At 60.2% G+C, this 57,671-nt stretch carries 52 protein-coding genes and 2 pseudogenes; 22 read left to right on the forward strand and 32 right to left on the reverse strand.

Features of this window, described 5'->3' with window-relative positions:
* On the reverse strand, positions 1-358 hold a 358-nt coding region (locus PMI09_RS32200; protein ID WP_007793903.1), incomplete at its 3' end, for a reverse transcriptase domain-containing protein.
* 812 nt (positions 359-1,170) lie between these two features.
* Positions 1,171-2,136, reverse strand: a complete 966-nt coding sequence (tal, locus tag PMI09_RS12515) for a transaldolase (protein WP_007793909.1) — start codon at positions 2,134-2,136, stop codon at positions 1,171-1,173.
* Between the two features lie 298 nt (positions 2,137-2,434).
* Between tal and PMI09_RS12520 the strand changes: the two genes are divergently transcribed.
* A complete protein-coding gene (locus PMI09_RS12520; RefSeq protein ID WP_007793912.1) occupies positions 2,435-3,418 on the forward strand; it encodes a sugar-binding transcriptional regulator in 984 nt (327 codons plus the stop codon).
* Between the two features lie 24 nt (positions 3,419-3,442).
* Here the strand turns inward: PMI09_RS12520 and PMI09_RS12525 are convergent, their stop codons facing one another.
* The 3 genes from PMI09_RS12525 to PMI09_RS12535 form a co-directional block, all read right to left on the reverse strand.
* Positions 3,443-3,922 carry a hypothetical protein gene (locus PMI09_RS12525; RefSeq protein WP_007793915.1) on the reverse strand — a complete coding sequence of 160 codons (480 nt, stop codon included), beginning with the start codon at positions 3,920-3,922 and terminating at the stop codon, positions 3,443-3,445.
* A gap of 114 nt (positions 3,923-4,036) precedes the next feature.
* Positions 4,037-4,909, reverse strand: coding sequence for a methylated-DNA--[protein]-cysteine S-methyltransferase (locus PMI09_RS12530; RefSeq protein WP_007793918.1), 873 nt, complete (start codon positions 4,907-4,909; stop codon positions 4,037-4,039).
* A 69-nt stretch (positions 4,910-4,978) separates the two neighbouring features.
* Positions 4,979-5,476 carry a DUF2244 domain-containing protein gene (locus PMI09_RS12535; RefSeq protein ID WP_037082938.1) on the reverse strand — a complete coding sequence of 166 codons (498 nt, stop codon included), beginning with the start codon at positions 5,474-5,476 and terminating at the stop codon, positions 4,979-4,981.
* A gap of 22 nt (positions 5,477-5,498) precedes the next feature.
* Here PMI09_RS12535 and nth point away from each other — a divergent pair, with 22 nt between their 5' ends.
* Entirely contained in the window at positions 5,499-6,281 is a 783-nt protein-coding gene (gene nth, locus PMI09_RS12540; RefSeq protein WP_037082959.1) for an endonuclease III, read from the forward strand.
* A 38-nt stretch (positions 6,282-6,319) separates the two neighbouring features.
* Here the strand turns inward: nth and PMI09_RS12545 are convergent, their stop codons facing one another.
* Complete coding sequence (locus tag PMI09_RS12545; protein ID WP_007793929.1) at positions 6,320-7,033, reverse strand: sulfate transporter family protein; 714 nt, start codon at positions 7,031-7,033, stop codon at positions 6,320-6,322.
* Positions 7,034-7,262: 229 nt separating this feature from the next.
* Here PMI09_RS12545 and PMI09_RS12550 point away from each other — a divergent pair, with 229 nt between their 5' ends.
* Positions 7,263-8,117, forward strand: a complete 855-nt coding sequence (locus PMI09_RS12550; RefSeq protein WP_007793933.1) for a MurR/RpiR family transcriptional regulator — start codon at positions 7,263-7,265, stop codon at positions 8,115-8,117.
* Between the two features lie 44 nt (positions 8,118-8,161).
* Here PMI09_RS12550 and PMI09_RS12555 read toward each other — a convergent pair whose 3' ends face one another.
* From PMI09_RS12555 to PMI09_RS12590, 8 genes are all read right to left on the reverse strand, one after another.
* A complete protein-coding gene (locus PMI09_RS12555; protein ID WP_007793935.1) occupies positions 8,162-9,745 on the reverse strand; it encodes an FGGY-family carbohydrate kinase in 1,584 nt (527 codons plus the stop codon).
* Positions 9,745-10,434: an HAD family hydrolase gene (locus tag PMI09_RS12560; RefSeq protein WP_007793939.1), complete on the reverse strand. Its 690-nt coding sequence runs from the start codon at positions 10,432-10,434 to the stop codon at positions 9,745-9,747. Before PMI09_RS12560 ends, PMI09_RS12555 begins: the two co-directional genes overlap by 1 nt.
* An 83-nt stretch (positions 10,435-10,517) precedes the next feature.
* The gene (locus PMI09_RS12565; RefSeq protein ID WP_007793942.1) at positions 10,518-11,999 is read right to left on the reverse strand and encodes a mannitol dehydrogenase family protein; all 1,482 of its coding nucleotides are present in this window, start codon (positions 11,997-11,999) and stop codon (positions 10,518-10,520) included.
* A gap of 107 nt (positions 12,000-12,106) precedes the next feature.
* Positions 12,107-13,105, reverse strand: coding sequence for an ABC transporter ATP-binding protein (locus tag PMI09_RS12570; protein ID WP_007793946.1), 999 nt, complete (start codon positions 13,103-13,105; stop codon positions 12,107-12,109).
* Positions 13,106-13,123: 18 nt separating this feature from the next.
* Entirely contained in the window at positions 13,124-13,954 is an 831-nt protein-coding gene (locus PMI09_RS12575; protein WP_007793948.1) for a carbohydrate ABC transporter permease, read from the reverse strand.
* Between the two features lies 1 nt (position 13,955).
* Positions 13,956-14,828 (reverse strand): carbohydrate ABC transporter permease, encoded by an 873-nt coding sequence (locus PMI09_RS12580; RefSeq protein ID WP_007793952.1) that lies wholly within the window; start codon positions 14,826-14,828, stop codon positions 13,956-13,958.
* A gap of 137 nt (positions 14,829-14,965) precedes the next feature.
* Positions 14,966-16,276: an ABC transporter substrate-binding protein gene (locus PMI09_RS12585; RefSeq protein WP_037082962.1), complete on the reverse strand. Its 1,311-nt coding sequence runs from the start codon at positions 16,274-16,276 to the stop codon at positions 14,966-14,968.
* 145 nt (positions 16,277-16,421) lie between these two features.
* Entirely contained in the window at positions 16,422-17,375 is a 954-nt protein-coding gene (locus tag PMI09_RS12590; RefSeq protein ID WP_007793956.1) for a sugar-binding transcriptional regulator, read from the reverse strand.
* A gap of 224 nt (positions 17,376-17,599) precedes the next feature.
* On the opposite strand from PMI09_RS12590, the gene PMI09_RS12595 reads away from it, so the two are divergent.
* From PMI09_RS12595 to PMI09_RS12605, 3 genes are all read left to right on the forward strand, one after another.
* Positions 17,600-18,253 (forward strand): response regulator, encoded by a 654-nt coding sequence (locus PMI09_RS12595; RefSeq protein WP_007793961.1) that lies wholly within the window; start codon positions 17,600-17,602, stop codon positions 18,251-18,253.
* 2 nt (positions 18,254-18,255) lie between these two features.
* The gene (locus PMI09_RS12600; protein WP_007793964.1) at positions 18,256-19,590 is read left to right on the forward strand and encodes a sensor histidine kinase; all 1,335 of its coding nucleotides are present in this window, start codon (positions 18,256-18,258) and stop codon (positions 19,588-19,590) included.
* Positions 19,591-19,663: 73 nt separating this feature from the next.
* Complete coding sequence (locus tag PMI09_RS12605) at positions 19,664-20,587, forward strand: ROK family protein (protein WP_007793966.1); 924 nt, start codon at positions 19,664-19,666, stop codon at positions 20,585-20,587.
* Here the strand turns inward: PMI09_RS12605 and PMI09_RS12610 are convergent.
* Positions 20,580-21,455, reverse strand: coding sequence for a LysR family transcriptional regulator (locus PMI09_RS12610; RefSeq protein ID WP_007793968.1), 876 nt, complete (start codon positions 21,453-21,455; stop codon positions 20,580-20,582). The two genes, PMI09_RS12605 and PMI09_RS12610, sit on opposite strands and share 8 nt — an antisense overlap.
* Before the next feature lie 127 nt (positions 21,456-21,582).
* Between PMI09_RS12610 and PMI09_RS12615 the strand changes: the two genes are divergently transcribed.
* Positions 21,583-21,942, forward strand: coding sequence for an antibiotic biosynthesis monooxygenase (locus PMI09_RS12615; RefSeq protein ID WP_007793972.1), 360 nt, complete (start codon positions 21,583-21,585; stop codon positions 21,940-21,942).
* 44 nt (positions 21,943-21,986) lie between these two features.
* Here PMI09_RS12615 and PMI09_RS12620 read toward each other — a convergent pair whose 3' ends face one another.
* The 6 genes from PMI09_RS12620 to PMI09_RS12645 form a co-directional block, all read right to left on the reverse strand.
* Positions 21,987-25,133 carry an efflux RND transporter permease subunit gene (locus PMI09_RS12620; RefSeq protein WP_007793975.1) on the reverse strand — a complete coding sequence of 1,049 codons (3,147 nt, stop codon included), beginning with the start codon at positions 25,131-25,133 and terminating at the stop codon, positions 21,987-21,989.
* 25 nt (positions 25,134-25,158) lie between these two features.
* Positions 25,159-26,295, reverse strand: coding sequence for an efflux RND transporter periplasmic adaptor subunit (locus PMI09_RS12625; RefSeq protein ID WP_007793979.1), 1,137 nt, complete (start codon positions 26,293-26,295; stop codon positions 25,159-25,161).
* 52 nt (positions 26,296-26,347) lie between these two features.
* The gene (locus PMI09_RS12630) at positions 26,348-26,956 is read right to left on the reverse strand and encodes a TetR family transcriptional regulator (RefSeq protein WP_037082965.1); all 609 of its coding nucleotides are present in this window, start codon (positions 26,954-26,956) and stop codon (positions 26,348-26,350) included.
* A 292-nt stretch (positions 26,957-27,248) separates the two neighbouring features.
* Positions 27,249-27,680 (reverse strand): OsmC family protein, encoded by a 432-nt coding sequence (locus PMI09_RS12635; protein WP_007793984.1) that lies wholly within the window; start codon positions 27,678-27,680, stop codon positions 27,249-27,251.
* 125 nt (positions 27,681-27,805) lie between these two features.
* The gene (locus PMI09_RS12640; RefSeq protein WP_007793987.1) at positions 27,806-29,023 is read right to left on the reverse strand and encodes an adenylate/guanylate cyclase domain-containing protein; all 1,218 of its coding nucleotides are present in this window, start codon (positions 29,021-29,023) and stop codon (positions 27,806-27,808) included.
* 61 nt (positions 29,024-29,084) lie between these two features.
* Entirely contained in the window at positions 29,085-30,062 is a 978-nt protein-coding gene (locus PMI09_RS12645) for a LacI family DNA-binding transcriptional regulator (protein ID WP_244423762.1), read from the reverse strand.
* Between PMI09_RS12645 and PMI09_RS32205 the strand changes: the two genes are divergently transcribed.
* The 3 genes from PMI09_RS32205 to PMI09_RS12655 all read left to right on the forward strand — a co-directional run bounded on the left by PMI09_RS32205 (position 29,988) and on the right by PMI09_RS12655 (position 32,703).
* Positions 29,988-30,143, forward strand: coding sequence for a hypothetical protein (locus tag PMI09_RS32205; RefSeq protein ID WP_244423763.1), 156 nt, complete (start codon positions 29,988-29,990; stop codon positions 30,141-30,143). The two genes, PMI09_RS12645 and PMI09_RS32205, sit on opposite strands and share 75 nt — an antisense overlap.
* Positions 30,144-30,201: 58 nt before the next feature.
* Complete coding sequence (locus PMI09_RS12650) at positions 30,202-31,389, forward strand: phytanoyl-CoA dioxygenase family protein (protein ID WP_007793993.1); 1,188 nt, start codon at positions 30,202-30,204, stop codon at positions 31,387-31,389.
* Between the two features lie 153 nt (positions 31,390-31,542).
* Positions 31,543-32,703 carry an IS110 family transposase gene (locus tag PMI09_RS12655; RefSeq protein ID WP_007793995.1) on the forward strand — a complete coding sequence of 387 codons (1,161 nt, stop codon included), beginning with the start codon at positions 31,543-31,545 and terminating at the stop codon, positions 32,701-32,703.
* 43 nt (positions 32,704-32,746) lie between these two features.
* Here the strand turns inward: PMI09_RS12655 and PMI09_RS31350 are convergent, their stop codons facing one another.
* Positions 32,747-32,920 carry a hypothetical protein gene (locus PMI09_RS31350; protein WP_157213370.1) on the reverse strand — a complete coding sequence of 58 codons (174 nt, stop codon included), beginning with the start codon at positions 32,918-32,920 and terminating at the stop codon, positions 32,747-32,749.
* A 218-nt stretch (positions 32,921-33,138) separates the two neighbouring features.
* On the opposite strand from PMI09_RS31350, the pseudogene PMI09_RS12660 reads away from it, so the two are divergent.
* The 4 genes and pseudogenes from PMI09_RS12660 (at position 33,139) to PMI09_RS12675 (ending at position 38,360) form a co-directional block, all read left to right on the forward strand.
* Positions 33,139-33,893 (forward strand): annotated as a pseudogene (locus PMI09_RS12660) (IS110 family transposase).
* Positions 33,894-34,160: 267 nt separating this feature from the next.
* Positions 34,161-34,982, forward strand: coding sequence for an SDR family oxidoreductase (locus tag PMI09_RS12665; protein WP_007794003.1), 822 nt, complete (start codon positions 34,161-34,163; stop codon positions 34,980-34,982).
* Between the two features lie 100 nt (positions 34,983-35,082).
* Positions 35,083-35,994, forward strand: coding sequence for an SMP-30/gluconolactonase/LRE family protein (locus tag PMI09_RS12670; protein WP_007794006.1), 912 nt, complete (start codon positions 35,083-35,085; stop codon positions 35,992-35,994).
* Between the two features lie 29 nt (positions 35,995-36,023).
* Positions 36,024-38,360 (forward strand): glycoside hydrolase family 2 protein, encoded by a 2,337-nt coding sequence (locus PMI09_RS12675; RefSeq protein ID WP_274533078.1) that lies wholly within the window; start codon positions 36,024-36,026, stop codon positions 38,358-38,360.
* Between the two features lie 52 nt (positions 38,361-38,412).
* Here PMI09_RS12675 and PMI09_RS12680 read toward each other — a convergent pair whose 3' ends face one another.
* From PMI09_RS12680 to PMI09_RS30370, 5 genes are all read right to left on the reverse strand, one after another.
* Entirely contained in the window at positions 38,413-38,724 is a 312-nt protein-coding gene (locus PMI09_RS12680; RefSeq protein WP_224567625.1) for a hypothetical protein, read from the reverse strand.
* A gap of 74 nt (positions 38,725-38,798) precedes the next feature.
* A complete protein-coding gene (locus PMI09_RS12685) occupies positions 38,799-39,497 on the reverse strand; it encodes a L,D-transpeptidase (RefSeq protein WP_007794013.1) in 699 nt (232 codons plus the stop codon).
* The gene (locus PMI09_RS12690) at positions 39,494-40,396 is read right to left on the reverse strand and encodes an ABC transporter substrate-binding protein (protein WP_443216180.1); all 903 of its coding nucleotides are present in this window, start codon (positions 40,394-40,396) and stop codon (positions 39,494-39,496) included. Before PMI09_RS12690 ends, PMI09_RS12685 begins: the two co-directional genes overlap by 4 nt.
* Before the next feature lie 173 nt (positions 40,397-40,569).
* The gene (locus PMI09_RS12695) at positions 40,570-41,214 is read right to left on the reverse strand and encodes an alpha/beta hydrolase family protein (protein WP_037082969.1); all 645 of its coding nucleotides are present in this window, start codon (positions 41,212-41,214) and stop codon (positions 40,570-40,572) included.
* A 60-nt stretch (positions 41,215-41,274) separates the two neighbouring features.
* Positions 41,275-41,472 carry a hypothetical protein gene (locus tag PMI09_RS30370; protein WP_007794020.1) on the reverse strand — a complete coding sequence of 66 codons (198 nt, stop codon included), beginning with the start codon at positions 41,470-41,472 and terminating at the stop codon, positions 41,275-41,277.
* 415 nt (positions 41,473-41,887) lie between these two features.
* On the opposite strand from PMI09_RS30370, the gene PMI09_RS12705 reads away from it, so the two are divergent.
* Together PMI09_RS12705 and PMI09_RS12710 are read left to right on the forward strand one after the other, a co-directional pair.
* Positions 41,888-43,696: a hypothetical protein gene (locus tag PMI09_RS12705; protein ID WP_007794023.1), complete on the forward strand. Its 1,809-nt coding sequence runs from the start codon at positions 41,888-41,890 to the stop codon at positions 43,694-43,696.
* A gap of 102 nt (positions 43,697-43,798) precedes the next feature.
* Positions 43,799-44,260, forward strand: a complete 462-nt coding sequence (locus tag PMI09_RS12710; RefSeq protein ID WP_007794026.1) for a hypothetical protein — start codon at positions 43,799-43,801, stop codon at positions 44,258-44,260.
* A gap of 194 nt (positions 44,261-44,454) precedes the next feature.
* Here the strand turns inward: PMI09_RS12710 and PMI09_RS12715 are convergent, their stop codons facing one another.
* From PMI09_RS12715 to PMI09_RS12725, 3 genes are read right to left on the reverse strand one after another with little or no spacing between them, the layout of a single operon-like run.
* On the reverse strand, positions 44,455-45,390 hold the full coding sequence (locus tag PMI09_RS12715; RefSeq protein WP_007794030.1) for a DUF2950 family protein: 936 nt from the start codon (positions 45,388-45,390) through the stop codon (positions 44,455-44,457).
* 34 nt (positions 45,391-45,424) lie between these two features.
* Positions 45,425-46,882, reverse strand: coding sequence for a DUF3300 domain-containing protein (locus PMI09_RS12720; RefSeq protein ID WP_007794034.1), 1,458 nt, complete (start codon positions 46,880-46,882; stop codon positions 45,425-45,427).
* Positions 46,883-46,923: 41 nt separating this feature from the next.
* Positions 46,924-47,238 (reverse strand): hypothetical protein, encoded by a 315-nt coding sequence (locus tag PMI09_RS12725; protein WP_007794039.1) that lies wholly within the window; start codon positions 47,236-47,238, stop codon positions 46,924-46,926.
* A gap of 436 nt (positions 47,239-47,674) precedes the next feature.
* Between PMI09_RS12725 and PMI09_RS12730 the strand changes: the two genes are divergently transcribed.
* The 6 genes from PMI09_RS12730 (at position 47,675) to PMI09_RS12755 (ending at position 55,055) form a co-directional block, all read left to right on the forward strand.
* Entirely contained in the window at positions 47,675-48,016 is a 342-nt protein-coding gene (locus tag PMI09_RS12730; RefSeq protein WP_007794042.1) for a DUF3302 domain-containing protein, read from the forward strand.
* Positions 48,016-49,173, forward strand: a complete 1,158-nt coding sequence (locus PMI09_RS12735) for an HlyD family secretion protein (protein WP_007794045.1) — start codon at positions 48,016-48,018, stop codon at positions 49,171-49,173. The genes PMI09_RS12730 and PMI09_RS12735 overlap by 1 nt, the downstream gene beginning before the upstream one ends.
* 84 nt (positions 49,174-49,257) lie before the next feature.
* Positions 49,258-50,946, forward strand: coding sequence for a SulP family inorganic anion transporter (locus PMI09_RS12740; protein ID WP_007794048.1), 1,689 nt, complete (start codon positions 49,258-49,260; stop codon positions 50,944-50,946).
* Between the two features lie 41 nt (positions 50,947-50,987).
* Complete coding sequence (ppk2, locus tag PMI09_RS12745; RefSeq protein WP_007794051.1) at positions 50,988-51,824, forward strand: polyphosphate kinase 2; 837 nt, start codon at positions 50,988-50,990, stop codon at positions 51,822-51,824.
* A 55-nt stretch (positions 51,825-51,879) separates the two neighbouring features.
* Complete coding sequence (locus PMI09_RS12750; protein WP_037082950.1) at positions 51,880-53,028, forward strand: AI-2E family transporter; 1,149 nt, start codon at positions 51,880-51,882, stop codon at positions 53,026-53,028.
* A gap of 77 nt (positions 53,029-53,105) precedes the next feature.
* The gene (locus PMI09_RS12755; RefSeq protein WP_007794057.1) at positions 53,106-55,055 is read left to right on the forward strand and encodes an adenylate/guanylate cyclase domain-containing protein; all 1,950 of its coding nucleotides are present in this window, start codon (positions 53,106-53,108) and stop codon (positions 55,053-55,055) included.
* A gap of 38 nt (positions 55,056-55,093) precedes the next feature.
* Here the strand turns inward: PMI09_RS12755 and PMI09_RS32805 are convergent.
* Positions 55,094-55,799, reverse strand: a pseudogene (locus tag PMI09_RS32805) (rhodanese-like domain-containing protein); the annotation flags it as partial.
* 33 nt (positions 55,800-55,832) lie between these two features.
* The gene (locus PMI09_RS12760; protein WP_007794062.1) at positions 55,833-57,431 is read right to left on the reverse strand and encodes an ABC transporter substrate-binding protein; all 1,599 of its coding nucleotides are present in this window, start codon (positions 57,429-57,431) and stop codon (positions 55,833-55,835) included.
* Between the last annotated feature and the right edge of the window lie 240 nt (positions 57,432-57,671).

Raw genomic sequence — 57,671 nt, forward strand, 5'->3', positions numbered from 1 at the left:
GGTAGCGACGGATCAGTCGCAGCACCCGCTTGTCGGTGACCTTGCGTGCCACGCGTGCCATCAGGACATCGTGGTTCACTCGGTCAAAGAACTTCTCCAGATCAAGATCGACCACGAAACGGCGACCGTCGGCCACATGTGACCGAGCGGCGAGAACCGCGTCGTGAGCGCTCCGCCCCGGCCGGAAGCCGTAGGAGGAGGGGGAGAAATCCGGGGCGAAGATCGGCATCAGCACCTGATGCATCGCCTGCTGGATCAGCCGATCTAGACAGGTCGGGATGCCCAATTGCCGCATCCCTTTACCGCCGGGCTTGGGGATTTCCACCCCGCCCACCGGCGCCGGTCTGTAGCCGTCCACCAGCAGGTCTTCCCTGATGCGCGGCCAATGCTCCGCATTGGTATGGCTTCAATTGCTCGACAGACATCTTATCGATGCCCGGCGCACCCTTGTTCGCCATCACTTGGCGGTAAGCCGCCATCATGTTCTCGCGGCTGAGGATCATCTCCATCAGTCGCTCATTCGCCTCCGGTCGAGAGGATAACGGTCCTGCCGTGGTGTCTGATGCACCCAAGACCTGCCCTCGCGACTTCCGGCCGCTACTCCCAGCTTGGGCACGGAGCATCTCAACTCCGTCTTCTGCGTCTGTTCTCACCATCGAAAGACCGGCCTCCGTCCGGCACTCCATGTTCAGCCCTTCGCCGCTTGGTCCGGCTACTACGGCATCTGCTGACTCCTGCCGCCCCATCCCGGCGCCTTGCGACGCCGGTAGCACATCTGTCGCCAGAGGCAGGTCGGCAGACCTCCCAGGGTAAGACGCGTGACCTTCGTGCCACATACCTGGCGCATCTACGGCCGCACCCTCCGGGTGGTATCGGGCTTCGGGCTTCATTGCTCCCTCGCCCGGATGCGGACGCCTCATATGCGCTTCCTGTTCGTCAGGCCGGCACTTTGCTTACAACTTCCTTCAGACCCCGCCTCGCGACGACGCCCTTGCTGTTCGGCTAGCGGTTCCCATCACCAGGGCCCGCAGAGGACTTGCACCTCCAAGTCATCGACCGGATACCATCCAGGTCAAACGGTGCCCTCACACCACGCGCCATGCCTGGCGCACAACGAAAAAGGGCGGTGCCGATGGCGCCGCCCTTTTCTCAATCCAATACTCGAAAGCCTCAAGCGGCCGCGAGCTGCAGTTCCTTCTGGACCATACCGCGCAGCGTGCCGAGGTCCTTGGCGAAAGCGCGAATGCCTTCGGCGAGCTTTTCGGTCGCCATCGCGTCTTCGTTCATCATCCAGCGGAAGGTCTTTTCATCGATCGTGATCTTCGGCGCAGGCTTCGTCCCATCGAGCGAGAGCTTGCGCTCGAGTTTGCCTTGGTCGTTGGAGAGTTCGTCGAGCAGGTTCGGCGCGATCGTCAGGCGATCGCAACCGGCCAGCGCCTCGATTTCACCAGCGCTGCGGAACGACGCGCCCATGACGATCGTCTTGATGTCGTTGGCCTTGTAATAGTTGTAGATGTCGCGGACGGAGAGGACACCCGGATCTTCCTCAGGCGTGAATTCCTTGCCTGTCGACTTCTTGTACCAGTCGAGAATGCGGCCGACGAAGGGTGAGATCAGAAACACGTTGGCGTCGGCGCAAGCAACCGCCTGGGCCTTCGAGAAGAGCAGCGTCAGGTTGCAGTCGATGCCTTCCTTCTGCAGGATTTCCGCTGCACGAATGCCTTCCCAGGTCGAAGCCAGTTTGATGAGAATGCGGTCGCGCTCGATGCCGCGTTCCTTGTAGGCAGCGATGATGGAACGTGCTTTGGCAAGCGACGCTTCGGTATCGAAAGAGAGGTCCGCATCGACTTCGGTCGACACACGGCCCGGAACGAGCTTCACAAGGGCGGCGCCGACGGAAATCGCCAGACGATCGGCAACGGCCGCGGAAACGGCCTCTGGATTGCCGCCCTGCTTCTTACCCCAGGCTACGGCTTCCTTTACCGTGTCTGCGAACATCGGCGTGCCGAGTGCCTTCAGCACGATGCTTGGGTTCGTGGTGCAATCGACCGGCTTCAGACGGGCAACAGCCTCGATGTCACCGGTATCGGCAACGACCGTGGTAATCTCGCGGAGTTGGTCAAGCTTGGATGTCATGGTCACTGGTCCTTTTGACTTGAGCTATGAGCCGGCGCGTATTGGACCGGCGAAATCATCTACGAACAGGCGATCGTCTTACTCAAACGACCTACAAACCTGAGGGACGGTCGATCGCACCTCTTCGCACGCCCGGGGCGCCTTCTTCGCGGCGACTATCGCTATTCCTGACTAGATATGTCAAGGACATTTGTGCATTTCAATTGACATAAGTGTCACACCCGTCATTATCGGGCGGAACAACGAACCTGTCCTGGCTTGATGGTAGATCTAGGGCGCAATTCGCTCCGGAGGAGATGTGGTCAAGCTCAAACGCGGTACGCACACGGCTTATTCTGAGGCATCCTCTCTCAGGCTGCGTGCCGCCTGGCTCTATTACAATCAGGGCTTGACGCAGAAGGATGTCGCAGAACAGCTCGGCATCAGCCGCACGACTGTTATTCGCCTGCTCGACGAGGCCATGAAGCGGAGCGAAGTGCAGATCTGGATCAACGACTCGATCGGTGACTGTGTCGAACTGTCGGTCAAGCTCGAGCGCGCCTATGGCCTTGACGAGGCGATCGTCGTCCCCGCACCCGCACACCCCGACGCCAACTCGCTTGCCAAAAGCGTCGGGCTTGCGCTTGGACAGTTTCTCTCCGAAGCCATTCCCGACGATTACACGATCGGCGTCGGCTGGGGCCGCACCATGACCGCCTCGCTCTCCAGTTTCCGGCCGCCTCGGCGCGACAATTGCAAGGTCGTCTCTCTGCTCGGCGGCGTCGTCGCCGTCCACCAGACGAACCCGATCGACTACACCTGGCGGCTCGCAAGCCAGCTCGGCGCGGAGTGCTACATGTTCCTCGCTCCGCTTCTGGTGGATTCGACCGAGACGAAACGAAACCTTGTCGAGAAATGCGGGCTGGACACGATCTATCGGCTGGCGGAAGCACTGGATCTTGCGATCGTCAGCTGCGGCGATATCGGCCCGCACTCAACCTCTCTGTCGGAGGGATGGATCTCGAAAGCCGAACTGGAACAGTTGATCGACGCCGGCTGCGTCTGCGACACCATGTTCAACTTCCTCGACAAGGACGGCAACACGGTCGATCACTCGATCAACAGTCGCGTCATGTCAGTGGACCTTGATACCTTGAAGAAGGCCAAACATATCGTGCTGTCATCGGGCGGCGCGCATCGGGCCGTGGCCATCCGGGCCACCATCAAGCGGATCGGCTGCAACACACTGATCACCGACGAAAGCGCCGCCAAGGCTCTGCTCGAACTGGCGGAGACTGCCTAACGGCTTGCCGACACGCGGTTATCGTCACCGCAGCTGGCACAGGCGCGTCAATTGCGATTGTGCCCAGTTACGCCCGAAATCCTGGGTATCCGGCAATCTCGATAACAGGCTTCCGATCTCACCATCGATTTCGATGTGGGTGTCCGTGATCCTGCATGCCCCCACATCGAGGGAGACAGTGGCCACAACCTTGCCCTCCACCGGCTCCATCTGAAAGAGCGCGTCATCGCCGGTCTCGCAGGTCAAAAGCGCTGTTGCCTTGATGGATGCGAGACTGTCTCCCGTCGAACAGACATCTGCGGACACAACCTTGAAACTGCTGGTTCGATTGGGTCCTACGGGAAGTTGCTCACACAACTGCGCGGTCGATATCGCTCGCGCGACATCCGGCCATTGCGGGCTACTCATCGCCGATTTGCAGCTGGCCCAGGCTGGGACCAACGACATCGCGAGCAGGGCAACGGCAATGCCGATGACCTTGCATGGCTTTTCTCCAGGGTTCATTTCCGCCTCCGCGAGTCCCAGCCACGGAATCAAACCGGCGATTCCTGAGTTTTTGATGGCAGGGCTCTCGAGGGAGGAAGCGTATCCACAGATTGGATAGATGCGTCGCCGTGATCACGCGTGCGCCGCTTCCCAGCCCAGGATCGCACGCTTGCGGGTAAGACCCCAGTGATAGCCGGTCAGGGCGCCACCCTTGCCGACCGCCCGATGGCAGGGGACAACGAACGAAATCGGATTCGCACCGACCGCAGCGCCGACGGCGCGCATCGCTTTTGGCCGCCCGATATCGTTGGCGATATCACTGTAGGTCACGGCCTTGCCGAAGGGGATCTTCAACAAGCTTTCCCATACCTGCACCTGGAAATCAGTGCCGATCAGCACGACGCGCAGCGGTTGGTCCGACGTCCAGCGGCCTGGCTCGAATATCCGCTCGGCATAGGGCGCTGTCGCTTCGGTATCCTGGACATAGGTCGCATTCGGCCAGCGGCATGTCATATCGTCAAGACAAGCCGCCTCGTCGCCGTGATTGCTGAAGGCAAGCCCCGCGAGGCCGCGGTCGGTAGCCATCACAAGTGCAACGCCGAATGGCGAAGGATGGAAGCCGTAGCGGATTGTCAGCCCGCCGCCCTTGGCCTTCCATTCGCCCGGCGACATCGCCTCATGCGTCACGAAAAGATCGTGCAAGCGGCTGGGGCCGGAGAGCCCGACCTCGATCGAGGTCTCCAGCAATGGCATCGCTTCCTCGCGGAGAAGCCGCTTTGCGTGATCGAGCGTGACGGCCTGCAGGAATGCCTTCGGAGACAGACCCGCCCACCGCGTGAATGTCTTCTGCAGCTGCGTCGGCGATTGGCCGAGCCGTGCCGCGATCGTTTCGAGAGACGGCTGATCGCGATAGTCCTCGGTGATGAGTTCGATCACCTGGCGCACGGTTTCGTAATCAGAGCCATCGGGCGTGATGTCGTTGTTCAGCTTGGCTACCATGTTCATGATCTTTCTCCTTGTACCAAGGAGATAGTCAAGGGAGCGATCACAAGCCACCCGATTCTTGCGGGCCGGTCAGATCCGCTGTTTGACGGTGGCAAGCGCCCGTTTGAAGGCCAGGGCGAAGCTCTCGCGGTCATCCGGATTGAGGAAGGAACCGATATCCGTGCCCCTTCCCTCGCCTGAGATATACATGGAAAGGATGCCGATTTCCTGATGCCGGCGGACGAAGAAGCGGGTCCAGAATGGATTGAAGTGGTGCTCGACCATCCGACCGGAGGGCGCGAACTTGCGCACCGAAATATCGCTACGCGACACCGTCACCTCCTCCCGCACCCGGCCGGAACGGTAGTTCAGCCAGAAGGCGCCGTAGAGCAGCAGAAAATCCAGCCCGAAGAAGAAGCCGATCGGCCAGGCACCTGTTGCCACGAAGAACATGCCGTACATCGAGCACACCGCGCCGGTCAGAAGCAGCAACACCTTGAAACCCTTGCGGCCGAGCGACCGGTACGGAAAAAGCTCGGCGGCAAAAACAGGTTCTTCGTTGGCTTGATCGGCGTTGCCTTCCATCATGGCTGCCAAGTATAGATTTTCCATGTCAACTCCGAAACTCAAATCCGCTGCCACATCGCCGCACAACTCAAAAGTGATCGTTCGCGGGAAGAAGCCGGCAACAGCCCGCTCCGTCTATTCCGAAGCCGAGCGCGAGGAGATATTCCGCCGCTTCTCCATCCAACGCCCGGAGCCAAAGGGCGAACTGGAGCACACGAACCCGTTCACGCTTGTCGTCGCCGTCGCCCTTTCCGCCCAGGCGACGGACGCAGGCGTCAACAAGGCTACGCGGGCACTCTTCAAGATCGCCGACACGCCCGAGAAAATGTTGGCGCTTGGTGAGGAGCGGGTACGCGACTACATCAAGACGATCGGCCTCTATCGAAACAAGGCAAAGAACGTCATCGCTCTCTCGCGGATGCTGGTCGATAAGTTCGGTAGCGTCGTGCCGCAGACACGCGACGAGCTGGTGACGCTGCCCGGTGTCGGCCGCAAGACCGCCAACGTCGTGCTATCCATGGCTTTCGGCCAGGCGACGATGGCGGTGGATACGCATATTTTCCGTATCGCCAACCGCATCAAGCTGGCACCGGGCAAAACGCCCGACGAGGTCGAGGAACGGCTGATGAAGGTGGTGCCGAGGCACTACCTCTATCATGCCCACCACTGGCTGATCCTGCATGGTCGCTACACCTGCAAGGCGCGCAAGCCGGAATGCGAGCGCTGCGTCATTGCCGACATCTGCAAGTCGCCCGAGAAGACCTGCGACGTGCCGGCGCCGTTGGTCGAACTACCGCGCCAAGTGATTGGAGAGGCCATCTGGTAAGCCTGGAGGCGCAGACTTCGGCATGCTCCACCTGCCCCTTAGCTGCGAAGTCCCGGATCCTCACGGGAAATCAGCTTGTGTAGATGCACCATCAATCCTGCGGCGAAGAGCGGCGTCAGCAAATTGACGATCGGGATGGCAAGGAAGGCGGCAATGACAAGCCCCGCGAGGAAGACTGTCGCCGCATGCTTGGCGCGGAACGCTCTTGCCTGCTGCGGCGAACGGAACCGCATCGCGGCAAACTCGAAGAATTCGCGGCCGAGCAGGTAGCCGTTGACCAGGAAGAAGGCGATCAGATTGATGCCCGGCACGAAGAGCAGGAAGAGCGCGACGACATTGCCAAGGATGACGACACCGAGAAACTTGACAGAGCTTGCGAGCGCCGGGCCGAGCGGCATCGCTGTGCCGGGCGGATCCGAGGGATAGTCCCGCTTTTCTACCACCTCCGCCACATCGTCGAGAAACAGACCGGCAATCAGCGCCGTCACCGGTGACAGCAACAGCGCCAACCCAAGCGCAAGTCCGATGCCGGCAGCGATCGCAAACACGAAGCCGAGCCACCCCGCCCAATCCGGCATGGCAGGAAAAAAGTTGGCAATCCACGGGAAGACAAACGATATAAAAGCACTACGCAGCGCCAGCCAGAGCCCGGCAAGCACCAGAAGAGTGAGCCCTAGCACCTTCCAGAAGACTGAGCGTGTTTCCGCCGCAAAAAGATTGATGACGGATAGGCGAGCGGCCTGAAAGATCATTCTGAGGTCTCCGGTTGCAACAACCATGTAGGAATCGGAACTTTGAACGGCAAGGCTGAAATAAACCCCACCAATTGACCCAAAACTTGTCGGGAAACCTATGTTAATATATAGTAATTTATCAACTAAGATTGTTTGATCCTGAGACGCAGCTTCCGGAATAGTTGCAAACGACAAGGGTTGCCCTGCATATCCGAGAAATGCTTCCGGGAAGATCAGGACGGCTGACGTGGAAGATTTTGTCCAGAAACTCCGCCAATATGCCAAGTCCGGCACCCCGGCCGAACGACGAATCGCGAAATATTTTTCTGAACATCTGAACGACCTCCCCTTTGAAACCGCGGCTTCCGTTGCCGACCGGCTGGACTTGAGTCCCATGACGGTGGGCCGTTTTCTTCGCGCGCTCGGCTATCAGGGACTCGATAGCGTCAAAATCCATATCCGCGAGACCAACACCATTTCGCCCACGCAGTTGCAGGCATCGTTCACACAACTGCAGACCGACGCCTCCGCCGGCAAGCCGCTGGCCGTTCTCGTTTCCGAGCAAATTCAGGCGCTGCACCATATCTACCACTTGACGGGCCAGCCGCAGTGGAGCGAAGCCGTGTCGATGATCGCTGCCGCGCGGGAGATCTTCGTCGCCACGCATGCGCGATTATCCGGCTTTGCATCCCACTTTGCCCAGCGATTGACGCACGCCCGAGATGGCGTTCGTGCGCTTGACGGAACGGGCAGCCGTTTTGCCGAGCTTTTCGCACGGCTGGACGGCAAGGACGCCTTGCTGATCGTGATCGACAGCCGCCGCTTCGGTAAAGCCCGGTTGCTGGCCCGGACGGCACGGCGCTACGGATACAAGGTCATCTTGATTACCGCACAAGGCGCCAACTGGATTCCGGATCAGGCCAATCTCGTGCTCGCTCTCCCCCCTGCCCGGTCTGAGGACGACGACAACCTGCCGCCGCTGATGGGCCTGCTCGACTGTCTGTCGGAGGCCGTCATCGCCGCTGCCGGCGAAGAAGCGAGCGCCCGCACCCGCCGCATGGCCGAATTCGGCAGCGTGCTCGGAGAGAGCGGAAACCGCTAGATGGTGTAACGGGCGGAGCTCGGCCCGTTACACCATCTAGGCGCCTACTCCATCGCCTCCAGTTCGGCGCGGTGGCGGTACATGGCGAGCAATCTGCGATAGTCGCGGTCGTAAAGGGCCTGTTTGGCCGCATCCGGCAGCTGTTCTTCGCCGCCCGGATACATGGCCGACCCTGCTTCCGCAAGATCACCATAGAGACCGCACGCGACGGAAGCGGCCATCGCCGTGCCCAGCAGCACCGCCTCATTCATCTTCGGCACCACGACCTTGCAGCCGGTTGCATCCGAATAGAGCTCCATCAGCACGGGGTTCTTCACATGGCCGCCCGCGACATGCAAGGTGTCTGGCACATAGCCATACTCCTTCATCCGCTCGAGGATGTGGCGGATCCCCAGCGCGATCGCCACGGCGGTGCGCCAATAGAGCGCGCAGAGCCCGTCGAACGAGGTGTCGAGCGTCAGGCCGCTGATACCGCCGACGGCATGCGGGTCGGCAAGCGGCGAGCGGTTGCCGTGAAAATCGGGCAGGACGAAGATGCGGGCGCCGAATTCGTCCCCCTCCTCGGCGCGAAGCTGCGCAATGCGGAGGACGATCTTCTGGTGCAGCGCCGCAGTCGGTTCGCCGCCAGCCGCGTGCATCCGCACGATATGATCGAGCAACGCGCCCGTTGCCGATTGCCCCGCCTCGACCAGCCAGGATTCCGGAAAGACAACTTCGTAATACGGGCCCCACATGCCGTGGCTCGGCTTGCGCTCGCGCGAGAAGGACACGATACAGCTCGACGTGCCGGCAATGAGCGCCAGTTGGCGTTCCAGCCGGTGGACATCCTGCGCTTCGCCGCCAAGCGTGCCCAGCGCCCCGGCATAGGCATCGATCATGCCTGCGGAGACATGGCAAGCCGTCGTCAATCCAAGCGCCGAGGCGGCTTCCTGCGTCAACGTTCCGACGCTCTTGCCGACCGGCACTGTTTCCTCCGGCAGCCGCCCGCGTTCCAATAGGTCACCAAGCCCGACCTGCTCGAGGAAGTCCTTCTGCCATCCCTTGTCCAGATGTGCGAGATAGTTCCACTTGGCCGTCAGCGTGCAGCGTGACCGCGCAAGCGCGCCGGTCGCCTTCCAGGTCATGAAATCGGCGAGGTCGAACAGATAGCCGGTGTTCATCCAGGTGCCAGGCAGCTTCTTCTTCAACCACATCAGCTTCGGCATTTCCATTTCCGGCGACATGAAATGCCCGCAATGCTCCAGCACCGGATGCTCCGTCGCCGTGCAGAAATCGGCTTCCTTCAGCGCCCGGTGGTCGAGCCAGACGATCGTGTCGAAGCGTCGTTCGCCACCTGTCGAAACGCTGATCTGACCACCGTCGACATCGCGCACGACGAGCGAACAGGTGGCGTCGAAGCCGATCGCGCCCACCGATGCAGGTGCCGCACCCGATTGCTCCATCGCCTTGCGCACCGCAATGCAGACCGCCGACCAGATGTCTTCGGAATCGTGTTCGGCGTGGTTCTCACGCGGCCTGTTCATGATGATCGGGTGTTCGGCCTTGCCCAGCAACGCACCGCGAGCGTCGAAGACGCCGGCGCGCGCACTGCCCGTGCCGATATCGACCGCAACCACATGCTGAGGCATTAAAGGTGCATCCCGTCCTGCTTATGTTTGCGGACAAGGTGGATCAAATCCGGCATCGCGTCAAACACGGCTTCGGGAGAAAGCCGGTCAAGTTCAGCGCGATAGCCGGAAAAATTGGCGTGCGAACCGCCCGTGAAGGCAAACACCCTCATGCCTGCAGCCTTCGCCGCTTCGATGCCAGCGGGGCTGTCTTCGACGACGACGCAATTCGCAGGATCGACGTTCATTTCCCGCGCCGCATGCAGGAAGAGGTCGGGCGCCGGCTTGCCGTGCTTGACCATCGTGGCGCTGAAGATATCAGGCAGCCGGTCGATCAAACCGGTGACCGTCAGCGACAAGCGGATGCGCTCGACCTGGCTGGAAGAGGCGACACAACAGGGAACGCCGAGCCGATCGATCGTTTCGGCAACCCCATCCATCGGCTTCAACTCCTTGCGAAACCGCGCGTAGAGATCGGTGCGAATCTGCTCGAGAAACTCCTGGCCCGGATGGACGTTGTATTCAGTCTTCATCGTCTCGATCACAGTTGCGAGACTTCGCCCGAGAAAACGACCGTAGACCTCTTCCTCGGTGATCGGGACGTTAAGATCGTTCATCGCCTTGACGAGGACACTCACCGAGATCGGCTCGCTGTCGACAAGAACGCCATCGCAATCGAAAATGACCAGCCGTGTTTCAGCCTCAGCCATGGCAGACCCAATCGCAGTTGGTGCAGGAAGTTTCCATCCACCGGACGGGGCGGAGGCGGCGGCAGGAATGCCGCCACAGATCCTTACACAGCAAGTTTGTTGTCGAGATAAAGCTGCAGGGTTTCACGCGTGCCCTTTTCCCACAGGGTTTTCAATGCGTGGGCAAAGCGCTTGCAGAACAGCTCGGATTTCGACACCTCGCCGAAGATGTCGTCGAAGGCGAGGAACGCCATCGGATCATTCTTGGCCTTCAAAGCTGCAGCACGCAGCCGGTCGGCGCTCGCGTCGTTGAAGGCGATGTCCTTGCCGCTGTCCGTCTTTCCCGCGAAGTAGCGGCACCACAGCGCCGAAACCAGCGCCAGGCCGACGACATCCCTGCCCTGGTTCAGATTGTCGAGCGTCGACGGCAGAATGAACTTCGGCTGCCGGTTCGACCCGTCCTGCGCCAGACGCGGGATCGTATCGGCAATTTTCGGATTGAGCAGTCGGTGCTCGATCAGCGCGAAGTAGTCCGTCAGCGAAATATTGGGGACCGGCGGAACGATCGGAATGATCTCTTCTTTTTCCAGCTTGGCGAGGAAGGCCCGGATCAGTGGATCTTCCATCGAATCGTGCACGAAATGGATGTCCATCAGCGCTGCCGGATAGGCAATCGCGGCATGTCCGCCGTTCAGAATCCGGATTTTCATGTGCTCGTAAGGCGTCACATCCGGCACGAACGTCACACCCACCTTCTCCAGCGCTGGACGCCCTGCGGTGAACTTGTCTTCCAGCACCCACTGCTTGAACTCTTCGCAATAGACGGGCCAGTTGTCCTCGATGCCGAAGGCATCCTTCAAAAGATCGATTTCCCGCTGCCCCGTTGCCGGCGTGATGCGGTCCACCATGGCGTTCGGGAAGGCGACGTTCGACTTGATCCAGTCGGCGAAGGCGGGATCTGAAAGCCGTGCTGTGCCGACAACGGCGTTCGAGGTCACGACGCCGTTATGCGGAATGTTGTCGCAGGACATGACGGTGAAAGGCACGATGCCCTTCTCCTTGCGCGCCTTGAGCCCGGCGACAATAAGGCCGAAGACGGTTTTCGGGTCGGCGGGGTTCTGGCCATCGGCGGCGATCGCCCGGTGACCCGGATTGAACTTGCCGGATGCATCGATGAAATAGCCGCCTTCGGTGATCGTCATCGAAACGATGCGGATTGCGGGATCGGCAAGCTTGGCAATGATCGCCTTGGCGTCGCCGACAGGCAGAATATCGATCATCGGCGCGGTGATGCGTGCGGCCGTCTTGTTGTTGTCCTGCTCGACGACCGTGGTCAGGAAGTCCTGCGCAGCAAGCTTTTCGCGCATGGCCGCATCGGAGGGGAGAATACCGGCCCCGATGATCGCCCAATCATGATCCTGACCCTGATTGAAAAGGTCGTCGAGATAGATCGCCTGGTGGGCACGGTGGAAATTGCCCACCCCGAAGTGCACGATGCCCGCCTTCAGCGACGCCCGCTCGTAGGTTGGTACGGCGGCTGTCTTTGCCGCCTCGGAAAGCGTTGCCAGCGATAATTTGCACGTCATGTTTCAGTCCTCTTGAAGGTCTTCGGGATCGGCTATGACCCCGGCATCGGCACGCCGGGCACCTTGTCCGGCGTTGCTCTTTCGTCCCCAACCCGGCAACAATGCGCTCAGATGGCGAGGCCGCCTTCGTTGAATTTGTGGATCCGTGTTTTGTCGGGCGTCAGATAAACAGCATCGCCGGCCTTTGCCGGGAAGTCGCCACCGCCACGCGCCGTGACATGGCCGATGCCTTCGACATCGACATGCAGGAAGGTATCCGCGCCGAGATGTTCGGCGACCATCACCTTGCCCTTCCAGTCGCCGCTTTCGGTCGACAACAACACATGCTCCGGTCGTACGCCGATCGTGGGCGCGCCGAACTGGGCGGAATACTGGCCCTTGACGAAGTTCATCTTCGGCGAGCCGATGAAGCCCGCGACGAAGAGGTTGCGCGGTTTGTGATAGAGCTCCAGCGGCGAACCGACCTGCTCGATATTGCCGCGGTTCAGCACGACGATCTTGTCGGCCATGGTCATGGCTTCGACCTGGTCGTGGGTGACGTAAATCATCGTCGTCTTCAGCTGCTGATGCAGCTCGCTGATCTCGAGGCGCATGTTGACGCGAAGCGCGGCATCAAGGTTCGAGAGTGGCTCGTCGAACAGGAAGGCCGACGGCTGGCGCACGATGGCGCGGCCGATCGCGACGCGCTGGCGCTGACCACCCGAAAGCTGGCGCGGCTTGCGCTCGAGATAGTCCGTCAGGTTTAGAACGCGTGCGGCGTCGGCGACTTTCCTGTCGATCTCCGCCTTGTCGACGCCGGCCATCTTGAGGGGGAAGGCGATGTTGTTGCGCACGCTCATGTGCGGATAGAGCGCATAGGACTGGAAGACCATCGCGAGCCCGCGTTCCGACGGAGCCTTTTCCGTTGCATCCCTGCCGTCAATGACGATGTTGCCGCCGCTGACATCCTCAAGACCGGCAATCAATCGGAGCAGGGTGGACTTGCCGCAGCCGGACGGGCCGACGAAGACGACGAACTCGCCGTCCTTGATCTCGAGGTCGATCGAAGGGATGACCTTGGCTTCACCGAAGACCTTCGAAACTTTCTGAAGGGTAATGCTTCCCATGTTTCTCTCCCTGATGTCTTATTTCACCGCGCCGAAGGTCAGGCCGCGGACGAGTTGTTTCTGCGAGAACCAGCCGAGGATCAGGATCGGGGCGATCGCCATGGTGGAGGCCGCCGAAAGCTTGGCGTAGAACAGGCCTTCGGGGCTGGAATAGGATGCGATGAAGGCCGTCAGCGGCGCTGCTTTCGAGGCGCTCAGGTTCAGCGTCCAGAAGGCTTCGTTCCAAGCCAGGATGATGTTGAGGAGCAGTGTCGAAGCAATGCCCGGCACCGCCATCGGCGTCAGCACATAGATGATCTCCTTGAGAAGCGAGGCGCCGTCCATCCGGGCGGCTTCTAGGATTTCGCCGGGGATCTCCTTGAAGTAGGTGTAGAGCATCCACACGATGATCGGCAGGTTGATCAGCGTCAGCACGATCACCAGTCCGAAACGGCTGTCGAGCAGGCCCGAGTTGCGAAACAGCAGGTAGATCGGGATGAGTGCGCCGACTGGAGGCATCATCTTCGTGGACAGCATCCACATCAGAAGATCCTTCGTCCGCTTGGTCGGCGAAAACGCCATGGCCCAGGCGGCGGGGATAGCGATGATCAGACCGATCAGCGTCGAGCCAAAGGAAATGATCACCGAGTTCATGAAGTGACCAAGATAGTTCGAGCGGCTCTGGACTTCCGCGTAACTCTCGGTCGTCCAATGGAAGAACAGGAACTGCGGCGGTGAGGCGATGGCATCCGCTTCCGTCTTGAAGCTCGTCAAGAACGTCCAGAGGATCGGGAAGAAGATCAGAATGCCGAGCGCCCAGGCGACTGCGGTCATGACCACTTTGCGTCGAGTTGAGACCTTTCTAGCCATCTCAAGCCTCCAGATTCTTGCCGACGAGGCGGACGAGGAAGATCGCAACGATGTTGGCGAGGATAACCGCGACGATACCACCTGCCGAGGCGCCGCCGATATCGAATTGCAGCAGTGCCTGCGCGTAAACGAGGAAGGTAAGGTTCGTGCTCTGCGTGCCAGGGCCACCGTTGGTGGTCACCAGAATTTCGGCAAAGACCGAGAGCAGGAAGATCGTCTGGATCAGGATAACCACCGTGATGGCGCGCGCCATGTGCGGCAGGATGATGTAGAAGAACTTCGAGAGCGCACCGGCGCCGTCCATCTCGGCGGCTTCCTTCTGCTCTTCATCGAGCGACTGCAGTGCTGTCAGCATGATAAGGGTCGCGAAGGGTAACCATTGCCAGGCAACAATCAGGATGATCGAAAACAACGGCGCATTCGCCAGCCAGTCGTAAGGCTGTAGGCCGAGTGCCTTGGCAAGATGCGCAAAGAGCCCATTGACCGGGTTCATGAACATGTTTTTCCACACCAGCGCCGCAACCGTCGGCATGACGAAGAAGGGCGCGATCACCAGAATGCGCACGATCCCCTGCCCGTAAATATCCTGGTCGAGCAGCAGCGCAAACAAGATGCCACCGATGACAGTGATCAACAGCACGCCAAGCACCAGGAGCAACGTATTGATCAATGCGGAGAAAAAGGCGGGATCGGTTAGGAAATATTTGTAGTTCAGGAAGCCGACGAAGGTTTCCATTCCCGGGCTGAGCAAATTGTAGCTCAGCGTCGAGAAATAGATCGTCATCACGAGCGGGACGATCATCCACAGGAAGAGAAGCACAACGGATGGTGCGATCATCATTCGCGCTGCGGAGCGGGTGTGTAACGTTGCCATGGCGATGACCGATCCTGTTCAAAGAGGCAGACGGCTGCGGGACAGCTGAGCAAAAAAGGGCCGCCGATGCAGTTTGGGCAATTCGGCGACCCAGACGGGCGGGGAGGTCAAAGGCCCCGCCTTCTCAGGAGGTTATTTTATTTGATGTAACCAGCCTTGGTCATTTCGCGGGTCGTCAACTGCTGTGCGCTCTGCAGGGCCTGGTCGACCGAAACCTGGCCGGCGAGAGCCGCGGAGAACTGCTGGCCGACCGCCGTGCCGATGCCCTGGAACTCAGGGATAGCGACGAACTGGACACCGACATAAGGGACCGGCTTGACGGTCGGCTTGGTCGGATCGGCCGCGTTGATGCTGTCGAGCGTCATCTTCGCGAAAGGCGCTGCCTTCTGGTAGTCGGCATTTGCATAGAGCGACGTGCGGGTACCGGGAGGTGCATTCAGCCAGCCTTCCTTCTCGGCGACGAGGTTGGTGTAGTCCTTGCTCGTTGCCCAGGCGACGAACTTCTCGGCTGCCTCGACCTTCTGCGAGCCTGCCGGGATGGCGAGGTTCCAGGCCCACAGCCAGTTGCCGCGCTTGCCGAGACCCTTGTCCGGAGCCAGAGCGAAGCCGACCTTGTCGGCGACGGTCGATTCCTTCGGGTTGCTGACGAAGGATGCAGCAACGGTCGCGTCGATCCACATGCCGCACTTGCCGGTCTGGAAGAGCGCCAGGTTTTCGTTGAAGCCGTTCGACGAAGCGCCCGGAGGGCCGGCTTCCTTCATCAGGTTGACGTAGAAGTTCAGCGTGTCCTTCCACTCCGGTTGATCGAACTGCGGCTTCCATTGCTCATCGAACCAGCGTGCCCCGAAGGAATTCGACATCGCCGTCAGAAAGGCCATGTTTTCACCCCAGCCGGCCTTGCCGCGCAGGCAGATGCCGTAGATTTCCTTGTCCTTGTTGGTGATCTTCTTCGCGGCTTCCGCGATGAAGTCCCAGGTCGGCGCGTCCGGCATCTTCAGGCCGGCGGCTTCGAACAGGTCCTTGCGGTACATGACCATCGAGCTTTCGCCGTAGAACGGCGCTGCATAGAGCTTGCCGTCTGCGGTCAGGCCGCTGCGGATTGCCGGAAGCAGGTCGTCAGCGTCGTAGTCGGCGCCCAGATTGTCGAGCGGCAACAGCCAGCCCTGCTTTGCCCAGATCGGAACTTCATAGGTACCGATCGTCAGAACGTCGTATTGGCCGCCCTTGGTCGCGATGTCGGTCGTGACCTTCTGGCGCAGGACGTTTTCTTCGAGGGTGACCCACTCGAGATCGATGTCGGGGTTCTTTTTCTTGAAGTCATCCGTCAGCTTCTGCATCCGGATCATGTCGCCGTTGTTGACGGTCGCGATTGTCAGCGTTTCGGCCGAAGCCATGCCGGCAAACGCCAGTGCTGAGCAGGCGCCCAGCAGGAGAGTTCTCAATGTCATATCTTCCTCCCAGAAGATGGGTGCGAGCATTCGCTTTGCTCATGGGCAATTACTCGCTCATGGGAGAAAAATGTCAATCACCATTCGTTGCTGCAGCAGCGAAGGCGGGGGTTATCTACCTGAATTTAAATGAATAAATATTTGCTCACGACTTGAGCAGATACTCGGCAGTATCCTCATCGGTGATAAGCGCATTGATCTGATGGCCTGTTACAGCCGCCTTGATCGCCTTGAATTTGCGCTTACCCTTGCCGATTCCAATGACGGTCGAAGACTCGCGCGAGGGGATCGACGCAGAGGCCACCCGCTCGTTGATCGGGTTGTCGAGGAGCTTGCCTTCGCCATCGAACACCCAGCCGCAGATCTCGCCTACGGCGCCGTTGCGCATCAGCTCCATCATCTCGTCCTTCTCGAGAAAGCCGTCGACGCAAAGCGGCCCGTCGATGCCAAGCTCACCGATGCCGACGAATGTCACGTCCGCCTGCGCGCTGATCTCCAGCGTCGAGCGGACGAGCTGCTGACCGTGCAAGGTTTCCCTCTCCTGCGCCGACGTCACCAGGACCGGCAGCGGCATCGGGAAGTGCCGCGCTTTCACCGCGTCGGCCATGCTGAAGATGACGTTGTAATAAGCGGCCGAACCATCAGGCGCGATGTTGCCGGTCAGCGACACGATGCGATGGCTGGGACATTCGATGGCAGGCAGCTGATCGACCGCGGCCTTCAAGGTTCGCCCTGTACCGACCGCCAGCACGATCGGATCCGTCCGCTTCAGCCAGCGTTCGATTTCAGCCGCCGCGGCTTCCGCGATGCCGACGGTCGTCGAGCTGGAGCCCGGGTCGCTCGGCACGACCTCGACATGCTTCAGGTTGAACTTCTTGCGCACGGCATTGGCGAGTTCGAGGCAAGCGGCGATCGGATGGTCGAGCCGCACCTTGATGAGCCGTTCGGCAACGGCGAGTGACACCAGACGCTGTGCCGATTGCCGCGAAATCCCCATGGAAGAGGCAATCTCATCCTGCGTCCGTCCCGCCACGTAGTAGAGCCATCCTGCACGCGCCGCGTCATCCAGCCGTCCCGAAGTCTCGGATTTTCTTACCATCAAGTCTCTACCATGCTGAAAGGACCGGCCGTAGCCGACGCGAAGATACACATTGCGGCAGATCAAACCAGAATTCGGGCAAATGTCGAGTGCATTGAGAAATCGCACAGCCTATTTTGACTTGCCGCGCGGGGGCCGGATGCCATCTGCTTGTCATCTTTGTCGATCAAGCCTTGCTTGACCGAGGGTTGAACTGCGAGCTAACTGGCAGCGAGGAAAAAACTGTGCGAATTCTGCTGGTTGAAGATGACAGAATAATTGGTGGAGCAGTGCGGGATCACGTCGTCGCGGCCAATCATGCTGTCGACTGGGTACAAAGTCTCGCCGACGCTGACGCCGCGTCTCGACCTGTCGACTACGGGCTGATCCTTCTCGATCTTCAGCTCCCGGATGGCAGTGGCGTTGAGTTTCTTCGCCGCTTTCGCGAAAGAGGCCTGAAGACGCCCGTTATCATCTTGACCGCGCGCGACCAGATTTCGGATCGCATCGATGGACTGAATGCCGGCGCCGACGACTATCTCGTGAAGCCGTTCAATCTGGACGAGTTGGAAGCGCGTATCATGGCGGTCGCGCGCCGCTATGACGCCAATCCGCATCCCGTGCTCCGCATTTCCGATATCGAGATCAACCGGCCCCTGCATCAACTCTCCGTGGCCGGCGAAACGATCATCCTGACGAGCCGCGAATGGGCGGTGCTCGACCTTTTGACCGCCCGCCCAGGCGCGATCGTTCCGAAGGACCGAATCGAGGAAGCGCTCTATGCGTTCGGCTCGGAGATCGAAAGCAACACCGTCGAGGTCTATGTGAGCCGCTTACGCAAGAAGATCGGCAAGGACAGGATCCGCACGGCACGCGGCATCGGCTACACACTCGGATGAAGATGAAACGCGAACGCAGCATCACCGGCCCACTCATTCTTGCCCTGACGACCGTCATGGTCGTCTTCTGGCTCGCTGCGATCGGCCTCAGCTTTCGCGTGATGCAGCATGAATTCGACGAGATTTTCGACGGCGCCCAGCAGGAGACGACCGAGCGCCTGCTGGCTCTGATCCTCGACGATCTGAACCAGAGTACGAAGGTCGATCCGCACAGCATGGCGATGTTCGACGCTGCGGCCAGACGCGAGTATCTGACCTATCAGGTGCGCAACACCAGCGGCAAGGTAGCGTTGCGCTCGAATGACGCCCCGGTCGAGCCCTTCGATGCACCGCTTCGCACCGGCTTTTACGACACACCGACAGCTCGAATCTATACCGAGATGACAGCCGACGGCTCTCTGTTCCTGCAAGTGGCTGACCGGTTCAAGAACAGGCGCGAGGCAGTGCGCGAAAGCACCGTGACACTGCTGATCCCGTTGGTGGCGCTCATTCCGGCCAGCATTTTCGCAATCTGGTTCATCGTCGGGCGCGCGCTGCGACCGATCGAGACGCTTCGGCGAGATATCGGGACGAAGGACAGTGGCAACATGGCCGAGGTCGACGATCGGAACCTGCCGGTCGAACTGCGGCCGATTGCGCGATCGGTCAACCTGCTCCTCGGGCGCCTGCGTGCGGCTCTCGAGGCGGAGCGCGAATTCACCGCCAACAGCGCGCACGAACTGAGAACGCCGATCGCCGGCGCGCTTGCACAGACTCAGCGCCTTGCCGAGGAATTGCCGCCTAGTGCAACGCGAGATCGCGTCCAACAGGTCGAGGCTTCGCTGGTCAATCTCGGCCGTTTGGCAGAAAAGCTCTTGCAGTTGTCACGCGCGGAAGCCGGCATCGGTGGGAGTTCAAATGCGGTCGACCTGCGTCCGGTCCTGGACATGGTCGTCACCGACTTTCAACGCGACAGCCGCACGAATGGTAGGCTTCGATATTCCGCCGCGCCGGACACAAAGCTCATCCGCAACGCCGACATGGACGCCTTCGGCATTGTCACCCGGAACCTGATCGAGAATGCGTTGCTGCACGGCGATCCGGACCTGCCGGTCAATGTCAGCCTCGAAAGCGGCGGCGTCATCCGCGTCGTCAACGGCGGACCGCCGGTTCGCGAGACCGAGATGGCGGGCCTGAAAAAGCGTTTCAGCCGCGGCAAAACGACAGCGTCCGGTTCCGGGCTCGGACTAGCGATTGCCGACCGCATCGTGTCCCAAATGGGCGGGACGCTGGAATTGTTGTCGCCGGCGACCGGCGCGAAAACCGGCTTCGAGGCGAAAATGACGCTTCCGGCCTAGCCCGGATTTGGCTTGCAAAACCCGCGGAAGGGTGCGAGCAGACGCAGAGGCCATCCAAAGCAGCAGAACCCGAATGATCATCTCTTTCGACATCGGCGGCTCCGCCATCAAGGGTGGTGTGGCGCACTCCGAAACCAACATCACGCCGCTTGGCCGTCGCCCAACCCCCAAGGACGACTTTTCTGCCTTCGTCGGTACGCTGCGCGCCATCATCGCGCAAACCGGCGAGCAGCCGACGCACCTTGCCTTCTCGATCGCCGGCGTGGTCGATCCGGATACGCATCGGCTCACCTGCGCCAATATTCCCTGTATCCACGGCCGCAATCTCGCCGCCGACCTCGAAGCCGAACTTGGCCTGCCAGTACTGATTGCAAATGATGCCGACTGCTTCGCCATGGCGGAAGCCGATCTCGGCGCCGGACGCGGTCACCGCATCGTCCTCGGTGCCATTCTCGGAACAGGCGTCGGCGGCGGCGTCGTCGCGGACGGTCGTCTGATCAATGCCGCCGGCGGCTTTGCCGGCGAATGGGGTCATGGACCGGCGCTTGCGTCTCACGCCGGCAATCCGCCGGTCGCGATCCCGGCCTATCCCTGCGGCTGCGGCCAGACGAGGTGTGTCGATACGGTCGGCGGCGCGCGTGGTCTCGAGCGATTGTACAAGACGCTGCATGACGTCGATCTCTCCAGCCAGGAAATTATCGATGACTGGTTGAAAGGCGAGGCCAAGGCAGCGCGCACCATCGACGTCTTCGTCGATCTCGTCGCCTCACCGCTTGCGCTGACCATCAACATCACGGGCGCGACCATCGTTCCCGTCGGCGGCGGGCTTTCCAACGTCGAACCGCTGCTTGCAGAGCTGGACAAGGCCGTCCGGCAGCGCATCCTGCGCAAATTCGATCGCCCGCTGGTGGTCCGCAGCGAATGCCGCGTCGAACCCGGCCTGATCGGCGCTGCGCTGCTCGGCTTGAAAGCGGAAGCCGCTCTCGCGGCTAGCTGAAAAGATGCCGCGCCATGTAGTCGACGAAGACCTGTATCTTCGGGGTCGGGTAGCGATTGGCAGGCCATAGGATGCGAAAAGCGCCGACGTCTGCCAGCTCTTCTTCCATCACGGAGATAAGCCGGCCCGAACGGAGTTGGTCGCGCACAGCAAAGAGTGGCAGGCAGGCAAGCCCGATCCCGCTCTCGGCCATATAGATCAAGGGCTCCAGGGTGCTCGCGATTGAGGATACGGGCAGATCCACCGCATCATCGCTCCGGAATGGCCACCGCTCCAGCTTGCCGCTCGAGGGGTATTTGTGATGGAGGCAAAAGTGACGCCGCAAGTCCTGCAATGTCGTCGGCACACTCATGCGGCCGAGGTATTCGCTCGAGCCCACAATGCGGTGAGAGAACTTGCCGAGCGTGCGCGTCATCAGACGCGAATCGCTGATCTCGCCCGTTCTAACTACGGCATCGAACCCCTCATCGATCACATCGACAAGGCGATCGGTAAAATCCAGATCCAGCTCGATCTCGGGATAGGACCGCATGAACGTCGTAATCGTCGGCATGAACAACATGCCTGCCAGCGGTAGACTGACACGAAGCTTTCCACGCGGCACCGCCTTAGTCCTCGCCAGCTCAAGCTCTGCCGCTTCGATCTCGCAGGCGATCCGCCGGCAGCGCTCGAGGAACATCGCCCCTTCGGGCGTCAGGGTGATGCTGCGCGTGCTGCGATGAAAGAGCCGCACTCCCAGCCGATCCTCAAGCCGCGCAATCGCCTTGCCGACCGCTGAGGACGAGATACCGAATTGCTGTCCTGTTCTGGCGAAACTGCGGAGTTCGGCGGCCTGTATGAATATTCCGAGCGCACCAAAGTTATCCAAGCATTCCTCCCATTGCGGACAAAACAGTCCGATCTTATCGGAATGTCGTCCCATTTTTCCGCAATCGCTACAAGGCTATCACGCTCCCGTCGGCCGAAAACTCGGCTTTGCAACCACGGAGACTAACATGTCCAAAGAATACGCCGCCGGCTTCAATATCGCGCCGGCGCCCACGACCTTCATCGTCAACGTCATTCACGCCCATCCGGGAAAACAGGAAGAGGCTTTCCGGATCATCCAGGACGTCGTTCACTATGTCGCGGAACGCAAGGAAGGCTTCCTTTGGAGCAACCTTTCGAAAAGCACGGACGGCGAGACCGTCGTCAACATCGAAGCGATCCAGGATGAAGGCAATGTCGGCGAGTTTTTCGCCGATCCGGTTTTTCTTCAGAAATTCCGCATGCTCGACAGCGTCTCGACGAGTGAATTCCACGCCTACACGGTGGATGATCTCGTGCTGCCAAAGCGCGCGAACGCAGAAGGCTGATCTCTAAAGGGAGAAGGGCGCGGCTTTCACCGCGCCTTTTGACTTCACTCGGCAGCGACAGCCGGGGGATGGCGATCATCCACCGCGTCGTCATTGGCGTTCGACCGATCGCTTTCGGCGCTGGCCGCCTTCGGCTCCTTGCCGAAGAACAGCGCGTACGCAGCCGGCAGCACCAGGATCGTCAGTACCGTCGCGACCAGAATGCCGCCCATCATGGCGTAAGCCAACGGACCCCAGAAGACGCCACGCGAGATCGGGATCAGCGCCAGGACAGCCGTCAGCGCCGTCAGCATGATCGGGCGGAAACGTCGGACCGCGGCACCGACGATCGCTTCCTGCCGATGCATCCCCGCCTTGATGTCCTGATCGATCTGGTCGACGAGGATGATCGAGTTGCGGATGATAATGCCGAGCAGTGCGATGACGCCGAGGATAGCGACGAAGCCGAACGGTGCACCCGATATCAGCAGGGCAGCGGCCGCGCCGATGATCCCGAGCGGACCGGTTGCCAGCACGAGCATGGCCTTGCCGAAATGCTGCAGCTGCGCCATCAGCAGGATGACGATAACGACGAGCATGATCGGCGCCTTGGCTGCAATCGAGGCCTGGCTTTCCGCGGAATCTTCCGCGCCACCTTGGATCTCGACTTTGTAGCCGGCCGGCAGGCTGTCGCGCAGCGACTGCATGTCGGCATACATCGTCATGACCACGTCATTGGACTGCACGCCATCCGGTAGCGTTGCGCGGACCGTAATCGTCGGCAGACGGTCGCGCCGCCATTCGATCCCCTGCTCCAGAACCGGCACCACCTTGGCAACCTGCGAAACCGGAACAAAGCCGCCGAAATCCGTCGGCACGTAGACCGAATTGACCGCCGACAGCAGCGAGCGGTTGTCCTCCGGCTCGCGGGCAACGATCGATACCGTCTCCTCGCCATCGCGGAAGTCGTCAAGCGGCGCGCCGGATACGGCTGTCTGCAGCATCTGACGAACGCGTTGCGAGGTGACGCCGAGCGCACGGGCACGGTCCTGATCGATCACCAGCTTCATCGCCGGCACCGGCTCCAGCCAGTCGTCATGGATCGCGCCGAGCAGCGGATTGGACTGGAACTTTGCCTTCACCTCGTCGGCGATCTTGCGGACTTCCTGGCGATCCGGCCCCATGATGCGCATCTGCACCGGCCAGCCCGTCGGGGGGCCGAGGAACAGACGATCCACCTTGCCGCGGATATCAGGGAAGTCTTCCGCAAGGATCGTCCGCAGCTTCACGATCAGCCGTTCACGCGCCGGCTCGTCGTTTGCCATGACAAGAAGCTGCGCGAAGTTCGGATTGCGAAGCTGCTGGTCGAGCGGCAGGAAGAAGCGCGGGGCGCCTTCGCCGATATAGGTGGCGACGAATTTCTTGTCCGTATCGTCCATGATCTTGGCTTCGAGCGCCTTCGTCTGCGCCTCGACGTCCCTGATGCTGGTGCCTTCGGGCAGCCAGAGGTCGACGAGGATTTCCGGGCGCGACGACTGCGGGAAGAAGTTCTGTGGAATGAACTGGAACGCCCAGAGGCTGGTCGCGAAGGTGACCAATGTCATTGCCACCACGATGATGCGATGACGCACGGCCCAGCCGACGGTTGCCCGAAGGCGTCGGTAGAAGTTCGTATCGAAGGCATCGTGATGCTGGCCCGCATGGTGGCGCTGCTTCAGGATCATGTAGCCGAGCCATGGCGTGAAATAGACCGCCACGAACCACGAGACGACAAGCGCGATGCCAACGACATAGAACAGCGTGCGCACATATTCACCGGCGGTCGAGGCCGCAAAGCCAACCGGGATGAACCCGGCGGTGGTGATCAGCGTACCGGTCAGCATCGGGAAGGCGGTCGAGGAATAGGCGAAGCTCGCCGCCTCGATCTTGACAAGCCCCTCCTCGAGTTTTCGCTCCATCAATTCCACGACGATCATCGCGTCATCCACGAGCAGGCCGAGCGCGATGATCAGAGCGCCGAGCGAGATGCGCTGCAGGTCGATCCCGAGCTCGTACATGATGGCGAAGGTCGCAGCCAGCACGAGTGGGATAGCGATCGCGATCACGAGACCCGAGCGCCAGCCGATGGATAGGAAGGAGACGATGAGCACGATTATCAGTGCTTCACCGAGCGCATGCATGAACTCGCTGATCGCGTCGGTGACAACGTCGGGCTGGTTGGAAATCTGGTCAACGGCCACGCCGTAGGGCAGCGATTCCTCGAAGCGCTGATAGGTGGCTTCGACATCCTTGCCGACATCGGTCACCTTGAAGCCCTTGGCCATGACAACACCGACCTGGACGCTCTCGTGACCATTGAAGCGATATTTGCGCTGATAGGGATCTTCGAGGCCGGAATAGACCGTGGCGATATCCCCGAGACGCGTCACCTGATTGCCGGCCTTTATGCGCAGTTCGCGGATATCCTCGGCCTTTGTCACGTCACCTTCGACGGAGATGCGCACCGAACGCGTGCCGGTATCGACCGACCCGGCCGGATCGACGCTGTTCTGCCCCTTGATTGCGTTCTGCAGGTCGAGCACGGTCAGGCCGCGTTCAGCCAGTGCCTTCGAAGAAACGTCAATGTAGATCTTCTCAGGCTGGTCGCCGATGATGACCGCCTTTTCGACGCCAGGCGTCGTCAGCAACATGTCGCGTGCCTGGATGGCGAATTTCTTCAACTCGGGATAGCTGTAACCATCGCCGCTGATCGAGTGCAGCGTGATGTAGGTATCGCCGAACTCGTCGTTGAAATAGGGACCGAGCAGCCCGTCCGGCAGCTCATTGGAGATGTCGCCGACCTTTTTGCGGACCTGATAGAACGCGTCGGCCACCTGTTCACTGTTGGTATCGCCTTTGACCTGCAGAGTAATGATGGCGCTGCCCGCCCGCGTATAGGATTTGACCCAATCAATGTGGGGGGTTTCCTGCAGCTTACGCTCGATTTTGTTGACGACCTGGTCTTCCATTTCCTGGATGGAGGCGCCCGGCCAGATGGCCTGTACGACCATAACGCGGAAGGTGAAATCCGGATCTTCCTTCTGGCCCATGCGCATCAAGCCGAGCACACCGGTGATCAGGATCAAGCCGAATAGGAAGCGCGCGATGCTTGGGTGGCCAATCGCCCAGCGCGACAGGTTGAAGGGACGCTTCTCGGCGGTCGAGTTGTCCATGATCGTATCCTCTCCTGGCCGGACTCTAGCGAATGATGTCGCCGGTTTCGGCTTGCGCCGACTGCTGTTCCGGCAGCTTGATCTTGAGGTTCTCGGTCATGAACTGCGTGCCGGCCGCGACGACGAGATCGCCAGTTTTCAGGCCGTCAGCGACATGGACGCCGCCGCCGGTGAACTCCGCAACCTTGACCTCGCGGGCATGGACGGTCGACGCATTGCGGTCGACGACCCATACGATCTTCTTGCCGTCCCTCTCGGCAAGTGCACTGAGCGGAATGGCAACGTTGGTCTCGGCATTGCCAATGGCGGCCTCGATCGTCGCCGTCATGCCGAGCAGCACGCGATCGTCGGTCGGAAGGCTGACGCGAACCGAGAAAGTCCGCGACTGTGCATCGGCGCTGCCGGAAACCTCACGCACCTTGCCGTCGAGCACCAGCTTACTGTCGGACCAGAAGCTGGCCTTGACCGTCTTGCCCGGCTTGAACTGCGCAACATCGTTTTCCGGAACGGCGATCTGCACTTCCTTCTCGCCATCGAGCGCGACGGTAACGACAGGCGTCCCCGCAGCAACAACGGCGCCGGTGTCGGCGCTGATCGACGTCACGATGCCGTTCCGGTCCGCCTTCAGTTCGGTGTAGGCGACCTGGTTCTTTGCCTGATCGAGGGACGAAGCTGCGGCATCCCGTGTCGAAACGGCTTGATCGTAGCTGAGGGCAGCCTGCTCCATCTGCGATTTTGCCGTGACGCTCTTGTCGAAGAGCTGCTGGGCGCGCTTGTTGGCAAGGTCGGCGGTTCCCACACCCTTTTCGGCAGCGGCAAGGTTTGCCTCGGCGGTCTTGACCGCCAACTCATAGTCGGTCGGATCGATTTCCGCGAGCAAGTCACCCGGCTTGACGCGATCGCCGATGTTGACGCGACGGTCGGTGATCTTCCCGGCAACGCGGAAGCCAAGGTTCATCTCGACGCGGGCCTTCACCGCACCGGAGTAATCAAGCGAGCGCGTATCGCCAGCCTCAGCGATCTCGACCACCTTGACGGGCCGGATGATCTCCTTCGTCTCTGCTTTCTTCTCCTCGCTGCAGCCGGATACGGCGAGCGCAACGGCGCCAAGAAGCGCGAGGCTGGCAAAGGACGGCAACTGTACTGTCTTCAGCGAAATCATCTTTCGCACTCCTGAAATAGCTTGTCGGTTGATCTGCGGCTTTGGCCGCCTGTTATTTTTTCAGCGCCCTGATCGAGAATTCGACCAGTTCATCGACGGTGGCGCGGTTGGTCTTGGCAAGGCACTGCGCCACCATCTGCGGATGACAGAGACTGATGGTTGCAGCCCCGAAACAGCGGGACGCGACATCCGCATCCTGCTTGGCAAACTCGCCGGCTGCGATCCCTTCGCGGATCACATCGGCGATCAATTCATGAATGCTGTCGACGTGTTTTTCGATGACGTGCCAATCGCGCTCAATGGCAACGATAACCATCTCATGCACTTTTTCCTGGTCGAGCATGGTCTCGACCGTCATCTGGTACTGGCCCTCGACGAAGCGGCGCAGCCGATCGGAAGCGCTGATTGGCAAATGGCAGGCGTCGTAGGCCATCTGGTAGCTAACATTCATCATCCGGCCGCAGATCGCCTGATGGATCTCCACCTTCGATGCAAAAAAGCGATAGACGTTGGCCGGCGACATACCGAGATCGCGGGCGATGTCGGCAACCGTTGTCTTTGAATATCCGTAGTGACGGAAAAGCCGCTCGGCAGCGTCGAGAATGCGCGTCACATTCTCCTGACGGGCTAGTTCGATCGTGTTTTCCGCAGCATCGCTGATCAATTCGGACACCTCGCTTACGACTGACGATTTTCGAATTTCATCAGTCGTAAAATATCAATCGTAATCTGTCAACATTTTCTCGCTTGTGCCACGCGGTCCCGACGCTGCCTTAACTGCTGCGGTCAGTAAGTTGGGTCGGAATTCGGGATGATGGGAAGCGGCAAGGCGCAAGACATCGCCCCGCCAGCCTAAGCTGCAGGGCGTAGCGCCGCGATAAAATGGAACTTAAAAGACCAGGCAGACGACAGGTGCCGGCATCAATACCCGGCACTCGGTCTTACCTGATCGCTCAGGCGAGCTTGACGTCCAACGAGATCGGAACAGCCGAGAGCGCCTTCGACACCGGGCATCCAGCCTTGGCCTTGTTGGCGAGTTCGATGAATGTCCTTTCATCGGTGTTCGGAACCGTGCCGGTCAGCGTAAGATGGATCGCCGTGATGGCGAAACCACTCTCCACGCTCTCAAGCGTCACCTTTGCCGTCGTTTCCATATCGGTTGCCCTGAGGCCCGCCTCTTCCAGGATAAGCGAGAGGGCCATTGTGAAGCAGCCGGCATGTGCCGCCCCGATCAGCTCCTCCGGATTCGTACCTGGGATACCTTCGAAGCGGCTCGAAAAACCGTAGGGATAGTGTTTGAGCGCGCCACTCTGCGTGGAGATCTGCCCCTTGCCGTCCTTCAGTCCGCCGGACCACTGCGCTGAACCTGTACGATTGATCTGCATGCCGTTCTCCTATCTGGATTAGAGGAAGCTGAAAGAGGCATCGCCTCTTAAACGCGATATAATCCTCTATCGGCAGAAGGCGACAACGCCGTGAAATTTCTTCGAGGCGGGCACCCTGAAGACGATCAGGTCCCCATTCGCGCCGTTTCCAGCGTATAGAGTTCCTGCGCGCGCTTGACGCCGCGAAGTGCATAGCGACCGATACAGGCCAGCGCGCCGCGCTCCTCTTCTGGAATCGTTGCCGCAAATTCCGATGACATCAGCACGTTGAGATCAACCGAGCGGCACATCGATGCAATCCGACTGACCTCATTCACGGCAGGCCCGATGACGGTGAAGTCCAGCCGCTCACGGCTGCCGATATTGCCATAGAAGACATCGCCGATGTGCAAGCCGATGTACACCTCGGTTGTCGGGCGGTCCTCAAGCGCACGCTCGTCGTTCAGTGTCTTGAGCTTCTGCCGCAGCAATCTCTCGGCCCGAAGCGCCGCGCAACAGGCATCGGCGGGCTCGCCTGCCTTGAAGATCGCCAGCACCCCGTCGCCGATCAGCTTCAACACGTCGCCGCCGGCTTCGTGGATCGCCGAAATGACAACATCGCTATAGGCATTCAGCATCGGCAGGATTTCTTCCGGCGGCGCACTGTCGGATATCTTGGTGTAATTCAGAAGATCCGAAAACCAAAGAGCCGCCGAGATCCGCTCCGACTTACCACGCGTGATCTTGCCCTTGAGCACCTGCCGGGCGGCATCGCCGCCAAGGTAGACTTCAGCAATCGTCCTGGCGATACGCGCCAGTGCAATGCACTTGATCGCAAGTGCCAGTACCGGCACCAACTTTCGCAGGATGATGAGGTCGTGATCGGAAAAGCCCTCTGGATGGCGCGTCGCAAAGTGAGAGAAGAAGCAATCCATCTCGCCGATCGTGCCCGCCTTGGCGAAGCGGTGGACCATCGCCACGAAATCGGTATGGCCCTGCTCGAGCATCGTGTCGAGCATGACGAAGTCAATCGGATCGCCGAAGCCGATACGCCGTCTAACCTCGTTCTCTTCTCCGGCCCAAAGATAGTAGAAGGCGGAGCGCTGCCAACTTTCCAGCGCAGTACCTTCACTGGAGGGACCATACTCGAATTCGGTTTCGACCTCTTCCCGGCTATCCCAGCGGAATGCCCGTCCCTCGTGGACGGGATGGAGCGTGTCCATCAGCGCCATGCCGCGATCGAGCGGCAGGCCGCGCTCGCGGCAGGTGTTGCAGAACCCGGTCAGCAATTCGGCCTCGGAGGCGCCCTTCAGCCCCTGCTCCGTCAGCCATGCCGCAACTGTCCCTATATCGCTGTATTCCATGCCGTTTCCCTCGCTGTGCGAAAGCTGTATCGCGATTTTGCCGACAAGGGAAAGGCGAACCTCAACCCGCAGAAGGCATGTTGTAAGGTGTGACAATTTCCACCGACGACAATGCCGAAGGCGCAATTCCGCCTCTGACCGGGTGAGCCATAATGGTGCGAAAGGCAGATCGGGCGTCCGTGCGCAGATCATGATGAAGCACGAAGCTGATCTTGCGGGCAATGAGCAGCGCGCGATTGTCCGCATCGAGATCATGCGCGACGAACACGCGGACCAGCCGTTGCGCCGCCTCGAAGGCGGCGAGCACCGCCCGGTTTCCGCCGCCGATGGAGTAGACCGCGTTGATTGCCGGATCCGCTTCAATCGCCTGCATCGCCAGCGTTCCCGTCGCCGCGTCCGTGCCGTGCCCTTCGCTGATCTCGGTCACGCCGATCAGCGGATAGCGTTCGCGCAGCACGCGGCGAAAGCCGATCTCGCGCTCTTCCTCTCCGCGAAAACGACCGCTGGAAAGTGTCACAAGGACGCGCCCTGGCGCGTCGCTGAAATGCTCGCCGATGAGGTAGGCGGCCGTCTCGCCGGCCGCGCGATTGTCCGCACCTGCGTAAGCGCTGCGTGACGAATTGGGCAGGTCCGTCACCAGCGTCACAACAGGAATCCCCGCTTCGATTGTACGGGCCACGGCGACAACCACCTCTGGAACATCGGGCGCCTTCAGCACGATGCCGTTGGTGCCGCGCAGCCGGATTCGGTCGAGCAATTGCACCAGGTCAGCCTGCTTCATCACCTCGGCGAAATGGAAGCGGCAGCGAAAAATCGTTGGCAGGAACGTAGCGACCTCCGCTTCGAACGCATCGCGAACCGCGGTACTGAAGCGCTCCGGCGTTTCCATGACGACATCGATCGCGAGTTTTCGTCCGCTCACCTCCGCGCCGGTCTGCTGTTTCTCGAGCTCGGCGATCGCCGCTTGAACCCGCTGGACCGTCTGGTGTCGAACCCCGCTTCGACCGTTAAGGACGCGATCGACGGTTGCGGTGCTCAACCCGGCCTGGAAGGCGATGTCCTTGACGAGAAACCGATGCGCCATCCAATCCAATCTGATGGTTTTTTGATGGATTTCTGATCTATAACACACCTGCCGGCGGCGTATAGTGCCCTCATCGGAAAGGGAGGAGCACCTGATGAAAACCGACAATCGACAAAAACTGCGCGCCGATCGCGTCTGGCTGACCGAGGATGCCTGCGATCTCGGCGATTTCCGTAAGCTTGCCGAGAAGACAACGGCTCTGACAGACTATCCGACGGCAGAGGCGGTGGAAAAGAACATTCTGATCTACGACAGTGCCAAGGTCTTAGCAGCGATCGCCAGTCCTGAAGGACGCCGCGCCGTCCTCGCCGAGATATGCGAAGCGTTCGGCGAAGGTCCGGGCGTCGTCGTCTTCAAGCGCGCCTACAGGAATACAAGTGTCATCGACCGCGCCAGCGCAATATTCGACGGGATCATCGAGGAGCAACACCGGACCGCAACCGGAGGCGGCGACCACTTTGCCAAGCCGGGCGCCAACGACCGCATCTGGAATTCGCTGGAAAAGCACTGCCTCGCCGATCCCGAAAACTTCGCCGAATACTACGCAAACCCCATCATCGCGATTGCGAGCGAAGCCTGGCTCGGCCCAAGCTATCAAATGACAGCGCAGGTCAACCGGGTCAATCCGGGCGGCGCGGCGCAGTCCGCGCACCGCGATTACCATCTCGGTTTTCAGTCTTCCAAGGTGATCGAGCAGTTCCCGGCGCATGTGCACAGGCTCTCGCCGGTACTCACGCTGCAGGGCGCGGTCGCTCATTGCGACATGCCGCTTGAGAGCGGGCCTACCCTCTTCCTGCCGCACAGCCAGACCTATGAGCCTGGTTACCTCGCCCTCAAGCGCCAGGAGTTCAAGGACTATTTCGAGACCAATCATGTCCAGCTGCCGCTCGAGAAGGGCGACGTCGTGTTCTTCAATCCGGCCCTCTTCCACGCAGCCGGTACAAACCGCTCGACCGACATCAAGCGCGTCGCCAATCTGCTGCAGGTCTCCTCCGCTTTCGGCCGCGCCATGGAGACGGTCAATCGCGAGCGCATGAGCGCCAAGCTGTTCCCGGCATTGAAGTCGCTGAAGGAGAAACTGTCCGAAGCCGAGATCGGCAACGCGGTTGCTGCCTGCGCCGAGGGCTACTCGTTCCCGACCAACCTCGACCGCGACCCGCCGATCGGTGGCCTTGCCCCGAAGACGCAGGCGCAACTGATGCACGAGGCGCTGCAGGAGAATTGGGACGATGCGAGGTTCTCGTCGGCCCTGGCGCAACAGAGCGAGCGGCGACTGAGTTGACGCATCCGTATTGACGAATTTTGCTCCCGGCGCCTTGGCGCCGGGAGCTTTTGGCATATACCCATCATTCAAAGGAGATCCCATGGGTGCATGACGGCCGACGTTTTTGCAGAATGAGTGGCCGTAACTTAACGCACTTATTGTGAGGCCCCGATGTTTAAGACCGAAAAAGGCGCGATCGCCATTCACACGAACCTTGGTGCAATCTTCGTTTCACTGGAGCTGAGTCGTTCGACCTGGCTGATCACGTCGCTGTCGCCGGGGAACGGTGAGAGGATGTCGAAACACTCTTTGAGGGCAGGAGACGTCGCCGGATTGTTTGGTCTGCTTTCGAAGTTGCGGGAGAGATGCCGGGCAAAAACCAGGAATGACTATCCTATCGTCACCATTCAGGAAGCCGGGCTCGACGGCTTCTGGATCCATCGCGTGCTTGAGAAGGCGGGGATCGAAAGTCATGTTGTGGATGCAGCGTCGATCGCGACATCACGCCGCCACCGGCGGGTGAAGACGGATCGTATCGATGGCGAGGCGCTGCTTCGGGTCCTGATGGCGTATAAGAGAGGAGAGCCCCGCGTGTGCTCGATGGCACGGGCACCATCGCCTGACGAGGAAGACCGGCGACGGATTGGCCGGGAGCGCAAGGCGCTAACAGCCGAGCGGGTCGCCCATGTCAATCGCATAAAGGGGCTGCTGTTCTCGCAAGGCATCACCAACTATGAGCCAATGAATACGGATCGGCGGCAACAGTTGGAAGACTTGCAGACTGGCGACGGGCGTGCCTTGCCGACGCATATGAGAGCGCAGATTGGTCGGGAACTGGATCGGCTGGAACTTCTGCTCGAACAGATCAGGACAGTCGAGGACGAGCGCGACGCGCTCATCGCTGCGCAGACCGCGGAGACGATGCCCTCGCCGGTCACGATGCTACTTGAGATCAAGGGGATCGGCACTGAGTTTGCAAACATCCTGTGGGTGGAAGGGCTGTTCCGGCATTTTGACAACCGCCGTCAGGTCGCCGCCTATGCTGGACTGGCTCCGACACCTTGGCAAAGCGGAGCCATTGATCGGGAACAGGGCGTTTCAAAAGCGGGCAATCCGAGGCTGAGGGTGACATTGATACAGCTGTCATGGCTGTGGTTACGACATCAGCCGAACTCTGTGCTGAGCCAATGGTTCAATGCACGCGTCCACCGCAACGGTGGACGTATGAAGAAGTCGACCATTGTCGCGTTAGCCCGCAAGCTGCTGGTGGCAATCTGGAAATACGTCGCCTCGGGTGTCGTCATCGAAGGGGCAATCATGAAGAGGGCTTGATTGTCACCACACATCACCCGTTCCGAAATCTACCAGGATCTCATCAATCCTGGCGGATCCGGGTCGACGAACCGAATGTCACCGTGGCGAAATGCCGGTAATGGAGAATGGTCTCGTCGTCCTGAGCCCTACCCGCCGCAAGCGGGATCTTGGTACGGCCGCGACAGCGCCGACCGAATGTGAGGTTGATCAGGCTCGGCAAAACGAGCTGTGTCATGCAGTCGGGCTTTGGAACCTGGAGCCGATACCGTGAAAAGGAGTGATTTCTTATGACCGACTTGACGCAGACTTTCCCATGTGAGGTGACATGAAAGAGGTCGCCTCTGGAGAGAACGGATCACTGATATGCAGGTGATGATCGAGGGACAGTCACGCTTCCAGCCTTTCGGCTTATCCTGTTGGGGTTTTCGAGATCTCAACAAGGGAGTTGGAAGCATGACTGCCTGTTATGATTACCATATCGGCGTCGACTACCACAAATCCTATAGCCATCTGGTCGTCCAGGATTCGGGCGGCAAGACGCTCAGATCCGGCCGGGTGAAGAACGACCGCCAGTCGCTTGGCGGGTTTCTCGAACGCTACCGGGAGAACTCGCATGCCGTTGTCGAGGCCACCCGCAACTGGATGGTGATGTATGACTGGCTCGACGACATTTGTGATGATGTCGTTCTCGCCCATCCGTTGAAGGTCAAGGCGACGCCAAGATCAAGACCGACAAGATCGATGCGACGGTGCTGGCGCATCTGCTCAGAGCCGACCTGGTGCCGCAGGCTTGGGCACCGAGCGACAAGGCCCGCGAGCTGCGTGTCGCGCTACGCGAGCGGATGTTTTACGTGCGGCTGCGCACGATGACGAAGAACCGCATCGTGACGGTGTTTGATCGCTATCCGGAACAGACGACCGCGACCTATTCGTCCGGCGGCAAGACCTATCACGGCAAAATCATCAAGCAGGGCAACAAGTGGCTGCGCTCGGCCTTCGTCGAAGCGGTGACACCTGCCATCGCCAGCGATGCGCAACTGCGCGCCCAATACGAACACCTGAAGATCAGAGGAGTAAACAAGGCGCGCGTAGCCATTGCGCGTAAGCTTTTGACGATCGCCTTCCAGATCCTGCGCGACCAGCGCGCCTATGAGCCGCGCGGCGAAAGCCCAATGGAAGGCGCGTCGACGATGTCCCGGTTGTCCTGATGCACTTCTAGCGAGCCCGGCAGGTCTGGGCTGCGCTCCTCAAGGAGAATGGGAAACCGGGAGCCGAACGTCACTCTGTGACCGAAGCCAACGCATCAGGTCACGCATTGGAGATGGCTCGAGAACCGCAGGACGGCAACACTCTGTCCAGCGGAAGCAAAAGATTGAGCCGATCGGCGTCAATGCCGATCAAAACGAAACCGAACCCAAGGAAAAGCCGCCAGTTCAAGGCGTTTTGCCCCTTGTGTTCTTTCATTGGAGGAGTGCATGACCACAGACCACAGCCGCCTCGACGGCAAAATCGCTATCGTAACCGGCGGTACGCAGGGCCTTGGGGCAACGATTGCCCGCCTCTTTGCCGAGCGCGGCGCCAAGGGCCTCGTCATTTGCGGCCGCAACGAGCAGAAAGGGAAGGCGAAGGCCGAAGAGATCGCTGCCGCCACGGGGGCCAATGTCGTTTATGTCAAGGCCGATCTCGGGCAGGTCGACGATGCGAAAAACGTCGTTCATGTCTGCGACCAGACGTTCGGCCGCGTCGATGCTCTCGTGAATGCGGCCGCCATCACCGACCGCGGAACCATCCTGGATACCAGTCCGGAACTCTTTGACGCCATGTTCGCCGTCAACGTCCGCGCGCCGTTCTTCCTGATGCAGGAAACGGTGAAGGTGATGCGTCGTGAGAAGATCGAGGGCACGATCGTCAATATCGGCTCCATGTCGGCCAAGGCAGGGCAGCCCTTCATTACCGCCTATTGCGCCTCGAAGGGTGCCCTGGAAACGTTGACGAAGAACACGGCCTACGCACTGCTGCGCAACCGCATCCGCGTCAACGGCCTCAACATCGGCTGGATGGCATCCGAGGGCGAGGATCGCATTCAGCGGGAATTTCACGGCGCACCTGCTGACTGGCTGGAAAAGGCGGCCGCCGGCCAGCCGTTCGGCCGCCTCGTGGATCCCGAGGAAGTGGCACGCGCCTGCGCCTATCTCTCCTCGGCGGAATCCGGCCTCATGACCGGGTCCATGATCTGCTTCGACCAGTCGATCTGGGGCGCCTATGACGGCTCTCCGCATCCGGACACAGCCCTCTGAAAAAATGCAGAGCCCGACGCTTTTGCCGGCGCCGGGCTCTGGAACACATCACCGTTTACGTTTACGAAGAGCGTCATATCGCTTTGGGAGGAGCTGACCTGTGTCGGAAGATGCGCTCTATGACATCCGTGACGACCGTTTCCGCGGCCTGATCGCCGGCAGCGCCCGGCTGGAGGAACTCTACAGCGGCTGCCGCTGGGCCGAAGGTCCCGTCTGGTTCTCCGACCTGAATTGCCTGCTCTGGAGCGACATTCCCAACGAGCGGATGATGCGCTGGGTGCCCGACGGCAGTGTTTCGGTTTTCCGCTCTCCCTCGCACTACGTCAACGGCAACACCCGCGACCGCCAGGGCCGGTTGATTTCCTGCGAGCACGGCGGCCGGCGCGTCACCCGCACCGAATTTGACGGCCGCATCACGGTGCTGGCCGACAGCTACAAGGGCAAGCGCCTGAACTCTCCGAACGACGTCGTCGTCAAATCGGACGGCTCGATCTGGTTCACCGATCCGAGCTACGGAATCATGTCCGACTACGAAGGCCACAAGGCGGAACCGGAGCAGGAAACCCGTAACGTCTACCGCATCGACGCTCCGACCGGCGAGATCGAAGCAGTCGCTACCGATTTCATCCAACCGAACGGCCTTGCCTTCTCGCCCGACGAAAAACAGCTCTACATCGCCGATTCCGCCTCTTCCAATCATGAGGTGCCGCGCCATATCCGCGTTTTCGACGTCGTCGACGGCAGGAAGCTGACGAACAGCCGGTATTTCTGCTCGATTGACCGCGGCGTGCCCGATGGTTTCCGTTTCGATGCCAGCGGCAATCTCTGGACCAGCGCAGCCGACGGCGTTCACTGCTTTGCGCCCGACGGCACGCTGCTCGGCAAGATCAAGGTGCCGCAGACGGTCTCCAACATCGCCTTTGGCGGCGTGAAAAAGAACCGGCTCTTCATCACGGCCACGCAATCCCTGTATTCGATCTACACCACGACCAACGGCGCCCAGTACCCATAGGCCCGCCTCAGCGCTGCCTGGGGCTGGGCATTGCATCCAGAAAGAACCACCGATGTTCGAGTTTTCACGCGCCCGCAACCGGCGCCAATCCATCCGCAACGCCTTTTTCATGGGAGCTTGAGATGCGTTCCGTCGTCTCTTTCAACGAAAGCTGGAGTTTTCACGAGGGTTTCGGCCGGCGTTTGCTCGAGGACTTCGATGGCACGGCGACCGTCAGCCTGCCTCATACGGCCGTTGAACTGCCGTTCAACTACTTCGATGAGAAAAGCTATCAGCGGGCATTCACCTATCAGAAGATCCTGCGCTGGATGCCGGAGTTTGAGGGCCGCGAGGTCTCGCTCGTCTTCGACGCAGCCATGGCCGATGCCGTCGTCTACCTGAACGGCGAAGAGGTCATCGCTCACAAGGATGGCTACACGCCGTTCGAAGCACGCCTCACCGACCGGTTGGCCGTGGGCGACAATCTGATCACCGTAAAAATCGACGGTAGCGAAAATCCAGCGATTCCACCCTTCGGCGGCCGCATCGACTACCTGACCTATGCCGGCATCTACCGTGACGTCTGGCTGAAGGTCACAGATCCGCTCTCGGTTGGCAACCTGAAGATCGAAACCCACAACGTGCTGGCAGAGGAAAAGTCGGCAAGTGTGCGCGTCGATCTTGCCAATCCGCAGCAGCTTGCGTTCCTGGGCTCGGTATCCGCGTCGCTGAAGGATGCCGACGGACGCCTGCTTGCCACGGCTTCCGCGGAGACGACCGGTGAAGACCTGACGCTCTCCTTCGGTAGCCTCACCGGAATTTCCCTCTGGGATATCGCCAATCCCGCGCTTTACGAATTGACCGTCGAATTGAAGACAAGCCATGGCTCCGACCGCGTCTCGTCGCATTTCGGCTTCCGCACCGCGGAATTCACGCCCGAAGGCTTTATGCTCAACGGCCGATCGTTGAAGCTGCGCGGCCTCAATCGTCACCAGGCATTCCCCTATGTCGGCTATGCAGCAGGGAGATCGGCCCAGGAGCGCGATGCCGACATCATGAAGTCGGTGCTGAAGTGCAATATCGTCCGCACGTCGCATTATCCGCAATCGAAGTGGTTCCTCGACCGGTGCGATCGCATCGGTCTCTTGGTTTTCGAGGAAATTCCAGGTTGGCAGCATATCGGCGACGAGGAGTGGCAGCAGGAATCGATCCGCAATGTCCGGCGGATGATCGAACGCGACTGGAACCACCCCTCGATCATCATCTGGGGCGTTCGCATCAACGAGTCGCAGGACAGCCATGACTTCTATGTCGAGACCAACCGGCTTGCCCGTGAACTCGATCCGACGCGCCAGACCGGCGGCGTCCGCTACATAACCGACAGCGAGCTGCTCGAAGACGTCTACACGATGAACGACTTCATCCTCGGCAACGAGGAACTGCCCGGCAACAACCGCCCGCGCACGGCGCTTCGCCCACAGCAGGAATCCACCGGCCTGTCGTACAAGGTGCCGTACATGATCACCGAGTTTGGTGGCCACATGTATCCCACCAAGATCTACGACCAGGAAGCCCGGCAGGCCGAGCATGTCCGCCGGCATCTCGAGGTGCTGAACGCCGCCTACGGCGATCCTGACATCGCGGGTGCGATCGGTTGGTGCATGTTCGACTACAACACCCACAAGGACTTCGGCTCCGGCGACCGGATCTGCTACCACGGCGTCATGGACATGTTCCGCGAGCCGAAGTTTGCGGCCTATGTCTATGCAAGCCAATGCGATCCCTCCGAAGAGATCGTCATGAAGCCGGTCACGTTCTGGGCTCGCGGCGAGCGCAACATCGGCGGTGTGCTGCCACTGATCGTCCTGACCAACTGCGACGAGGTCGAGCTGCGCTACGGCTCAGTGACCAAGCGGATCGGTCCCGACCGCGAGAACTACCCGCACCTGCCGCACCCGCCCGTCGTTCTCGACCACCGTCATTTCACGCCGGATGAGCTTGGCACTTGGGGCCTTGAATGGATCGACGGCGAATTCACCGGCTACATTGACGGCGAACCTGTCGCCAGGTTGACGCTTGTCGCAGACCCGCTGCCGACGACGCTGCAGGTCGTTGCCGACAGCACGACGCTGAAGGCGCGCGAGCGCGACGCGACCCGCGTCGTCATTCGCGCGCTTGATCAACAGGGCCAGCGCTTGCCCTTCATAAATGACAGTGTGACCCTGCACGTCGACGGGCCCGCAAAGATTGTTGGTCCAGTATCGGTTCCGCTGCAGGGCGGCACGGCCGGTTTCTGGTTGGAAGCGATCGGACTGACGGGCGCAATCAGCGTGCAGGTAAGCAGCAGCCGCTTCCCTGATGTCAAGGTCGAACTGACGGCGGTTTGAGCATATTGCAGCCACGCCCAATCCTTCTGGCAGGGCGTGCCGTGTATCCGGACTATGCCGGTTGCACCGATCGCACCGTGCCGTTGTTGTCGACGATGCACGAGAACTTCTTGCCGCCGGCATCGAGGTCGACGCCAAAGGTGCCGTCAGGCAACTGGCGGGAAGCGGTCGGCAATACCTTGGCGTTCGGACCGGCAACTCCAGCCGCGGAATTGGCGCAAAGCAGCTGCAGATCCGCCGGGGCAGTCTGCAGCGTGGTGCGTGCCATGCTTTCAGGCGCTGGCGGCGTCGGCGGCGTGCAGGCGCCAAGGAGCGCCGCGCTTGTTATTGCCGTTATTGCGCGGCCGATTGAAATTCCCCTCACGATGTTCTGCCCCAAAATCCTGTCCCCCGACTAGCGTTATTTACTCCATCTCCGGCGCTGTGCCGGGCCCATTGTCAGACGCCCTTGTAGAGCGCTGCACCCTGCATCAGCACGATCACCTTGGCGCCGATCTTGATCCGCGACTCGAGATCCACGATGTCGTCATTGTTCATGCGGATGCAGCCGGAAGAGACGTCGAGACCGATGGTCCAAGGTTCTGCGGTCCCGTGGATACGATAGATCGTGTCCTGGTCGCCTTCGTAGAGATAGAGCGCCCTGGCACCCAGCGGATTTTCCGGTCCGCCCGGCATTCCGTCCTTCCACTTTGCCGCGTTCGGGTCGCGCGCCACCATCTCGGCCGGCGGCGTCCAGGTCGGCCACTCCGCGGTCCGGCCGACGCGCACGATCCCGGCCCATCCGAAGCCTTCGCGTCCGACGCCGATGCCGTAGCGGATAGCCTGGCCGCCAGGCTGGACGAGATAGAGGAAATGCTGGTTGCCATCGATGATGATTGTTCCCGGCGGCTCGGCCGTTCGGAAGGGAACGGGCTGTCTCCGGAATGCTTCCGGCGGCTGATTGTTGCGCGCGTAGTATTGGCGCGCCTTCTTCTTGTCGTAGTCGACCCAGGTGTGCGTCTTCGAATCGTAGATCTGGGTCTGCGCCCAGGCAGCAAGCGGGCCAACACACACGGCGACCGCGATCAAGGCCAAGGTCAGCTTACGTGCACGTCCGACCTCTCTCACCTTCGCCGGAAGTCTATTGCTTTCCGTCATTTGCTAGCCCACCCATCTACGCGCTTTGCGTTGTCGGCGACCCATTTTGTCGCGTATTCGAGTGGCGGTATACGCTCGACTTCGAGCGCATAGCTCATCGCCGTCGCTTCCTCTGGCGACAGATCGACATTTTCCAGGAACGCGGCGATATCCGGGTGCTTCTTCTCGAAAGCCGCTGCATATCCGATGCGGAAATTGGCCGCGTCCCAGGCCGTCGATGCCGAGGACTTGGTGATCCAAAGCGGATCGTTGGGACCGACGAGCTTCCACTTGCTGGCATCATGCGCAGGCTCGGCAAGGCGGACGATCTTGTGCAGGTCGAAGATGAAATGTGGTGCGTAGCAGGCAAAGACCAGCGGCTGGTTCGTCGCAATGGCAATGTCCAGCCCGGCCATCGCGACTTCCTCTTCCGACTCGACCAGCGTCAGGTTTTTCGCATAGCCGTAGGTATTCGCCCGGACCCGCTCGATCCCTGTCGAAGACCATGTGGGCGCGCCGAGCCACATCTCGCCTTTACCGTCACCATCGGTATCGAGAATCTTCGTCTTTTCCGGATCGCTAAGATCCGCGATCGTCTTCAGGCCCTTCTCCGCGGCAGCCGGCGTCGTGCAGATGCCCTGCCAAGCCGGCACTCCATGCTTGGCGAGAACGACGACGCCCTTTTCCGTAACGAACCGCTTGATGACATCTTCGAGGTTGGGCTGCCAGACCTCCGGATGGATGTCGACTGTGCCTTTCTCCAGGCCGTTGAAAGCAAGCAGCGTTCCAAGCTCCTGCACATCGGCATTGAGCCCGAACTCCTTGGCGATGCCGACCTTGAGGATATTTGCCGTCGCCTGTCCGGAAGGCCAGTTCGGCATCGCGATTACGAGGTCGGCGGAAAAGGCAGCGCTGCTCATTGCAAGCGTTGCGGCGAAGACGGATGAAAAGAGCCCTGAATATGCTACGCGCTTCGCCATGCCTGTCCCCCAAACATGCGATATAGGATCGTAGATATGCACGTCACACTTTGCACGCGAAGATGCATAAAGCTTTCACATCCGTCAAGTCGAGTTGACGTTCCCGGCTGCGCCTACGGGAGGCAGTTTTCGTCTGCCCAAGCCTTGGCGCGCGCAGCCATTGTGGCGAGATGATCAGCAACAGCGAAACCGGAAATCTTCTTCCGCGGAGCAAGATCGTGGTCGCCATCCTCGAGCCAAAAGACTGATATTGCGGAAGAAAGCGGATAGGTCGTCACCTCTTCACGCGTGCCGAATTCGTCGCGCGTCCCCTGGCAGATAAGCGTCGGCGTGCGCAGGTTCGCCAGATGCGCCGTGCGCAACTGTTGCGGCTTGCCGGGTGGATGGAAGGGGTAGCCAAGGCACAATAATCCACGGATCGTCCCCTGCTCGTGGAGCTCGTCCGCCACCATGCTTGCCACTCGTCCACCCATGGATTTGCCACCGATAATGAACGGACCCGAACTCGCGAGTGCCTTTACCGCCTCCCTATATTCGGGGATTAGAGTCTCGGCCTTCGGTGGTGGCTTTCGCGCATCGGACGTCCGGCGTGCAGCCATGTAAGCGAACTCAAAACGCGCAACACGGAACCCGGCCGCCGCAAGCGCGTCTGCGGCAGCTGTCATGGATTTCGAGTCCATCGGCGCGCCGGCACCGTGGGCAAGCATGATGGTGGCTGATGGATTGTCCGGGCCGGTGATCAGGAACTTCTCGCTCATTACGATGTCATAGCGCAATGAGCGAATTCCGACCATATCGTACGGGCGGGGCAGATGCGATCAGTGGAATCTCGGCATGTCTGGAAGGGCCGAGAATTCTTCGCTGATCATTTCGCTCAGGGCGACCAATATTTCTTTGCGGGAGAATCCCGAACGCTCGAGCTCATCGATCATTTGCCCGAGATCCAATTCGAGCTGACCGCGACAGCACGCCACCCGATCGGCAGAAACGAGGAGAATTTCTTCAAGAATCAGCATCGCTTCGCTCCTATTTAGGGAAGCAACCTGCGACCGTGCTAAATGTTCCAACCACGCCCAACAACATTTCCCGCCTCGCCAACCGCGGGGATTCATTACCAATACATCGGATATCGACTGAAACTCTGCACAAAAACCCCATAACGGCCAGTGGTTATCCTTGGGCAGTTGAATCTTTACGCCGTCAGCGGATGCCACTCCCCGTGACGCACCGGCGGCTAATGCTGCGCTTGCTCGGTGACCCGTGGCCCCACCTCGCAGATTTACTCATGGAAACCTTTGCGCCGCAAATCAAAAAGCCGGCCTCTTAGAGTAGATCAACGATTTATATTGCAACCACCTGAGTTAGGAGATTTAATATATAATTGAATACGCATACAAGACTGAGCAACGGAACAGTCTGAGGGGGCCTGCAATGCAAAGTTCCCGAGCAAGCAGGGATGGGGCTGCCAATCCCACGATCAATGAAATACGTGATCAAATCGAGCGCATCCTTTCTAGTGGCGAGTTTCACGCCCCCGACCGGGGCCGGCGATTTCTCGAATTCATTGTCGAGGAGACCCTTTCGGGTCGTGCAGACTACCTGAAGGCATACACAATTGCACAAGAGGTCTTCGCGCGAGACACATCCTTCGACGCTCAGAATGATCCGGTCGTCAGGATCGAGGCAGGCCGGATCCGTAGGGCGCTCGAACGCTACTATCTGGTCGCCGGTCACGCCGACAGCATCGTCGTTACGATACCCAAAGGCGGATATGTACCATCCTTCGACTACGCCGAAGGCGCCTGCGGGGCTGCTGTTCAAGCGGTATCGACCCCGAGCCCGCCTCCTGAACGGGATCCGACAAAACCAGCGCCGGCCCCTACGCGATCCTCTCCTGCACGCTACCGACGCTGGATCTGGTATGGCATAGCCGTGTCTGCGGCAATTATTGGGATCATAGGTTTCCTCGATGCGCCGCGGCTTTCCGTTACCTCCCCGCGGCCCCTGTCCTCATCTGCTGTTTCAAGCGACGGCACTCAGCCCAGGATCATGGTCGAGCCGTTCCAGAACGTTCCTGGCAAGGCTGCCTCGGTAGACATCGCACAAGGCCTGACAGACGAAATTGTTGGGCAACTCACGAAGTTCAAGGAGATCGTCGTGATCGCCCCCCGAACACAGCAGGAACTTCAGGCGGCGGAAGGACCATGGTTTGCACTGCAGGGAAGCGTCCGGCTCGAAGCGGATAAAATGCGGCTGATCGCGCGGCTGATCCGCCACGCGGACGGTGCCGTCATCTGGGCGGACGACTATGATGCGGACCTCGGCGAGCGTAACCTGCTTGAGGTGGAGACCGACGTTGCGCAGCGCATTGCCACGACCATTGCCCAACCATACGGTATCGCCTTTCAGCCTTATGTCAGCAAAATCGCCAAGCCGGACAGCGGCGATTGGGAAGCTTATACATGTACGCTGTCATACTACGCATATCGAGCCGAACTCGATCCGCAGATGCATACGGCGGTAAGAGATTGTCTGAAGGAAGCAATCAGACGGCTTCCAACCAATTCTACCTATTGGGCTTTGCTATCGCTGATCTATCTCGATGAGGTGAGGTTCCAATACCAGCTCAGAGCCCAGCCTTCGCCACGACCACTGGAGCTCGCGGCAGACGCAGCCAAACGGGCGGTGGATCTTGACCCCCAGAACGCACGTGCATTGCAGGCGCTGATGCTCGCCAGCTTCTTCAGCAACAACGTGGACGCTGCGCTGAGAGCGGGAGCTGCCGCCTATGCGATCAACCCCAATGATACGGAGGTTGCGGGCGAATATGGTTTCCGTCTCGCAATGTCCGGAAAGTGGGACACAGGCTGCGAATTGATCTCCGGCGCCATCAGCAGAAATCCCGGCCCGAGAGGATACTACGAGGTCGGTATGGCGCTATGTGCCTATATGAGGGGAGACAATCAAGCAGCTGAGCTTTGGGCCCGCATGGCCGACTTGAAATACAATCCCATGCACCATCTCGTTCTGCTGGCCATCCTCGGCTCATCAGGCAAGCTTGATGAAGCGCGTAGCGAGCAGGACTGGCTCCAGACGAACGCCCCGGTGCTAATGGAGAACATCCGCAAGGAAGTAGCATTGCGTCTCCGCCGCGCGGTCGACCAGGAGCGCTTCCTCGACGGCCTGCGCGCCTCCGGCATCGCGATCCCTCCTGCCGATGGCATGATCGGCAGCCAATAGGTCGCGACGTAGCATACCGTATGCTACCCCATCCGACGCGTATTTTACTGCCTTAACGCCCGTACTCACCCTATCCTTTGGAAAACTTTGGAGGACATGGCGATGACTGCAAGCGAGACCCCTCAGTCGATGACCAGCGCCGAAGATCTGCGCAAGCGTGCACTTGAACTTCAGCTCGCGGAAATGGAACGCGACGAAAAGATAAAGGCTCGCGAGGCGACGAAACACTCTGAGTTCATCGAGGATTTTTTTCAGAAGCACATTGGCGAGACAGAACGCGCGGTCATCAAGCGCCTCGTGATGAAGGCCGCAGCAGACGGAAAATACGAGGCAATGGTCTACAGCTTCCCGTCCAGCCTCTGCTCGGACAGCGGTCGAGCCATCAACAACAACCTGCCCGGTTGGCAGAATACCCTGCAGGGCAAGGCCAAGGAACTCTTCGATCTCTTCGAAACGCTCGCCAAACCCCAGGGCTACGGCCTGAAAGCGATGATCATCAATTTCCCCGGCGGTATTCCCGGCGACGTCGGCTTCTTCCTAACCTGGGAGCCACCCGTCGAATAAGGGTCGGAAAGGCACCTGATAGCGGATGGACACCCGGCATGCCCGGGAGGTTTGTCATGAACGGCTCGAGGGATGGCGAGAGCCCTACCCTCGTTAAGCTGGCAGGAAAATCATCGGCGCACAGCGATGCTCCAGGCTTATAATGGCCGCGCGTTGACACGCGGCACATCGGTTGCTGTGCGGGTTATTGAGCGTTAGTCGCGCACGATCGTCCAGTTATCGTCCGGATTAAATTCCTTGATGGTTGACACCCGCTGCTGTGTTTCGGGTCCCAGATCCCGCTGATAAACGATATTCGCGCCGTTGATGATGAACGTCTGAAGCCCCGTCACGCGATACGTCACCGGCCACGCGATCAACGCAAATCCGCCCGTCATATTGCCATTGACGATGTAGCTCTGCTTGCCGCCAATGACGTTGGACCCCTGGGCAGTCAGGATGCGGTAGCGATATCCATAATACCCTTCACCGCGCTTGGCCCTGCCGAAAGCCGCAGTCTCTATCAGATGCCCGGCCGGGCTCTCCTCATCGAACAAACCGGGCTCCCAATACAAGCCATCCCGCTTGCCGGGACTGCTGATCAGCCGCTGAGCGAACTCGTAGACACCATCCTCGTCCTCGTCGATTTGAGCATACTGATACTGGGCATTCACGTAATCATGCATGGTCTGGATCGTCGCAAGCTCGTTTTGACCGACCCTTCGGTTGACGATCTCCTGCAGCCCGACTTCCGTGTCGAATGCCCATTTTCCGTCCTTGTTTTTGGACAGGGGGAAAGGCAGCGGCCACAGGACATCTCCCACCAGTATCACCTTGCGATCGTCGAGGTCCTGCAATTGCAGTTGCCGCCCGGCACCCTCGCGGATCAATCCGTAGCTTATCATCGCCTCGCTGCTGGACCGCAACTTGACAGCGTTCAGACCGAGTAGGCTTGCCAAGCCATCAACATCATTGGCGCTCAGCACGGTCTTGAGCCGTTCAAGCGCCGCCGAAGGGTCATCGAATGACGGCGGCGTACCAGCCTGGAATTCCTGAAGATCCGTCTGGGTCTGCGACATCGATGGGGCTGCCCACGCCAGGGAGAGAGCCGTTCCGAGCAACAGCGGGATCAATTTCAACTGTGGTCTCATGGTTTATCTCCGGAAATCTGAATAGCTGGACACCCTATCGCCGACCGCCACCACGACCGCCGCCACCCCGACCACCACCGCGGCCACCGCCTCCCTGCGGCATTGGGCGGCGCGAGCGTTGAACGGAGGGACGCGGGCCACCGCGTTGCCCGCCTCCCATACTCTGTCCGCCTCGCTTGGAAGCCACCGCCTCACGTCGCCCCGACTGCACATTGCCGAGGGCGCTGGGCTGGCGCGGACGGTTATCGGCACGCGCCGCCATCTTCGGTGCACTTGGCTTCTTCTTGGCTGCCGGCTTTGATGGACGGTCGGCAGCACTGCCCGGTCGGTTGGCTGCATTCCTTGGACGGGCATCCGCGCGATTGGCCACGTTGCCCGGGCGGGCGTCCGGACGCGACGCACCCGGCCGGTTAGCGGCAGCATCTCCTGCCCTCGATCTCGGATTTGCCTTCAGGCCCTCCACCGTGCCCTTGCGGATGTCGTCGGCGCGGGCGCTGACGTTTCTGGTTCCCTGTCCACGGTTTGCCTGCCGATCGCTGACCTTGTTCTTGAGTTGGTTGCGATTGTCGGACTGCAGGCTGGACTTGATCGCCGAGCGGTCGATATTGGCAAGCTGATCCTTTCCGATGCTCAGCTTGCTCCGGTCCACCTTGGTCCAGTCGATGTCGTTCCACTTGACCTTGCCGTTAAAGTTCCGGTCGTTGAAGCAGTTGTTGCAATCGATATCGAGGTCGCCGTCCCAGTTGCCGCCCCAAACGCCCCAATCGTCCCAGTTGACGATGGCCGCCCACGCGACGCCGGTCACCGCCGCCGCGAAGAACCCGGCCCCTGGATAATAGTAGTTGTCGTAATAGTCGGGATAGTAGGAGATTGGCTCGACCGCATAGCCCGGTTCGTACAGCATCTCAGGAGGGTACTGCGGAATATACACCTTCTCCGGATCGGTCGGTCGAATGACGACGTTCTCATTTTCCGTGACAACAGTGACCTTGTCGTCCGTCTTGATGATGTTCTTCGCCACGGCTTCGTCCCGAAGCTGCTGGATGGCGATCAGCACGTCCTTTTGCTGGTTGGTTAACGCGTCACCCAGCGACTGCGTCCAATCGAGATCCTCACTCATCATCTTGACGATGTCAGGATAATTCAGAAGCGAAATGACGCTTCCATCCCAGTCATCCTTCGGCTTGAGATTGGCATCTTTTTTCTTGGCCTCCAGAAAGCGCGCTGCCTCGACGATTTGCAGGGGAAACAAGGACGCTGCCGAGATCGCGGCCACCAGTTCATCCGGATAGAGCGCGATGCGGGCGACAAGGACTTCGAGTTCATCCTCGGAGAGAAGATCCGTTTGCGGCCCAGTCGGCTCCGTCGTCCCTACCGACACAGGCTTCGGTGTGGGGGTCGCGGTCTGTGAATATGCGGGTGGTCCCGGATGCATGGAAATGATTGCCAAGGCAGAGAGCCCTGCCAGCAACCTGAGGGATCCTGCTTTCATCATGCGCCGACCTCCTTGCAAAAAATGGTACGGATGAATACTCACCGCGGCTTGGGCTTTGCCTCGCCCGACCGCCTGAGCATGACGACTTTCGATTGGGACAGCGCCTCGCCGATTTCAGCGACGAGCGCATCGACGAGGCTCGCATACTCCTGCCGTCGCGTTTCTCTGACATTGTCCGGAAGACGCTCCACATGCGCCAAAGTCTCGGCGGCGGCAGCGAGATCTTCGCACATGCTGCGGAACGTTTCGTTCATTTGGAAAAGCTGCCGTACCCTCGCGGCCTGGGCCGGAAACTGCGCCTCAGCAATCTCCAGGGCGGACAAGTGTGTCGAATTGCTTTCTCCCAACGTCATGCCGCCCCCCGCTGTCATACTCGCGTCAAGCAGATTGAAGTATTGTATTACAGGTACTTAGGATGGAGACGTAACATACGCGAACTTACGCGTGACGGCCCGGAAGGGACTAGACCTACGTCCGCGGTGGCCCTGCCTTTCCGCATTGCGCGTGCCGAAGGCCGCCGTATCCGGGGGGACCTAGCCGCCGCCGGCAAGCTGGTCAAACTACTCTCAATCGCGATGACGATGACTTCCCCGGCAGTTGGCACCCGAGGCAGGGAACGCACGCCGTCGCGGACGACCACCCTTAATCTCTAAAATCCGGACTGCCTGTCGAGCCGCGCGACGCTCGATAGATATTACGTGATGCTACGGGCGTTCGAGACCGCACCGGTCTACTATTTCTTCTCGACTACGGCCGGACGGTTCGGCGAGCGGCCGAAAAGGAGTGAGCGTGTTTCTCGACTATTTTGCACTGGGAGTGTTGATCTTCGTCGTGGTCACTCTGTTCTACGCAGTGATCGCGATCCATGACATTCCTCATCTGATCGCCAAGGCCAGAAACCATCCGCACCAGGACGCCATCCACGTTGCCGGATGGGTGAGCCTGTTCACGCTGCACGCAATTTGGCCCTTCCTCTTCATCTGGGCCACGCTCTATCGCGAGGATCGCGGCTGGGGCATTCGGCCCGATGGCAAGCTGTCGGCCGAGGCTGAAGCCAATGCCGAAATCGCCCGCCTTCACGCTCGAATAGCAGAACTCGAGGCGCAGTCGCCGGAGAAGGAGAACGCCTGATGGATCTGCTCCTCATACTCACCTACGCCGCAATCTGCTGGGTGGTCTTCAAGATCTTCCGCATTCCGGTGAACCAGTGGACACTTGCAACGGCCGTTCTGGGCGGAATCTTTCTCATCTCCAGCCTTCTGCTGCTCATGAGCTACAACCATCCCTATACCAGCGATGGGCGCATTTACTTTACATCGGCTCCCGTCATCCCGGTCGTTAGTGGACAGGTCGTAGAGGTGCCGGTCACGCCGAACGCTCCGCTGAAAAAGGGCGATGTTCTCTTCCGGATTGATCCCCGCCCCTATCAATATACAGTCGATCAGAAGAAAGCGTCTCTTGCCGAAGCCGTGCAAACCGTCCTGCAATTGAAGGCTGCTCTCGATGCCGCCAACGCAGCCGTAACCGGTGCGGAAGCTTCAAGGGATCGCTCGCTGCAGGCCTTCGAAAAGTTTCAGCAATCGAACGAGAACTCAAAGTCCAGCGGTAGAGGAGCCGTGTACTCGGAACTCGAAGTCGAGAACCGCCGCGGGATCTATCTGACAGCCGAGGCCACCGTCGACACGGCCCGCGCTCAGGCGACGCAGGCAAAACTCGCCTATGAGTCCGAGATCAATGGCACGAATCCAACAGTGGCACGGCTGCAGGCCGAATTGCAAAGCGCCGAGTACGACCTGGAGCAGACGACGGTCCGTGCGCCGAGCGACGGCTACGTGACGCAGGTCTTTCTCCGCCCCGGCATGATGGCAAACCCCCTTCCCTTGCGGCCCGTGATGGTCTTCATGAACAGCGAGGACCGGATGCTGGGTGCAGCCTTCATTCAGAATTCGCTCCAGCGGGTGCGGGCCGGCGACGAAGCCGAGGTAGCCTTCAAAGCCGTGCCCGGCAAGATCTTCAAGGCGCGGGTCCAGGAAGTCATCGATGTCATGGCGCAGGGCCAACTGCAGCCGAGCGGCGCGCTGATCGACCCGCAATCCCCGGAACGGGCATCGCCGGGACAAACGTTGGCGCGCATCGAGTTGCTGGAAAGCACCGACGAGTATCAGCTGCCCGGTGGTGTGGTTGCCGAGGTAGCCGTCTACACGCATCACTGGCACCACGTCGCAGTCCTGCGCAAGGTCCTGCTGCGCATGAGCAGCTGGATGAACTACGTCTTCCTCGAACACTAGAATGCATCAACCCTTCCGGTGGCCGCTGGAGTGCGGCGGCCGGGCAGACTCGGAGATCAGACAAGAATAACAGGGGAACCCGAGGTGATAGGCAGCCTACCAATATTGCGGGGTCTGGCCGGCTTCAACAAAGACTGGCTTCGTAGCGATATCCCGGCCGGGCTGTCGATTGCTGCGGTGGGTTTGCCGAGCGCCATCGCCTATCCCGCGATTGCTGGGCTCCCGCCAGAGACGGGCATCTACGCCAGCATCGTTGCTCCGATCGCCTACGCGATCTTCGGTCCTTCAAGGCTCCTGATCGTCGGTCCCGATGCCGCAACAATGACGGTGCTCGCGGCTGCGATGGCCGCTATCATCGCGGCCGAACCTGCCGCTGCCGATATCGACCGGGTTGCCATCGCCTCGGCGCTCGCCCTTGGCGTTGGCGTATTCTGCATCGCGGCAAAACTGCTGCGGCTTGGCGTCCTCGCGAGCTTTCTGTCGCGTCCGATCCTGGTGGGCTTCTTTGCCGGCGTGTCGCTTTCCATCCTCGTCGGGCAGATCAGCCGCTTCACAGGCGTGAAGATCGAGTCCGATGGGCTGCTCGCACCAGTCTTGGAAATTCTCGGCAAGGGCTCCTTGATCCATTGGCCGTCGCTTCTCTTCGGCCTTGCCATGTTCGCGTTGCTCTGGATCGTCAGGGCATTCAACGTCAAGGTTCCGGGTCCTGTTCTCGTCGTCGTTGTCTCCGTCATTCTCTCGGCGCTCTTCGATTTCCGGGGGCACGGCATCGCTGTTGTCGGCGATATCCCGAGTGGTTTCCCGAGCCTATCCTTACCGGCGCTCCATCGGATGCCGCTCGATAAGATCATACTCGGCTCGGCCGCCGTGTTTCTCGTCAGCTTCGGCGCCGGCATCGTCGCCGCGCGCAGCTTCGGCTCCCGCACCGGTGAAGAGGTCGATGCCAACCAGGAATTGATCGGTATCGGCGCCGCCAACATCGCACCCGGGCTCTTCGGCTCCTTTCCGATCAGCGTCTCGGATTCCAGAACCGCCATAAACCTGTCGACCGGTGGCGTCTCCCAGGCCGCAGGGCTGGTTTCGGCCACCACACTGATTGCCGCTCTTGTGTTCCTTCATAGCGCCCTGCGGATCCTTCCGATCCCCGCGCTCGCTGCGATCCTCGCAACCGCGGCCATCAGTCTCATAGACGTTCAGGAACTCAAGAAGATCTGGCACATCAGCCGCATGGAGTTCGTCTTTGCGCTGATCGCCATGTGGGGCGCAATCAGCTTCGGCGTTCTGAACGGCGTAGTCGTCGCCGTTGCCGCGACGTTCGTGTACCTGTTGCGCAAGACGATGTTTCCACGCGATGGCCTGCTTGGCCATATCGAAGGTCGGCACGGTTTCTTCGACCTCGCCCGCTTCCCGGAAGCTCGCCCTGTCGAAGGCGCTGCCGTCTTCGCGATCCAGGGCAATATTCTGTTCTACAACGCCGACTATGTCCGCATGCGGCTGACAGCGATCGCTAAGGAACTCGCCCCCGGAACCAACTGTCTTGTGTTGGACGCCAGTGCCATCACGCACATGGACAGCACCGGCGCCGTCGCACTCGACGCCGTGGCGGATGCCTTGGCAAAGCGGGACATCGTCTTTGCCATCGCCGACCTCAGCGAGGAAAGCCGCGGCATCCTCGAGCGTGCCGGGGTCATCAACAAGATCGGCACTCACAATCTTTTCAATGGTCGGGAAGAGGCGTTGCGCGCGCTCATAGGCAATTCCGCAGGGCAATGAATGCGCCCAGCGCGGCGCGACATTAAACAATGGAGGGAGCGATGGACGAAGCATACGATCCGAAACGAGAGGTTCCAACGGAACGCAAAGGCAAGCAGAAGAAGGCCAAATCCTGGGACTACAATAAGGAGATCAAGCGACTGCAGATCGAATTGGCGCATCTGCAGGCCTGGGTAAAGAAATCGGGCGCTCGGATTGTCATCATCTTCGAAGGCCGTGACGCCGCCGGCAAGGGCGGCATGATCAAGAGAATAACGGAGAAGGTCAGTCCACGCGTGTTCCGCGTCGTCGCCTTGCCCGCGCCCACCGATCGCGAGAAATCCCAGATCTACATGCAGCGCTACATCGCCTATTTGCCAGCTGCGGGCGAGATCGTGATCTTCGACCGCAGCTGGTACAACCGAGCAGGCGTTGACCGCGTCATGGGCTTCGCCAGCGAGAAGAAGGCTCAGCGTTTCCTCGAGCTGGCGCCCCGCTTCGAGGCGGCAATCGTCGAAAGCGGCGTCATGTTGCTCAAGTATTTCCTGACTGTCAGCGAGGAAGAACAGGAACGCCGCTTCAAGCGCCGTATCGATGATCCGGTTCGGCAGTGGAAACTCAGCCCCATGGACGTCGAGTCGTACCAGCGCTGGTGGGACTATACACGGGCCTATGACGAGATGCTGCGGATGACGGACAGCAACCACGCACCGTGGTGGATCGTGCCTTCCGACGACAAGGAGCGCGCCCGGATCAACTGCATCTCGCATATCCTGCAGTCGATCCCTTACGAGCGCGTGAAGTTTGCGGCCCCGGACCTTGGCAAACGGCAGAAGCGGCCATCGAATTACGTTGAGGATCAGAGCGCCAGAAACGTCGTGCCGGAGACGACGCGATGAGCCCTGATCCGTTCAGGCACGCCCTATGGAAACCCGTGGGATAGGCAATACCGCGATGGAGAAACCACAAAGCGGGACCGCGGCGGAAACCAGTCCCGCGCAGATCTCCGTGGAGGCACGGGTCAGCGACTTGGTGCGGATCGGCATCATTGGGCTGTTCGCCTATTGGAGCCTGCAGCTGGTTGCGCCATTCGCGCTGATCATCATCTGGTCCGCGATCCTTGCGGTGGCGCTCTTCCCGATGTTCGATGCCCTGTCCAGGCTGCTGGGAAGTCGACCAGCTCTTTCGGCTACCGTGATTGTCATAGCATGCCTTGTGCTCATCATCGCGCCGTTGGCGCTTGTCGCCGTCAATTTCGCCGATGCAGCCCAGGCACTCGTCGGGCAGTTGAAGTCCGACAACTTCACGCTGCCCGCAGCGCCCGAGGCAATACGCGGTTGGCCCGTGGTCGGCGAGCGCCTCTATGCCGGCTGGAACCAGGTCGCAAGCAATCTCGCTGCAACGATCATGAAATTCCAGGCGCCTCTTCGTGAAGTCATGGGCGTCATCATCGCCAAGCTTGCATCGATCGGAGGCGGGGTGTTGAGCTTCGTCGCCTCCATCATTCTCTCCGGCATCCTCCTCACTATGTCTCCTCGCCTTGCGGCAACCATCCAGGTATTGGCAGTCCGCATCGGCGGAGAGAGGGGTGTCGGTTTTGCGCGGCTGGCCGGGTCAACGGTTCGCAACGTCTCGCGCGGTGTCATCGGCGTGGCCCTCCTTCAGACGCTCCTTTCCGGCCTGTGTTTCGCCTTTTTCGATATTCCGGCCCGCGGGGCCCTGACTTTTCTCGTGTTCGTTCTTTGTTTGATGCAACTCGGCCCGGGCCTCGTTCTTGTCCCGGTCATCGTCTGGGCATGGTTCTCCTGGCCGACATTGATGGCATTTGCCTTTACTGTCGTGGCGATCCCGATCACCGTCGCGGACAATGTGTTGAAGCCGATCTTGATGTCCCGAGGGCTATCGACCCCGATGCCGGTGATCCTCATCGGCGTCATCGGCGGAACCCTATCGCACGGGTTGCTCGGCCTGTTTCTTGGGCCCATCGTCCTCAGCGTCTTTTACGAACTGCTGCGAGCCTGGGCGTGGCCCTCCGCGCCGGCGGCCGCGACCCTGCCGCTCGACGACAGGGACAAGAATGTCGAGGGCGCCGCGCCGGGTTGATTCCGAGGGGGATTTCATCACACATTTCGCCTCGGCCTCGTGCTCGCTAGCATTGCAATCGCTCTCGGGGGTCAAGTATGGAGCATCGCATCGAGCCATCACCCGCGACTGGAACCACGGAGGCAGCCGACTGGGCTTTTCCGCTGCGATTGCATCTCAGCGTCATCATTGTCGGGCTGCTGGCCTGCACGGCGCTGCCACTCGTGTGGATGGCATATACGCAGGGAAGGGTGACCGCCCTCTCTGCCGGCGAAGCACAGATGCGCCAGCTCGGTATGCGTACGATCGAGGATTACCGCAATGTGTTCGCCGGCGGATATGCAGCGATCGAGACGACCTCTGCCGTCCCCCAAATGCTTACACCACCTCCCCAAGACCTATTGGCGAAGCAGAACCTTCTGCTGCACGCGCTGAAGTCGTCCTTACGCATAGACGGAGTCTATGCCGGTTATGCAGACGGGACGTACATACAGGCCACCAACATTGCGACCAATCCGACCTGGCGCGACACCTTGAACGCCCCGGCCGACGCCGCATTCGCCGTTCGTACGATCACCAAGGTCATCGGCATTCCAGTGACGACGTGGAGGTTCTTCGACAAGGACACTCGTCCTCTCGCTCGTCGCGCCGACCGCGACGACATCTTCGACCCGCGTTCCCGCCCCTGGTACCACGCCGCGCTCTCGGAGGGACAGACGACTTCAGTCGGCCCCTACATTTCAGCCGCGACCAACTACCTCACCCTGACATTTGCTACACCCGCTGTCGGGGGGAGCCAAGTCGTTATCGGCGCCGATGTGATGCTCGTGACCTTGGGGGAGGTTGTCAATGTCGGCACGATCTCGAAAGAGGCGCATGGCTATGTATTCGACAACACCGGGCGCCTGATCGTGCATTCCGACCCCGCAGTCATGGCGAAACTGCGCGATAATATTCGTCGTGGGGGGCTGCTGTCTGTTGCGGACATCGCAAGAGCGGACCCTGCCATCCCGGCCGTCACGAACCTGGCGCAAGGCCGCCGGTTGCCGGATGGTGATGTTGTCCGCTTTCCGGTGAATGGCCGCGAGCACCTAGCCCAGAGCTTCCATGCGGAAGTTGCCGGTATGCTGAAGGACTACACGGTCGTCATCGCCGCACCGCTGGACGACCTAGTTGGGCCTGTCGAGCGAACGCTGCGGCGCAACCTCGCTGCCGCGGCGGCCTTCTTGGCCGCCGGCGCGATCGCCGCGATCATCATTTCCCGATTGATCAGCCGATCGCTCTACGCATTGGCCGATGAGGCGAGACAACTGGGTAATCTGGAATTTAGACAGAGCCGCGTCTCGCATTCCTGGATATCCGAAGTCAACGCGCTCGGGAAAGCACTCGGCGCCGCCCGCGATGCGATCCGAACGTTCTCGCTCTACGTGCCACGTGAACTGGTTCGCAGGATTGTCATCGCCGGCCAATCGGCCATAGGCTCCGCCTCGCGGCAGGAGATCACCGTCCTCTTCACCGACATCCGCGAGTTCACGACGATCTCCGAGCGGCATTCGCCCGAAGATGTCGTGGCGCTGCTATCCACTTATTTCGAAGCCCTCAACGTGATTGTGGAGCGCCATGGCGGCACTATCGTGCAATATATCGGCGACTCTATTTTCGCGATGTGGAACGCGCCCGTTCGTGACGAGCAGCATGTCGAAAACGCCTGCCGCTGTGCCTTGTCAATGAAAGCCGCGATCGACGCGATGAACGCTTCCAATCGCGCCGCCGCTCGCCCCGAACTTGTCACTCGCTTCGGCCTGCATACAGGACCGGCCGTCGTCGGCAGCGTCGGCGCCGAGACCCGGCGGCAATACACCGCCATCGGCGATACTGTAAACATCGGCTCGCGGCTGGAGGGCCTGAACCGCGACTATGGAACCTCGATCCTCGTCAGCAGCGCGATCCGTGACGCGGTTGAAGAGAACTTCACTTTCATGCCCATCGGAACCGTCAGCGTCAGAGGCCGAACAGGGCAGACAGAGCTTTACGAGCTTCGCGGATGACACCATCGAAGCGTCCTGTACCTCGTTGGTGGAAAGGACACTGAACGGTTACCGCGCACGGCGATGGGTCCGGTAGGATACGCTGAGCAGTTGTCCGCCCTCGGAAGAGATCGACCCGGGAAGATGCGCTCGCGTGAACTCCTCCGGTGTGCGGACATCCAGGAGATGGTCGTGCGCACCGGATCGGCATTCAACGTTTCGGCGGTCTGCCGATCGATGACCGTCAGAACGTCCTTTGCCGAAAGGCTCTCGCTGTGCTCGCTCGCGAAGCGGCGAGCTGTTTCTGTCGGCCCCCCGTAGGTTACCGTGCGCCCCTCCAGATCGAAACCTGCCTCAGTCCAGCCGCGCGCACCGCCATCAAGATAGCCGACGAAATTGGAGCCCGGGAATCGATCAGCGTCTGCGCCCCGAGAATGGCACGCGGCAGGCCTGCGCAGGAGACAACGACCTTCGTCTCCGGTGAGGACACAATGTCCTTGAAGCGCAGCAGGAGCTCGGCGCCGGCACGCCGACGGCGCCTGGCACATGCGCCTTTTCATATTCGCCGAGCGTGCGAGTATCGAGGACGATAACGTCCTCGCCCCGATCATGCCATGCCTTGAGCTCGACGACCGAGACCCCAAGTGTTCTGCAGGCAGATTTGTTGCAAACAGCGGCAAAGCACAGCCAACGCGACCGGCCGGATATCGAGAACTGCCAGTTCAACCTGTCGCCGAGCCAATCGATCAATGTGGCCTTGTCTATCGAACGTCCAGTCGTGGCTCGTGCCCTTTGATCTCAAGCGTTTGGATCGATCCACAGGTCGCCGAAGCTCCAATTGAGCCCCTGCGATCCCGTGACGAAGTTCTTCACCCGCTTGTTGGCAACGATCTGGGCGCCAGCAGCAACCAGGTTGACGGAAGCGACCTCGTCGTGGATGAAGTGCTGGAATTTGCTCCAGGTGTCCCATCGCTTCTTCTCGTCCGGCTCAATAGCAGCCGCCTCGAGCAAAGCGTCCGCCTGCGCGTTGGCGTAGTGGCTGGCATTCGAGAAAGGCAGGCCAATCTTGAAGTTCTTGCTCCAATAGGCGCGCTGGATGCCGAGTGACGGGTCGAACGTGTTCGAAAGCGACTCCACCACGAGATCGAAGGCGCGGTCGGTGTAGACCGTCTTCAGGAACGTCGGCAGGTCATACTTCTTGATCTCGATGCCGATACCGATCTTTTCCAGCTGGCTTTTCAGGACGTCGGCATAGCCTTGCGGCAGATAGGAATTGTAGGTCAGTCGGAGGTCGAAACGCTTGCCGTCCGCCTTGCGCGGATAGCCTGCCTCGTCTAGCAGCTTTTCGGCGGCGGCAGGATCGAAGGCATGCGCAACGACGCTCGGATCGTACCATTTCGGCAATGCCGTACTGACAGGACTCGGCGAAACCTGCGCGTAGCCGTAAAGCGCCACATCGACGATCTCCTGCAGATTGATCGCCTTGGCGATGGCAAGCCTCACCTCGCGCTTGGCAAAGAGCGGATTGTCGTAATTGAAGAACAACTGCTGCTGCGGGCCGGAATAGGCGTAGGTGGTGGTATCCACGACAAGATGAGGATCTTGTTTCAGCCGGTCGAGATCGGCAAGCGGCACGGGATTGTCGCCGATGTCGGCCTCGCCCGTCTCCAAGGCGGCGGACCGCGCCGCCGGATCGGTCACGACGCGCAGGATGATCCGATCGAGATAGGGCTTTCCGGCGTCCCAATAGTCAGGATTTCGCTCGAAGATCAGGTGGCTGCCGGCCACCCATTCCGTCAGTTTGAACGGCCCGGTACCGATCGCCGTTTGCAGCGTTTGGCCATCGCCCGGCGCCAGTTTCTCGAAGATATGCTTCGGCACGATCGGCGATTCCGAGCTCGATTGCGCCGCCAGCAGGAAGGGAGCGGGCTTCGACAGAACGATGACGGCGGTGAGCGGATCCGGCGTCTCGACCGCGACCACATTCTGGTAGGTGATGCGGCCGCGTGGGTGTGCCTGCTTCAGCCTGAAGATCGAAAAGGCAACGTCGGCGGAGGTGAAGTCCGTCCCGTCATGCCACTTGACGCCCTTGCGGAGCTTGAAAGTGTAGCGAAGATTGTCATCGGAAACCGACCACTCCGTTGCCAGCAGCGGCTGCGGCTTGACGTCGAAGTCGAAGGTCAAAAGGCCCTCGACAATCTTCGGACCGATGGCCTGGCCGGTCCCTGACGACGTGTTGATCGCAAAGAGAGCATTGCCCGGATCCACCCGGTAGAGCCAATTCAAGGTACCGCCTGTTGCCGGCGCCGCCGCCTGCCCAAAGGAGAACGACGGAAGCAATGTGCTCGCCCCGGCAAGCAATATTAGCTGGTTGAAACTGCGACGGTTGATGGACACGCGAAGAGCTCCTCTTGGGTTGGATATTGGTCCGCCGAGTGGAGCTTCAGTGTTGTGTCCCGAAAGGCGAAGTCAAAGTTTCTTTTCGTCCGGAAAAGAATAATTGCATGCGGAAGATTCTTCGTAGCCCGCGTGGCGCTAAGGAAAACCAGCGCATTTTCCATGCTTTTCCCGGATGATGTTTTGCGTGAATGAACGCCTCGGAAGAAACGCAAGAATCTTCGCATATATCTGTTATCG

It is taken from the genome of Rhizobium sp. CF122 (assembly GCF_000282035.1).
GTDB lineage: Bacteria > Pseudomonadota > Alphaproteobacteria > Rhizobiales > Rhizobiaceae > Rhizobium.

Bases quoted from the DNA above. Each gene is read 5' to 3' on its own strand.
- tal (WP_007793909.1), bottom strand. From the start codon at position 2,136: ATGACATCCAAGCTTGACCAACTCCGCGAGATTACCACGGTCGTTGCC.
- PMI09_RS12525 (WP_007793915.1), bottom strand. From the start codon at position 3,922: ATGAACCCTGGAGAAAAGCCATGCAAGGTCATCGGCATTGCCGTTGCC.
- PMI09_RS12530 (WP_007793918.1), bottom strand. From the start codon at position 4,909: ATGAACATGGTAGCCAAGCTGAACAACGACATCACGCCCGATGGCTCT.
- PMI09_RS12535 (WP_037082938.1), bottom strand. From the start codon at position 5,476: ATGATGGAAGGCAACGCCGATCAAGCCAACGAAGAACCTGTTTTTGCC.
- nth (WP_037082959.1), top strand. From the start codon at position 5,499: ATGTCAACTCCGAAACTCAAATCCGCTGCCACATCGCCGCACAACTCA.
- PMI09_RS12545 (WP_007793929.1), bottom strand. From the start codon at position 7,033: ATGATCTTTCAGGCCGCTCGCCTATCCGTCATCAATCTTTTTGCGGCG.
- PMI09_RS12555 (WP_007793935.1), bottom strand. From the start codon at position 9,745: ATGCCTCAGCATGTGGTTGCGGTCGATATCGGCACGGGCAGTGCGCGC.
- PMI09_RS12560 (WP_007793939.1), bottom strand. From the start codon at position 10,434: ATGGCTGAGGCTGAAACACGGCTGGTCATTTTCGATTGCGATGGCGTT.
- PMI09_RS12565 (WP_007793942.1), bottom strand. From the start codon at position 11,999: ATGACGTGCAAATTATCGCTGGCAACGCTTTCCGAGGCGGCAAAGACA.
- PMI09_RS12570 (WP_007793946.1), bottom strand. From the start codon at position 13,105: ATGGGAAGCATTACCCTTCAGAAAGTTTCGAAGGTCTTCGGTGAAGCC.
- PMI09_RS12575 (WP_007793948.1), bottom strand. From the start codon at position 13,954: ATGGCTAGAAAGGTCTCAACTCGACGCAAAGTGGTCATGACCGCAGTC.
- PMI09_RS12580 (WP_007793952.1), bottom strand. From the start codon at position 14,828: ATGGCAACGTTACACACCCGCTCCGCAGCGCGAATGATGATCGCACCA.
- PMI09_RS12585 (WP_037082962.1), bottom strand. From the start codon at position 16,276: ATGACATTGAGAACTCTCCTGCTGGGCGCCTGCTCAGCACTGGCGTTT.
- PMI09_RS12590 (WP_007793956.1), bottom strand. From the start codon at position 17,375: ATGGTAAGAAAATCCGAGACTTCGGGACGGCTGGATGACGCGGCGCGT.
- PMI09_RS12600 (WP_007793964.1), top strand. From the start codon at position 18,256: ATGAAACGCGAACGCAGCATCACCGGCCCACTCATTCTTGCCCTGACG.
- PMI09_RS12605 (WP_007793966.1), top strand. From the start codon at position 19,664: ATGATCATCTCTTTCGACATCGGCGGCTCCGCCATCAAGGGTGGTGTG.
- PMI09_RS12615 (WP_007793972.1), top strand. From the start codon at position 21,583: ATGTCCAAAGAATACGCCGCCGGCTTCAATATCGCGCCGGCGCCCACG.
- PMI09_RS12620 (WP_007793975.1), bottom strand. From the start codon at position 25,133: ATGGACAACTCGACCGCCGAGAAGCGTCCCTTCAACCTGTCGCGCTGG.
- PMI09_RS12625 (WP_007793979.1), bottom strand. From the start codon at position 26,295: ATGATTTCGCTGAAGACAGTACAGTTGCCGTCCTTTGCCAGCCTCGCG.
- PMI09_RS12635 (WP_007793984.1), bottom strand. From the start codon at position 27,680: ATGCAGATCAATCGTACAGGTTCAGCGCAGTGGTCCGGCGGACTGAAG.
- PMI09_RS12640 (WP_007793987.1), bottom strand. From the start codon at position 29,023: ATGGAATACAGCGATATAGGGACAGTTGCGGCATGGCTGACGGAGCAG.
- PMI09_RS12650 (WP_007793993.1), top strand. From the start codon at position 30,202: ATGAAAACCGACAATCGACAAAAACTGCGCGCCGATCGCGTCTGGCTG.
- PMI09_RS12655 (WP_007793995.1), top strand. From the start codon at position 31,543: ATGTTTAAGACCGAAAAAGGCGCGATCGCCATTCACACGAACCTTGGT.
- PMI09_RS31350 (WP_157213370.1), bottom strand. From the start codon at position 32,920: ATGACACAGCTCGTTTTGCCGAGCCTGATCAACCTCACATTCGGTCGG.
- PMI09_RS12665 (WP_007794003.1), top strand. From the start codon at position 34,161: ATGACCACAGACCACAGCCGCCTCGACGGCAAAATCGCTATCGTAACC.
- PMI09_RS12685 (WP_007794013.1), bottom strand. From the start codon at position 39,497: ATGACGGAAAGCAATAGACTTCCGGCGAAGGTGAGAGAGGTCGGACGT.
- PMI09_RS12690 (WP_443216180.1), bottom strand. From the start codon at position 40,396: ATGAGCAGCGCTGCCTTTTCCGCCGACCTCGTAATCGCGATGCCGAAC.
- PMI09_RS12695 (WP_037082969.1), bottom strand. From the start codon at position 41,214: ATGAGCGAGAAGTTCCTGATCACCGGCCCGGACAATCCATCAGCCACC.
- PMI09_RS30370 (WP_007794020.1), bottom strand. From the start codon at position 41,472: ATGCTGATTCTTGAAGAAATTCTCCTCGTTTCTGCCGATCGGGTGGCG.
- PMI09_RS12705 (WP_007794023.1), top strand. From the start codon at position 41,888: ATGCAAAGTTCCCGAGCAAGCAGGGATGGGGCTGCCAATCCCACGATC.
- PMI09_RS12710 (WP_007794026.1), top strand. From the start codon at position 43,799: ATGACTGCAAGCGAGACCCCTCAGTCGATGACCAGCGCCGAAGATCTG.
- PMI09_RS12715 (WP_007794030.1), bottom strand. From the start codon at position 45,390: ATGAGACCACAGTTGAAATTGATCCCGCTGTTGCTCGGAACGGCTCTC.
- PMI09_RS12720 (WP_007794034.1), bottom strand. From the start codon at position 46,882: ATGAAAGCAGGATCCCTCAGGTTGCTGGCAGGGCTCTCTGCCTTGGCA.
- PMI09_RS12725 (WP_007794039.1), bottom strand. From the start codon at position 47,238: ATGACGTTGGGAGAAAGCAATTCGACACACTTGTCCGCCCTGGAGATT.
- PMI09_RS12735 (WP_007794045.1), top strand. From the start codon at position 48,016: ATGGATCTGCTCCTCATACTCACCTACGCCGCAATCTGCTGGGTGGTC.
- ppk2 (WP_007794051.1), top strand. From the start codon at position 50,988: ATGGACGAAGCATACGATCCGAAACGAGAGGTTCCAACGGAACGCAAA.
- PMI09_RS12750 (WP_037082950.1), top strand. From the start codon at position 51,880: ATGGAGAAACCACAAAGCGGGACCGCGGCGGAAACCAGTCCCGCGCAG.
- PMI09_RS12755 (WP_007794057.1), top strand. From the start codon at position 53,106: ATGGAGCATCGCATCGAGCCATCACCCGCGACTGGAACCACGGAGGCA.